General features: G+C 41.0%; 38 protein-coding genes. 21 read left to right on the plus strand and 17 right to left on the minus strand.

Annotated features, from left to right (window positions below; all coding sequences use genetic code 11):
• Nucleotides 1-181: 181 nt before the first annotated feature.
• From B3O12_RS10990 to B3O12_RS11010, 5 genes are all read left to right on the plus strand, one after another.
• Complete coding sequence (locus B3O12_RS10990) at nucleotides 182-1,480, plus strand: hypothetical protein (RefSeq protein ID WP_286756319.1); 1,299 nt, start codon at nucleotides 182-184, stop codon at nucleotides 1,478-1,480.
• Nucleotides 1,477-2,097: an outer membrane beta-barrel protein gene (locus B3O12_RS10995; protein WP_286756320.1), complete on the plus strand. Its 621-nt coding sequence runs from the start codon at nucleotides 1,477-1,479 to the stop codon at nucleotides 2,095-2,097. Before B3O12_RS10990 ends, B3O12_RS10995 begins: the two co-directional genes overlap by 4 nt.
• A 70-nt stretch (nucleotides 2,098-2,167) precedes the next feature.
• The gene (gene uvrB / locus B3O12_RS11000) at nucleotides 2,168-4,189 is read left to right on the plus strand and encodes an excinuclease ABC subunit UvrB (protein ID WP_286756321.1); all 2,022 of its coding nucleotides are present in this window, start codon (nucleotides 2,168-2,170) and stop codon (nucleotides 4,187-4,189) included.
• Nucleotides 4,190-4,258: 69 nt separating this feature from the next.
• Nucleotides 4,259-5,023 carry a hypothetical protein gene (locus B3O12_RS11005; RefSeq protein WP_189628561.1) on the plus strand — a complete coding sequence of 255 codons (765 nt, stop codon included), beginning with the start codon at nucleotides 4,259-4,261 and terminating at the stop codon, nucleotides 5,021-5,023.
• A gap of 247 nt (nucleotides 5,024-5,270) precedes the next feature.
• Nucleotides 5,271-6,617 carry an ammonium transporter gene (locus B3O12_RS11010; protein WP_414706602.1) on the plus strand — a complete coding sequence of 449 codons (1,347 nt, stop codon included), beginning with the start codon at nucleotides 5,271-5,273 and terminating at the stop codon, nucleotides 6,615-6,617.
• 63 nt (nucleotides 6,618-6,680) lie between these two features.
• Here B3O12_RS11010 and B3O12_RS11015 read toward each other — a convergent pair whose 3' ends face one another.
• From B3O12_RS11015 to B3O12_RS11030, 4 genes are all read right to left on the minus strand, one after another.
• On the minus strand, nucleotides 6,681-8,588 hold the full coding sequence (locus tag B3O12_RS11015; RefSeq protein WP_286756322.1) for a transglutaminase-like domain-containing protein: 1,908 nt from the start codon (nucleotides 8,586-8,588) through the stop codon (nucleotides 6,681-6,683).
• Nucleotides 8,585-10,537: a DUF3857 domain-containing protein gene (locus tag B3O12_RS11020; protein WP_286756323.1), complete on the minus strand. Its 1,953-nt coding sequence runs from the start codon at nucleotides 10,535-10,537 to the stop codon at nucleotides 8,585-8,587. Before B3O12_RS11020 ends, B3O12_RS11015 begins: the two co-directional genes overlap by 4 nt.
• A gap of 139 nt (nucleotides 10,538-10,676) precedes the next feature.
• On the minus strand, nucleotides 10,677-11,282 hold the full coding sequence (locus tag B3O12_RS11025; protein WP_189628566.1) for a superoxide dismutase: 606 nt from the start codon (nucleotides 11,280-11,282) through the stop codon (nucleotides 10,677-10,679).
• Nucleotides 11,283-11,318: 36 nt separating this feature from the next.
• Nucleotides 11,319-11,765 carry a nucleoside deaminase gene (locus B3O12_RS11030; protein ID WP_286756325.1) on the minus strand — a complete coding sequence of 149 codons (447 nt, stop codon included), beginning with the start codon at nucleotides 11,763-11,765 and terminating at the stop codon, nucleotides 11,319-11,321.
• Nucleotides 11,766-11,844: 79 nt separating this feature from the next.
• Here B3O12_RS11030 and aspS point away from each other — a divergent pair, with 79 nt between their 5' ends.
• Genes aspS through B3O12_RS11070 form a run of 8 tightly spaced genes read left to right on the plus strand, consistent with a single transcriptional unit; the run spans nucleotide 11,845 to nucleotide 21,545 of the window.
• Complete coding sequence (gene aspS / locus B3O12_RS11035; RefSeq protein WP_286756326.1) at nucleotides 11,845-13,590, plus strand: aspartate--tRNA ligase; 1,746 nt, start codon at nucleotides 11,845-11,847, stop codon at nucleotides 13,588-13,590.
• Nucleotides 13,591-13,642: 52 nt separating this feature from the next.
• Nucleotides 13,643-15,715 carry a GAF domain-containing SpoIIE family protein phosphatase gene (locus B3O12_RS11040; protein WP_229838491.1) on the plus strand — a complete coding sequence of 691 codons (2,073 nt, stop codon included), beginning with the start codon at nucleotides 13,643-13,645 and terminating at the stop codon, nucleotides 15,713-15,715.
• 20 nt (nucleotides 15,716-15,735) lie between these two features.
• Entirely contained in the window at nucleotides 15,736-16,080 is a 345-nt protein-coding gene (locus B3O12_RS11045) for an STAS domain-containing protein (protein ID WP_189628569.1), read from the plus strand.
• Nucleotides 16,070-16,483 carry an ATP-binding protein gene (locus tag B3O12_RS11050; RefSeq protein ID WP_189628570.1) on the plus strand — a complete coding sequence of 138 codons (414 nt, stop codon included), beginning with the start codon at nucleotides 16,070-16,072 and terminating at the stop codon, nucleotides 16,481-16,483. Before B3O12_RS11045 ends, B3O12_RS11050 begins: the two co-directional genes overlap by 11 nt.
• Before the next feature lie 11 nt (nucleotides 16,484-16,494).
• Nucleotides 16,495-18,396 carry a peptidylprolyl isomerase gene (locus B3O12_RS11055; protein ID WP_286756327.1) on the plus strand — a complete coding sequence of 634 codons (1,902 nt, stop codon included), beginning with the start codon at nucleotides 16,495-16,497 and terminating at the stop codon, nucleotides 18,394-18,396.
• Complete coding sequence (locus tag B3O12_RS11060) at nucleotides 18,393-19,262, plus strand: DUF4817 domain-containing protein (RefSeq protein WP_189628572.1); 870 nt, start codon at nucleotides 18,393-18,395, stop codon at nucleotides 19,260-19,262. The genes B3O12_RS11055 and B3O12_RS11060 overlap by 4 nt, the downstream gene beginning before the upstream one ends.
• The gene (locus B3O12_RS11065) at nucleotides 19,237-20,580 is read left to right on the plus strand and encodes a peptidylprolyl isomerase (RefSeq protein ID WP_189628573.1); all 1,344 of its coding nucleotides are present in this window, start codon (nucleotides 19,237-19,239) and stop codon (nucleotides 20,578-20,580) included. Before B3O12_RS11060 ends, B3O12_RS11065 begins: the two co-directional genes overlap by 26 nt.
• A gap of 2 nt (nucleotides 20,581-20,582) precedes the next feature.
• Complete coding sequence (locus tag B3O12_RS11070) at nucleotides 20,583-21,545, plus strand: AAA family ATPase (protein WP_189628574.1); 963 nt, start codon at nucleotides 20,583-20,585, stop codon at nucleotides 21,543-21,545.
• Here B3O12_RS11070 and B3O12_RS11075 read toward each other — a convergent pair whose 3' ends face one another.
• Nucleotides 21,546-22,403: a 3-hydroxyacyl-CoA dehydrogenase NAD-binding domain-containing protein gene (locus tag B3O12_RS11075; protein ID WP_286756328.1), complete on the minus strand. Its 858-nt coding sequence runs from the start codon at nucleotides 22,401-22,403 to the stop codon at nucleotides 21,546-21,548.
• Complete coding sequence (locus B3O12_RS11080) at nucleotides 22,403-23,422, minus strand: phenylalanine--tRNA ligase subunit alpha (RefSeq protein WP_189628576.1); 1,020 nt, start codon at nucleotides 23,420-23,422, stop codon at nucleotides 22,403-22,405. Before B3O12_RS11080 ends, B3O12_RS11075 begins: the two co-directional genes overlap by 1 nt.
• Before the next feature lie 77 nt (nucleotides 23,423-23,499).
• Between B3O12_RS11080 and galE the strand changes: the two genes are divergently transcribed.
• From galE to B3O12_RS11100, 4 genes are all read left to right on the plus strand, one after another.
• Nucleotides 23,500-24,522 (plus strand): UDP-glucose 4-epimerase GalE, encoded by a 1,023-nt coding sequence (gene galE / locus B3O12_RS11085; protein WP_286756329.1) that lies wholly within the window; start codon nucleotides 23,500-23,502, stop codon nucleotides 24,520-24,522.
• Between the two features lie 97 nt (nucleotides 24,523-24,619).
• On the plus strand, nucleotides 24,620-25,936 hold the full coding sequence (locus B3O12_RS11090) for a UDP-glucose dehydrogenase family protein (protein WP_189628578.1): 1,317 nt from the start codon (nucleotides 24,620-24,622) through the stop codon (nucleotides 25,934-25,936).
• A gap of 12 nt (nucleotides 25,937-25,948) precedes the next feature.
• Complete coding sequence (locus tag B3O12_RS11095) at nucleotides 25,949-26,932, plus strand: UDP-glucuronic acid decarboxylase family protein (RefSeq protein ID WP_286756330.1); 984 nt, start codon at nucleotides 25,949-25,951, stop codon at nucleotides 26,930-26,932.
• 11 nt (nucleotides 26,933-26,943) lie between these two features.
• Entirely contained in the window at nucleotides 26,944-28,374 is a 1,431-nt protein-coding gene (locus tag B3O12_RS11100) for a capsule assembly Wzi family protein (protein ID WP_286756332.1), read from the plus strand.
• Here B3O12_RS11100 and B3O12_RS11105 read toward each other — a convergent pair.
• On the minus strand, nucleotides 28,371-29,753 hold the full coding sequence (locus B3O12_RS11105; protein ID WP_286756333.1) for an exopolysaccharide biosynthesis polyprenyl glycosylphosphotransferase: 1,383 nt from the start codon (nucleotides 29,751-29,753) through the stop codon (nucleotides 28,371-28,373). The two genes, B3O12_RS11100 and B3O12_RS11105, sit on opposite strands and share 4 nt — an antisense overlap.
• Nucleotides 29,754-29,824: 71 nt before the next feature.
• Entirely contained in the window at nucleotides 29,825-31,336 is a 1,512-nt protein-coding gene (locus B3O12_RS11110) for a capsule assembly Wzi family protein (protein WP_286756334.1), read from the minus strand.
• Nucleotides 31,337-31,424: 88 nt separating this feature from the next.
• On the opposite strand from B3O12_RS11110, the gene B3O12_RS11115 reads away from it, so the two are divergent.
• Both B3O12_RS11115 and B3O12_RS11120 read left to right on the plus strand, forming a co-directional pair.
• Entirely contained in the window at nucleotides 31,425-32,111 is a 687-nt protein-coding gene (locus B3O12_RS11115) for a hypothetical protein (RefSeq protein WP_286756335.1), read from the plus strand.
• A 4-nt stretch (nucleotides 32,112-32,115) separates the two neighbouring features.
• The gene (locus tag B3O12_RS11120) at nucleotides 32,116-33,822 is read left to right on the plus strand and encodes a capsule assembly Wzi family protein (RefSeq protein ID WP_189628584.1); all 1,707 of its coding nucleotides are present in this window, start codon (nucleotides 32,116-32,118) and stop codon (nucleotides 33,820-33,822) included.
• Here the strand turns inward: B3O12_RS11120 and B3O12_RS11125 are convergent.
• From B3O12_RS11125 to B3O12_RS11155, 7 genes are all read right to left on the minus strand, one after another.
• Nucleotides 33,802-34,866, minus strand: a complete 1,065-nt coding sequence (locus B3O12_RS11125) for an NAD-dependent epimerase/dehydratase family protein (RefSeq protein WP_189628585.1) — start codon at nucleotides 34,864-34,866, stop codon at nucleotides 33,802-33,804. The genes B3O12_RS11120 and B3O12_RS11125 overlap by 21 nt on opposite strands.
• Nucleotides 34,867-35,643, minus strand: coding sequence for a WecB/TagA/CpsF family glycosyltransferase (locus tag B3O12_RS11130; protein ID WP_286756336.1), 777 nt, complete (start codon nucleotides 35,641-35,643; stop codon nucleotides 34,867-34,869).
• Nucleotides 35,644-35,656: 13 nt separating this feature from the next.
• Nucleotides 35,657-36,820, minus strand: coding sequence for a glycosyltransferase family 4 protein (locus tag B3O12_RS11135; RefSeq protein WP_286756337.1), 1,164 nt, complete (start codon nucleotides 36,818-36,820; stop codon nucleotides 35,657-35,659).
• A gap of 26 nt (nucleotides 36,821-36,846) precedes the next feature.
• Nucleotides 36,847-37,986, minus strand: coding sequence for a glycosyltransferase family 4 protein (locus B3O12_RS11140; RefSeq protein ID WP_286756338.1), 1,140 nt, complete (start codon nucleotides 37,984-37,986; stop codon nucleotides 36,847-36,849).
• Nucleotides 37,983-39,131 (minus strand): O-antigen ligase family protein, encoded by a 1,149-nt coding sequence (locus B3O12_RS11145; protein ID WP_286756339.1) that lies wholly within the window; start codon nucleotides 39,129-39,131, stop codon nucleotides 37,983-37,985. Before B3O12_RS11145 ends, B3O12_RS11140 begins: the two co-directional genes overlap by 4 nt.
• 316 nt (nucleotides 39,132-39,447) lie before the next feature.
• A complete protein-coding gene (locus B3O12_RS11150) occupies nucleotides 39,448-40,593 on the minus strand; it encodes a glycosyltransferase family 4 protein (protein WP_286756340.1) in 1,146 nt (381 codons plus the stop codon).
• A 29-nt stretch (nucleotides 40,594-40,622) separates the two neighbouring features.
• Nucleotides 40,623-41,546 (minus strand): glycosyltransferase family 2 protein, encoded by a 924-nt coding sequence (locus B3O12_RS11155; protein ID WP_286756341.1) that lies wholly within the window; start codon nucleotides 41,544-41,546, stop codon nucleotides 40,623-40,625.
• A gap of 67 nt (nucleotides 41,547-41,613) precedes the next feature.
• Between B3O12_RS11155 and B3O12_RS11160 the strand changes: the two genes are divergently transcribed.
• On the plus strand, nucleotides 41,614-42,501 hold the full coding sequence (locus B3O12_RS11160; RefSeq protein WP_286756342.1) for a class I SAM-dependent methyltransferase: 888 nt from the start codon (nucleotides 41,614-41,616) through the stop codon (nucleotides 42,499-42,501).
• A 6-nt stretch (nucleotides 42,502-42,507) separates the two neighbouring features.
• On the opposite strand, the gene B3O12_RS11165 is transcribed toward B3O12_RS11160, so the two are convergent.
• Nucleotides 42,508-43,527, minus strand: a complete 1,020-nt coding sequence (locus B3O12_RS11165; RefSeq protein WP_286756343.1) for an NAD-dependent epimerase/dehydratase family protein — start codon at nucleotides 43,525-43,527, stop codon at nucleotides 42,508-42,510.
• Nucleotides 43,528-43,710: 183 nt separating this feature from the next.
• Here B3O12_RS11165 and B3O12_RS11170 point away from each other — a divergent pair, with 183 nt between their 5' ends.
• The gene (locus tag B3O12_RS11170) at nucleotides 43,711-44,499 is read left to right on the plus strand and encodes a class I SAM-dependent methyltransferase (protein ID WP_286756344.1); all 789 of its coding nucleotides are present in this window, start codon (nucleotides 43,711-43,713) and stop codon (nucleotides 44,497-44,499) included.
• On the opposite strand, the gene B3O12_RS11175 is transcribed toward B3O12_RS11170, so the two are convergent.
• On the minus strand, nucleotides 44,486-45,395 hold a 910-nt coding region (locus tag B3O12_RS11175; protein ID WP_286756345.1), incomplete at its 5' end, for an oligosaccharide flippase family protein. The two genes, B3O12_RS11170 and B3O12_RS11175, sit on opposite strands and share 14 nt — an antisense overlap.

Genomic DNA, 45,395 nt, shown 5'->3' on the forward strand with positions numbered 1-45,395 from the left:
AGCGTCTTTTAACAGCCATTTGTGAGGACACAAATGGAGGCAAGGTTCAGAAATATACTTCTTGCGACTTAAGTAAGTAACTCTATACAGATTTTTACTATATCACCACATTTCAACACCCTATTGTATAATTAGAAAATTTTCATGAACTTATATACTTATTAAAGTAAACGATAAGCACATGAAAAGACATTATTACCTTTTTCTATTTTCAGTTTTATTCCTCAGCTGTGATCCTCAAAAAGATACACAACCCGAGATAATTGATCAAAAAAAAGAAATGATTCAAATAATGGATCATACTGCTAAACTAGTCAGTCATGTTATGATAAGTAGTGATGCCAGACAAGAACTTCTTGGGTATGCATTTCAAGAACATGCCGGAGAAGTTGAAGCAAGTTTTGCAGAATTACTTTCAGTTTCCCCTAGTCAAAGAACTTTAGTAAATGGTGCCGAACTAGGGAAATTTGCTGAAAGATTCAGGCCAATTTCTCAAGGGTTTGAAATTGCTGGTCAACAAAGATCGAGTTCAGTCGATGAACAAATTTCAGATTTAGAATCATATCTAAAAGAAAATAATCTTGGAGTTTACGGACCATATTTAGCAGAAAAGCATTCAAATTCTAATAAACCTATAACCGTTTCTTTTGACCCGTTGGATGACACAAAGACCACAAATTACGGATATAAATTAATACCAAAGTCAACAAATGGCAATACTGCAAATAGCCATACATTACAGAATGGTCTAAACAACTTAGACAACTATGACTTCGAAGTGATAGAAAACATTGATGATGCATATGCCATGGAAAACCCATTACTCGTAATTGTCCCATTAGATGGCGATGGCAGCACCCCATATAACAACCAAAACACTGGCCAAACCCCTCAGCCAATTCCTAATAATGGAATCCTATGCGCCAGCTTACAAGCTGGAGATATAGTAAGACCCACAATGGCTCGTTTTAGACTTCTAGAAAATCTTCGAGCGGGTTTCTGGAATAGAAACCTAATGAACATGTATGCAATTACAAAAGATGACATCTCTTTTGATGTGAATAATGACGCAGTTATTAATACCAATGTGGCAAAAGTCTGGAGTGAGTTTAGAGTAAGTAGGAGTGACGCAAGTGATAAGAAATGGAAAGATGTGAACACGCTACTTGATTCTAATTGGTTGCTAGACGAAGACAATCTATTTTTAGCAATTTCATATAAAATTACAGATGTTAGCACCAGCGAGATTAATGTTGAAGTATCTGGAGACTTCAGTAAAGAAGGCAAACCTGCCGGAAAAGTTTCAGCAAAGCTCAAATTTGAAGAAAAGCAAACCTTACTTTATTCATTCCCTTTCGATAAATGTGCAACACTTGCTTTATATAAGACTGCCTCTATTGCGGGTTTAGAACAAGGGCTCAGGATTGAAACTGGAGCGGGTAAGTCTCAATTTACATTTAACATGGAATGGTACAGATGATAAGAATCAAATTTACTTTACTTCTAATAGGTTTAGTCATTTTATCAAGTGAGGCATTTGCACAAAGCACCTCTCACTGGACTAAAAAACTGGATATTGAACTTAAATATTCAAATGTAGATACCTGGAGAAGAATTCTAGATAGTGACGGAGATGTTATTAAAGATGACGATGGAAGGTCTTATGGCTTAGGAGTAAATTATAATGTTAGTCAAAAGCTCTTTATTCAAGCCAATTATAACCGATCAGTTTTATACAATGTAGATCTAGAAAGTAGATTCAACCTTGGTTCGTTTTCTTCTTTTCTAGGTCGAAGATTTATGATTTTTGAAAAACTCAGATTTGATTTTAAAGGTGGATTTAGCATACTTACCTATCCACTTTATGAAACATGGGTCACTACTTTTACTGTTGACGATGTTGTGATGTCAAGGAATGTTAAAAGGGTTTTGAATGGTACAGGCACCTTTAGATATTGGACATTGGGATTAGCTGCTGCTTATCCAATCAGTGAAGAATTATCAATAGGTGGAGAAGTGAATTGGAGCTATTCTGCCTCTTCAGGAAATGGGGCTACGATTACAGGAGTATTTTTGAGAATGAAATTATTTAACTAGAGGCCTTTCCACTTTAAACAACAATGACTAAAAATGCTTTGAGTTTTCAAAGCATTTTTAGCTTTGTAGAATGGACTTCAAAATCACTTCTGAGTTTGAGCCAACTGGCGATCAGCCCAGGGCCATTGAACAATTGGTTACCAATGTAGAAGCGGGTGAGCCTTATCAGGTGTTGCTGGGGGCTACCGGCTCTGGTAAAACCTTTACCATTGCCAATGTTATCCAGCAAACACAAAGGCCTACACTCATTTTGAGCCATAATAAAACCCTGGCTGCACAACTCTATGGAGAATTCAAACAGTTCTTTCCTGAAAATGCCGTGGAGTACTTTATCTCCTACTACGACTATTATCAGCCGGAAGCTTTTATCCCTAACAGCAACCTCTACATAGAGAAAGATCTTTCCATCAATGATGAAATTGAAAAACTGAGACTGAGCGCCACCTCCTCATTGCTCACAGGCAGAAGAGATGTAATAGTGATTGCTTCGGTTTCCTGCATCTATGGTATTGGTAATCCGGATGAGTTTGGCAAAAACGTAGTTCGTCTTCAGGTGGGCGATGTGGTGGCCCGAAACCAGCTGCTTTTTGCTTTGGTCGATATCCTCTATAGTAGAACCGAAGCAGAGTTCAAACGAGGCACCTTCCGGGTAAAAGGTGATACCGTAGACATTTTCATTGCCTATGGAGACTTCGCCTATCGCATCTACTTCTGGGGCGATGAAATTGAGGCCATTCAGCAGATTGACCCGGCTACCGGAAAGAAAATATCGGATGAAAAGATCATCACTATATTCCCCGCCAATCTATTCGTAACAGGCAAGGAGGTATTGCATACAGCCATTAAAGAAATACAAGATGACCTAGTAGAAAGGCTAGAACAGTACGAAAAGGAGAGACGTTTTCTTGAAGCCAAGCGATTGAAAGAGCGTACCGAATTTGACATTGAAATGATGCGTGAACTAGGCTATTGCTCAGGAGTCGAAAACTACTCCCGCTATTTCGATCGTAGGCAAAAAGGTCAGCGCCCCTTCTGTTTGCTCGATTATTTTCCGGATGACTACCTTTTGGTAATAGATGAGAGTCATGTAACCGTACCACAAGTTAGGGCCATGTGGGGAGGAGATCGTTCAAGAAAAGAAAATCTGGTAGAATACGGTTTCAGGCTTCCTTCGGCACTCGATAACCGCCCACTAAAGTTCGATGAGTTTGAAGCACTTACCAGCCAAGTGATATATGTATCGGCCACCCCCGGAGACTATGAGCTCAATAAAACAGAAGGAGAAGTGGTTGAACAAATTATTCGCCCCACCGGCCTACTTGACCCAATTATCGATGTTAGACCTAGTGTAAATCAAATCGATGATTTGCTAGAGGAAATTGATGACCGGGTGAAAAAAGAAGAACGCGTACTAGTGACTACCCTTACCAAACGTATGGCAGAAGAACTCACCAAGTACCTGGAGCGAGCCCGGGTAAAGGTTCGCTACATACACTCAGAAGTGAATCCGCTAGACCGGGTAGAGATATTGAGAGAACTTCGGTTGGGTATTTTTGACGTACTCGTAGGGGTGAACTTGCTACGCGAAGGGCTGGATCTGCCAGAAGTTTCTCTGGTGGCCATTTTAGATGCAGACAAAGAAGGTTTTCTGCGAAATCAGCGTTCGTTAATACAAACTATAGGAAGAGCCGCCCGAAACGAAAACGGAAGGGTAATTATGTATGCTGATGTGGTGACACAATCTATGCAAGAAGCTATTGACGAAACCAACAGAAGAAGAAGCATTCAGATAGAATACAACAAGGCTCATGGCATTACTCCAAAGACAGTTCGTAAGTCTAAAGAGGCCATTATGAACCAGACCAGTGTGGCTGATTCAAAGAAAAACAAGAAGAACTATTATGCCGAACCTGAGGAACACTCCGTAGCAGCCGACCCCGTAGTGGCCTATATGAGCAAACCGGCTCTGGAAAAAATGATCGAAAAAACCCAAAAGTCCATGGAAAAGGCTGCTAAAGAACTAGACTTTATGGAAGCCGCCAGATTGAGAGATGAACTGAACGAACTGAAAAGTCTCTTAGAAAAAAAGTAGAATAATAAGTCACTATCTCCTGTGACCTTTCAAGACTCTTGCGTCCAATGCATGAATTTTGAATAGAAAATGAAAAAGTATCTGATCATCTCCTTACTGGCAATATCTGTATTGGCCTGTAACCAGGAGAAAAAGCAACTCTTATCTGAAAACACCACCTTGCTAACCAAGCTGGATAGTGTTTCCAGCGAGTTGGAGAGTGCTCAAAAAGCCTCGGCCACCCTTATGACTGCCATTAGCTTAATGGACTCTATTAACCTTAGCAGGCAAATGCTGAAAGTAACTCTTGAAAACTCCGATCAGCATGAGGATTTTCTGGAGCAGATGACCGACCTCAAAGACTACATTGAGCAAACAAGTTTGCAAATCAGCAAATTGGAAAAAACTGTGAAAGAGTCTCGCTCAGCTCAAAATGCATATTCACAAACCATTAAAACCTTGAAAGCCGATTTGGAGCAACGTAAAGCAGAAATTACTACTTTAGAGGCTCAGTTGAAGACTGAAAAGGATAATAACCAAAAGTTGATGGTTCTGAACAATATGCAGAAAGAAACCATCAGCAATCAAGATGCGGAGATTGCCGCAAAAGCTTTGGAGCTTGAAATGTTGAACCAGCAGATCGCTGATTTGAGAGCTAGCTTTAAAATTAGTGAGGCCGATGCCTTCTACACACAGGGCGAGGCTTATGCCTTGGCTGCACAAAGAACAAAGTTGGCTCCTTCCAAGAAAAAGAACAGCTATCAGCTGGCTTTAACGGCCTACCAAAAGGCTTATGACCTTGGTAGACAAGATGCCAAAGTGAAAATCGATGCCATAAAGACCAAGCTGAATTAATCGGCCGGTCAGGCATACAATTAACGTCATTCCGGGAAATGCTTCGGGGTTGGTCTTTCTCTCAGTAGAGAATGACAACATCCTCTGACGAAGCCCCCGGAATGACGTTTTCTTTTTTCCCCTTTTTCAAACGATTTACTGAATAGTTAAACGCACCGAACAAAAAACAACCTATTCATTATTATTTTTCGTCATACAGATATTTTTTGGTTCAAAAATGAACCATTAACTAATCATAAATTGGAAAATGATGAAAAAATGGCTTCCGGCATTCGTCCTCCTTATTTTACTGGCTCTTGTTTCACTTTTTGATAGTGGTACGCTCACAGGTTTTGACGACCCCAACATTAGCGGTGCCGATACGGCCTGGATGTTGGCCGCCACGGGCCTTGTGCTGCTCATGACTCCCGGGCTGTCATTCTTTTATGGTGGTATGGTGAGTCGCAAAAATGTGATCTCTACCATGCTTCAAAGTTTCATTTGCATGGGTATTATTACCCTTGTTTGGGTTTCGGTAGGGTTTAGCCTTGCTTTTGGAGACTCTATTGGTGGAGTTTTCGGAAACCCCATGACGTTTGCGTTTTTCAATGGAGTAGGAGCAGCTACCCATCCCGACCTTGCCCCTACTATTCCCTTTGTTTTGTTTGCCCTGTTTCAGATGAAGTTTGCCATCATAACTCCCGCATTAATAACTGGTAGTTTTGCCGAACGCGTTCGGTTCTCGGGTTTTTTACTGTTCATCATTCTGTTCAGCCTCTTTATCTACTGCCCTTTGGCTCATATGACATGGCACCCCGATGGACTATTGCGCAGGTGGGAGGTTCTTGATTTTGCAGGAGGAACAGTGGTGCACATGTCTGCCGGGTTTGCCGCCATTGCTGCAGCCATAATTTTAGGTAAGCGAAAAAGCCACGGAGTAGCACATAAGCCATACAATGTGCCATTTGTGCTTCTGGGAACAGGCCTTCTTTGGTTCGGTTGGTTCGGTTTCAATGCCGGTTCGGCATTGGGTGCCAACTCCTCAGCGGCACTAGCCTTTGCAACCACCACAGTGGCTTCGGCAGCAGCCATGTTGGCTTGGGTGTTATATGATGCTCTTATGGGTAGAAAAATATCCGGAATGGGTGCTTCGATTGGGGCAGTAGTGGGCCTCGTAGCTATTACTCCGGCAGCCGGCTTTGTTACCATTGGTCAAAGTGTTTTTATAGGGGTCTGTGCGGCCATTGTCTCCAATATTGTAGTTTACTATAAGAACAAAACGGGGATTGACGATACACTCGATGTATTTCCTTGTCATGGCGTAGGTGGTATTGTGGGCATGATACTAACCGGAGTATTTGCTCAAGAGGTAGGCCTGGTCTATGGAGAAACCACTACTTTCTTACGTCACCTGGCTTCAGTATTTCTGGTAGGAGCCTTCACCTTTGGGCTTTCATACACTTTTTTCAAGCTCACCAACCTGATAATTCCTATGCGCGTAAGTGAAAAGGCTGAAGAATATGGGCTAGATATTACACAGCATGCCGAAAGCCTTTCTAAAAGCACCACTACGGAGCAAATCACGGTTATGATTCGCGAAGCAGCACAACAATAGGCTTTAGAATTACTCTGCAACAAGGGTCAAAATCCTTGGCTGCAGAGTAATTAATAGTTGCTCTTAGGTGCTCCCAATTAGCACTAGTTTGGTCTTGTCCAGTTTAACTACGTCTCTCAAGAATGACCGGTAGTCTTCGTAGCGGTCCGGTGCATAGGTACCATCATTGAGTTGAAAATGCCTTACATAGGTAAGTTCATTCGTTTCATGGTCGAACGAGTACTGGGCTTTGTAATAACCAAACTCCGTTGTCAAGTCCTGGTCTTCTCCGGGAAACTCAAGCCTGTATCCTTCCGGAAGTTGAATTTTCACCGTATCGACCATGAGCTGCCCACGTTGTATTCTCAACTCAGCTTTCCTGTTTTCACTCTTTGGAGGAGCTTCGTTCAGTCTGCTCAGAATATTTGGCGATATGAACATTCTTTTACCACTGGCTGCTCCAAATTTTCTAACCTGAAAATTTATTTTTTCAGTATACACAGGCTCCTCACCCATGCGATTGTCCTCTATCGAAAAATCTCCTAAATCGAATGTAGGAAGGTCAATGCTATTGAGCAGATACTTCCTCTGGTCTTCTTTGCCGTCCCTGGCGAGGTAAAACAAGTTTCCATAGTACACACCGGTGTAGTCTGTTTGGGCTTTCACCTGAGCATTACCATCGGTGTCCATGGTCACCCGTATAGTTCTGCTTATCAGGTTATCTTCTGCCGTATACTTTGGCGTCTTTACAATTTTACCTTTGCCTTCATCTGTTATCAAGAGGGCGTGTCTGTCATCTGTAAAATCCCCTAAGTAGTTAAACGGAGCCAATTGATTGGTGCACTCCAGCCACACAGTGTCTTTCTCAAAAGGCACCGCCAAAATCACATGATTAAATCTTGGGTTAGGAAAATCGACATGAATGTCTCTCTCGTTTTCTCCGGCCTTTATGATTACATAGTTCGATTTTATACCGGCATGTTTCAGCAAACTATAAGTGTAATTAGTGAGTGCCTTACAGTCGCCATATCCCGTTCTAATGACTTCTTTGGCAGGAAACGGCTGATACCCTCCAATACCCAACTGAATACTTACATAGCGTGTATTACTTTGCATGTATTGGTAGATTTTACGGGTCTTCTCCCTGGGGTCATCGATATTGGCAACCAACCGGCTGATTTCTGCTTTCACTTCATCCGTTAGTTCATCTCTTCCCTTATTTAGTTTGGCCTGCCATTCTCCATAAGCCTCCCAACTGCTCATGTCGCCAGAGTAACCTTCCATCTGAAAAGTAGAGGGACTAATAAGGGCATGCGGAATCATTGAATTCAGGGTTGAGCTCATATATTCCTTTTTGAATGGCTCAAGGTTCCTAATCTCCCAAAGCATCTCTTTATTGCCTTTATCATTTATGGTAGAAACGGGTTCTTCGAGGCCATTAAAAAGCTTATAACGCAGCTCATACAGAGCCGGAACCACTGCTTTATAAGAAGCATACTCTACACCTATACGCTGCCCAAAAGAGGGTATAAAATTAGGAAACCACATGGTACTTGAGTATTCGAATTCAAACTCGTAGGCCATCGTAAAGGGGAAATCATAAGGTTCGGGCTCATAGTACTTCACCCGAGAATCATCCAGTTCACCCGAATCGGATCCGCTGAAGTCCTGTATTTCGTGGTTTTTAACTCGCTTTAGCAGCTTACCATTTTTGTCGTAGTAGTTAATGTTAATCCCCTTTATCTTCCTCAGTTTGTCATAGACCTCATAAAAATAGCCTAAACTAACAGCATCTTTATTGAAAATGGTAACCACAAATTCTTCTTTGTGATTTGCCGTTTTTTCATCTAAAATCTCTACTTCTATGCTTCTTTTTCGAATGACTGCATCTGAACCTTTGCGCAGGTTTTCGGGTATGCTCTCCACAGCATAATTCTGTGCATTGGCCTGCACCAGGCCAAGTAGAAAAAGTAAGGTAATCGTGAGCCTCATTCTGCCTTCTTTTTCAACACTATCTGCTGCTCTTGTTTCATCACAATTAGGTTGAAGAGTTCTTTCAACCCGGCATATTCTTGTGGTAAATAGACTGTTTTGGCCAACTGCAGCCTAATCATCACCTGAACTTCGTCTCCCTGAACCCCACTAATGAACATAAACTTTCCTCCGCCATCCGGCAATACAAGGTTTTGAGATTCCGGTAACTCTTCCACTTCAAACCCTTCGGGTAGCTTAAACTGAAAGAGGTAGGTATCCATTAAAGGCGCAGGCAGTTCAACAGGAAATTTCCTGTTTTCCAGTTTAAATGGGTTCTCCTTTACTGTCTTAATAATGAATGGGTTAAGGAAAATCTTGTCTCCAATAATATTCACATTGTCTTCAAGAGTGAAATCGTACTTAAGTACAAGCTCCTTTTCCGGGTTGGATTCGTTTTCCAATACTGCGTTTTCTATTTCCCCGGCCTCGTAGTCCTTAATTTCGTCTTCCTCCTCGGTCTTTTCATCTTCTTTTTCTTCGGTGGTGTTCTGCTTCTCCTTTTTCTCATACACAGACTTCCTTATTCGCGAAGCAGCCAACCCATAGAAATTCACCTCTACTTTTCCTTCCAACACATCATCTTCGTTGAGTCTAAATTGCCCCGATACGGTTTTGGAATCCATTTCATTATTGGTTCGAAGGTCAATCCATTCGAGACCTCCTTTTCGTACCATAAGTCCTTCACCATTTAGCGCTCTGGGAGGTAATACATTGTACGGTCGATATTTGTCGGTAGCATCCAGCAGAATACGCTCTCCATCCATATCAACACAAATAACCATGTAGTTGAACTGCTTAACAAGGGGTACGAACTGCTTCAAGTAGCCATGACCTCTTGTACTAAGAACTACAGGATAGACTTGAAAACCGGCTTTAGTTAAAAACTGGGCTAAGGTTACATTAATATCCGCGTTGTCTCCTTCAGCAGCTTCCCACAACTTTTTAGAACGGTCTACCACTCCGTAAGCAAAGCGTTGATTCCATTTAAAATGATCTCTTACGTAGTTGAATATCTCCACAAGACTTTCTTTGTTGGCTGTCCAGCCTTTTTCTTCCGGATAAATTTGGCGTAATGGCCCGGTGTTATACACTACATCTCCCAATTGACTGGACTCGTACAAGGTTTTGTTAATATCGTTCCAGTCGGTCATGTAGGTTTTATTGATATAGCCGGGGATGTTAATCGACTTAATCTCATAGTCTATTTTAGACCTGTAGTTTTCCAGCGTAGAAATGTATGGTTCTCTTTTGAGAGCCGGAACATCTTTCATTACGATATGATTGACCCCTGAGGTATTGTTTACATAGGCAGCCGGATGGTATCCCTGAAAATTGGGTTGGTATATACCAAAAGAAGGAATGTCTATTTTGTATTCGGAGTATCTAACCGGAATATTGGTCTGAAATACCCATGCCGGAAGATTCACAATGTCTCCTGTTTTGCGGCTGTAGCTATACTCTATAATAGAGCCAACTTTAACATCGGGAAACGACAACTTCTTGAGCCTGCGATCATCGTTGATGGTTTCATCTACCCAGTCTCTTCGTTTAATGTCTGTAGTCACCACTTTGCCATCTACCAGGTTGTGGGTTGCGGCCTTAAGTTTGGTGATTTCAGACTGTCCTCTCAAATAAGGAAGCGAAACGTTTCCGTATTCAAGACCTTCTTCTTTTAAGATTTTTATGCGCACATGCACCTCAAGCATCATGCTTAGGTCAGACTGTACCATAAACGCATAACCTTTATCGAGTAGATAAACGGCCACAGCCCCGGAGTCTTTCGGATAAACCGTCATGGCAAGATCTTCGACACTAACATCTCCAAACTCAAATTCTTCGATCTGCGCGTGTAAATTGAGGGTAAATAGGCCTGCAAAGGCCATTACCGCTAGTATTCTTTTAAGCATAGTTAAGATTAACTTATTATTGAAAAAATTAAATGGCTATCTAATGTAATTGAGATGACCATAAAAAAACAATTCTTTTTTAGGAAAAATAAAAGGCCACACATTTTTGCGTGGCCTTTTGCACATCATTTAGTTGAGGTTATTTTCCCTCAGCATATCTTCGGCTCACTTCCTCCCAGTTTATTACATTAAAGAAAGCAGAGATATAATCTGGTCTTCTGTTCTGATAGTTGAGGTAGTATGCATGCTCCCAAACATCGAGTCCAAGAATTGGCAGGCCACCACAGCCTACATTGGGCATGAGCGGATTGTCCTGATTGGGCGATGAGCAAACTTCTACTTTTCCTCCCGAATGTACACAAAGCCAAGCCCAGCCCGAACCAAAGCGAGTTGCAGCTGCTTTAGAAAAAGCGTCCTTAAACCCATCGAACGAGCCATAAGCCGAGTTGATTGCATCGGCCAGCTCACCGGAAGGTTCGCCTCCTCCATTGGGCGACATTACTGCCCAAAACAGGTTGTGATTGTAGAAACCTCCTCCGTTGTTTCTAATGGCCGCATTGTCGCTATGATTAGCCAAAAGGTCTTCAATGCTTTTGCCTTCCATGTCGGTTCCGGATACTGCATTGTTGAGGTTATTTGTATAGCCAGCATGGTGCTTGCCATGATGAATTTCCATTGTTCTTGCATCTATGTGCGGCTCTAGCGCATCATAGGCATAAGGTAATTTTGGTAGTTCAAATGCCATGTTGTGTAATTTTATGATTCAACAAAAATTTAACTTTTATCTCAGTTGAGCAAAAAACTGCTTCAGCAGGCTTTCGCTCTGGTTTTCTAACAAACCCCTCACCACTTCTGTTCGCGGGTGAAGTAAATTTTTAGGGTTCAGGGTAAATCCTCTTCTTTGATCGCTTGCACCAAATACCAATTTACCCAGTTGAGCCCAATACAAGGCTCCTGCACACATGTTGCATGGCTCTAAGGTAACATACAAAGTGCATTCATTCAGATATTTTCCACCTATGGCATCGAAAGCAGCCGTTATGGCCAGCATTTCCGCATGAGCCGTAACGTCCGTAAGCTGCTCTGTCATGTTATGCGCCCGGGCTATAATTCGGTTTTCGGCCACCACTACTGCACCCACAGGTACCTCCCCTTTTTCAAAGGCTATATTGGCCTGCTTTAAGGCTTGTTTCATAAAGTGTTCATCAGAGTGGACGCTCAATTCCATAGGCTTCGTTTTCAAGTCAATATTAAGCCCAAATGCTAAAACAATTACTAAATTTGCCACTCATTTTTAACAGAAGTCCATGCTGAGAACACATAACTGCGGAGAGCTTAGAATAGAACAGGTAGGAGAAGAAGTAACTTTAGCCGGTTGGGTACAAAAGGTTAGAGACAAGGGAGGCTTATTGTGGATCGACCTTCGCGACAGGTATGGTATTACTCAGCTAACGCTTGAGGAAGGGAGATCTTCGGCATCGGCCATGGAAACAGCCCGAAAACTAGGGAGAGAGTTTGTGGTGCAAGTTAAAGGCAAGGTGGTTGAACGCTACGCCAAGAATGACAAAATACCCACCGGAGCTATTGAAATTGATGTGCAGAGTCTCGAAATTTTGAATGCCGCCAAAACCCCTCCTTTTGTTATTGAAGATGAAACTGACGGAGGTGAAGACCTTCGAATGAAATACAGGTACCTCGATTTGAGAAGGGGCACAGTAAGAAGAAAACTGGAACTGAGAAGCCAAATGGCCATTGCTGTAAGAAACTACCTGGCCAATCAGCAGTTTGTAGAGGTTGAAACCCCCGTGCTGATTAAGTCAACGCCAGAAGGCGCCCGAGACTTTGTGGTTCCTTCACGCATTAATCCGGGTGAGTTTTATGCTTTGCCACAGTCACCTCAAACCTTTAAGCAATTGCTTATGGTTTCAGGGTTCGACCGATACTTTCAAATTGTAAAATGTTTTAGAGACGAAGATTTACGTGCCGATCGTCAGCCAGAGTTTACTCAGATAGACTGTGAAATGTCTTTTGTAGAACGTGATGACGTGCTCAACACGTTTGAAGGCATGACTCGCCACCTATTTAGCAGCATTAAAGGTGTAGAACTGGGAGAGTTTCCACGAATGACTTATGCTGAAGCCATGAGCAGATATGGCAGCGACAAGCCAGACGTACGCTTTGGAATGGAGTTCGTTGAACTCAACGATGTAGCCCAAAACAAGGGATTCAACGTATTTGACCAGGCCGAATTAGTGGTGGGCATATGCGCCAAGGGCTGTGCAGATTATACCCGCAAACAACTCGATGCACTCACCGATTTTGTGAAGAGACCTCAAATAGGTGCCAAGGGGCTGGTGTACGTGAAGTGTAACACCGATGGCACTTATAAGTCTTCTGTAGATAAGTTTTATTCACAACAAGATTTAGCAGAATGGGCTCAAAAGGCGGGAGCTCAACCGGGCGACCTACTGCTTGTGCTTTCCGGCCAAGCGGCCAGTACACGAAAACAAATGAATGAACTGCGCCTACATATGGGCTCAGAGCTGGAACTAAGGAACCCCAATGAATTTAAGCCGCTTTGGGTTGTAGACTTCCCTCTACTGGAATGGGACGAGGAAACCGAAAGGTTCCATGCTATGCACCACCCTTTTACTTCTCCTCTCAAAGAAGACATTCAGTTGCTAGACACTGACCCTGGAAAAGTAAGAGCCAACGCCTACGATTTGGTGATTAACGGAGTAGAAATTGGGGGTGGATCTATTAGAATTCACGACAAAGCCACTCAGCAACTCATGTTCAAACATCTGGGCTTTAGCGATGACGAAGCAAGAGCACAGTTTGGCTTTTTAATGGATGCATTTGAATATGGTGCTCCTCCCCATGGAGGAATCGCCTTTGGTTTCGATAGGCTTTGTGCAATGTTTGGTGGCTCAGAAACTATAAGAGATTACATTGCCTTCCCGAAAAATACATCAGGAAGAGATGTGATGATAGACTCACCGTCTGTCATAAACAGTGAGCAATTGGTCGAGTTAGGACTGACTTTACGCTAGAAGTCTATCAACTATCAACCGAATGGTATAATTTGTAACTTCGGTCGAAGTCATGTCAATTAACTTTAAACTCACTCCGAAGTTCTACATGCGCCTTAGTATGGTGCTGGCCATACTTCTGTGGCTTATAGCCTCGTTGATTGACGTTTTACAAGTATTTGCGATTAAAAATGGAGTAGAGTTGGGTATTTCGCCCAGCATCCCCCTCCTGCTGATGGACTTTTTCTATGTGTTCATCATTGTTTATTATAGGTTCAGAATACGAAAAGTAGATAGCGGCAACTTTGTAGACCTGCTTTGGAGAGTTTTTGCGATAGGCCTGGTTACCACCATTATCTCCCTGGCTTTTAGGCTGTTTTATGACTCCATTGCCGATACCGTATTGGCCAAAAACGAGTTTCTAAACGTTTTCATCACTAGTGTCAATACCGCCATCATTTCGGTATTTCTCATTTCTACTTTTACGGTTTGGAAAAAGCTCATTCTATATCAGAAGTCAAAAAGGCTGCTCTTTTACTGGCATGCGTTCGAACTACTTGTGGTTGGGTCTATATTCTTTAATCTAACCGGGCTAGAGCTGGAAGAAAGTCTGATTTTTAAAATAGTCTTTGCGGCCATGGCCCTCATGTCTATCATTCTCTCCGGAAACCTAAAGTGGGTGGCCTACCTTAATTTTAAGCAAAAGTGGAAGAGCATATTACTCATTGTGCTCATCACCATCTACATTTTCTACTTCTTTGCCGAACTCTATGTGCCTCCGGCCGAATCCATGGATTTCCTCAATCCCATCAAGAGTCTATTTGTAATTACACTATTCACCTTTTTGCTATTCTATAGTGTATTTTCGCTTCTGGTTATTCTCTTTAATCTGCCCACATCGTCTGTATTCGAGCGCAAAATGGAGGAAGCCATTAACTTCCAACGGCTCAGTCAATCCATTCAAAGTGGAGAAAATGAAGAGCAAATCTTCGATATTCTACTCACCTCATCGATGAACGCTGTATATGCCACAGCCGGCTGGATAGAAGTGAGTAAGGATGAAAGCACAGTGCATTTTATAAACAAAAACATTAGCCGTGAAAGCATTAACCGGGTGAAGGAACAGGTAATGAGCAGCAAGAGCCGCACCGTAATGAAAAACCCTCTTAGCAGCTCAAACACCGATACAGACCGCATTTTAGTAACTCTCAAAAAATCCAGTTACAAATCGGTATTTGTTGTGCCTATAACGGTACAAAATAAAGTAACCGGATTTATGTATCTGCTCAGCGAGGTGAGCGATGGCTTTAATAAGGAAATGATCAACATCATTAACACCTTTGCAAGCCAGGCCAGCATTTCTATCGAAAATTTTCGGCTCATGGGTGAGGCCATTTCTAATGAACGCTATAAAGAGGAGCTGGATATTGCCAAACGTGTGCAGCGAGCTCTACTACCGGAAAAGCTCGACCATGACGAAAACTTTAGTATTCATGCCTTTACCATTGCCGCTGCCGAAGTTGGGGGCGATTATTATGATACCTTCAGGCTGAGTGATCATAAGTTTGCCATAGTAATAGGAGACGTATCGGGCAAGGGAACCTCGGCTGCGTTTCACATGTCTCAGATGAAGGGCATCTTTCAATCGCTAGCCCAAATGGATCTGCCGGCCGATGAATTTTTATTTAGGGCCAACAAAGCTTTAAGTCAATGCCTGGAGCGAACCTCTTTCATTACGCTAACCTATTTTATTCTGGACACCCATAGCAAAACCATGCAGTTTTCGAGAGCCGGTCATTGCCCAACACTATACTATAGTAAAAGAGATAAAGTAGCGCAGTATTTCCAGAATAAAGGACTCGGACTCGGCATTTTGCGCAATGATAGCTTCCGAAAGTTTATTCATATTAATGAACTTGCCTTTGAAAAAGACGACATTTTGGTGCTTTACACAGACGGCATTTCAGAAGCCTCCAATGCCCAGGGCGAAGAGTTTGGTTATGACCGAATGAAGTCGCTTCTGGAGAAAAATGCACATTACGATCCGGTAATGATTCAAAAAATATTTATTGGCAAACTCTATGAGTTTTGCGGAACAAAAGACCTCAATGATGATTACACCATGGTAGTGATCAAGTTTAACTAATACACGTAGAATAAAAGGACATGATCAACATTAATCGAATAGAAGAAAACAATTATCTGCTCATAGCCGTAGAAGGAGATGCAGATGCCAGCTCGGCTATAAACCTTGACAAGGCCATAAGAGATGCATTTGACGAACACCACCAAAATATACTCATTGATTGTACCAATCTTAACTACATCTCTTCTGCAGGGCTTGGCGTGTTCATGTCTTATATAGAAGAAATATCAACCAACTCAGTCAACTTTATCTTATTTGGGCTTTCTGAGAAAGTCTTAAAGGTCTTTGCCATTTTAGGGTTAGACCAGTTATTAACGATAAAAGAAAATAAAGAAGAGGCACAAAAAGCACTCAATGGCATATAGTTTCGACATACCGAGTAGCAAAAACAAACTCAGGCTCATGCGCAAGTTTGTCACAGATGTGTTGTACTCGCACAACATACCTGAGATAGAAGTAAACATGATGGTTCTGGCTGTAGACGAGGTTTGCGCAAACATTATTATCCATGGGCTGCAATCGAACCCACTGGAAAGCGTTCGGCTAAACATTAAATTCGAGGCCTCCGGTGTGTGGTTTGAGATTGTAGATAAAGGAGACACCTTCGACATTGTGAATTACAACGAACCCAACCTGGAAGACCTTATTAAAAAGAAAAACAAAGGTGGTATTGGCATTATGCTCGTTAAAAAAATAATGGATGATATAGAACTCCAATCCACCAGCGATGGAAACAAACTAAGAATGTTTAAAAAACTGGAAGCATAAGTTTCTGTGGTATGCGTGTAGTTTTCACCTGTTTTCTGCTGGCATTTCCCTTTTTCTCCCTTAAAGCCCAGCAAAGCATTGTAGCAACAGTAGACGATGAAGCCATTTCGGCACAAGAGCTGCTCTATGCCTTTAACAAAAATCGTTCAAAAGCTCAGTCCATCGCTTACGATTCGCTCTACAACTACCTACAACAGTATATAAACTTTAAGCTGAAAGTACGAGCTGCGAGAAATGCAGGGCTAGATACCGCAACCGCCTTTCAGGAAGAGCTCAAAGGATATATAGCTCAAGTAAGAAAACCCTACTTAGACAACCCCGAGGCTGAAGAAGCACTATTAAAAGAAACCTACCGCAGAATGCAAACCGAAATTAACGCGGCACACATTCTGCTTAAATTATCGCCCACAGCCTCTCCGGCCGATACCCTCAAAGCCTATACCTTCCTGGATAGTTTAAGAAATACCATTGGTTCAGCGGCCGAATTTCAGGAAATGGCCAGAAGATTTTCAGAAGACGGGAGTGCTCCTACTGGCGGACAGCTGGGATGGTTTGGAGCCATGCATATGGTTGCCCCATTCGAAGATGCCGCCTATTCTACAGAAAAAGGCAAAGTATCCAACGTGGTAAGATCCAACTTCGGTTACCACCTTGTATACGTAAACGATAAGAGACCCAACCGAGGAAGGGTAAAAACATCACACCTGTTCTTTTCAAAGCAAAGAGGTTCTGAAGCAGCTAAATCAAGGGCCGAAAGCATCTACGACTCCCTAAAAAACGGTGCTGACTGGAACGTGATGGCACGAAAATACTCCGATGACCAAGGCACCAAATTTGAAGGTGGTAAACTGCCTTGGGCGGGAAGCAGGCAATTGCCCGATGACTATTTGGACATTGCCTTTGAACTGAACACCCCAGGAGAATGGACAACACCCCAGGAAACCCAATTTGGCTGGCATATCGTGAGGCTCGATGATAAGCAGCCCCTAGAGCCATATGAAGTAAAAAAGGGAGAAATTAGCGTGCTGTTGAAACGCATGGGTCGCAGTGTGCTGGAAGAAGACAAGCTTTTGAAAAAACTGAAAAAAGAAAGCAACTTCACTCAGTCCAAAGACTCTCTGGAAATAATTTTTAACCAAATCAGTGGATTAGACAAAGAGCAGATACTGTCAACAGAAGTGGCAAACAAGCTCCTATTTACCCATGGCGGACGCCCGGCAACGGTTGCCCGGTTTGTAGATCAGCTCCCCGGTTTCAATGTGCGCTATACCAAAGACCAGCTCATTGAATCGTATTTCAGGTTCGAAAAAAACTTTATCATAGCCCATGAAGACTCCATAGCTCCAACTAAATATCCCGAATATGGCTTCTTACTCAAAGAATATGAAGAAGGGCTTTTGCTCTTCGAAATAATGCAGCAAAAGGTATGGAATGAAGCCGTTGGAGACAGCCTTGGATTAGAAGCCTATTATCAGAAACACAAAAAGAAATATAATATAGATGAACGCGTTCAGTGCCTAATCATCAGCAACTACGAAGCTTCTGCACTCCAACACATTTTATCTAAGAAAGTACCCGAAGAGGCATTGAAAAACCCTGAAGAGTTTCTCTCCCAACTTACCGAATCTGAAACAGAGGCGTTAAAATTTGCTAAAAGAAATCTATTGGTGAGCGAATTATCTAATTTTGATCCTGCGAAAAACCAACCTGGCGATTGGTTGATTTCAGAACAAAACAATGCCTGTCTTTATTTAAAACTATTGCCGGCAGGCCCTCAACCGCTCAATGAAATTAAGGGTTTAGTGATGTCGGACTATCAAGAACAACTGGATAAAGAATGGGTCAAAAAGTTAAGGCAAGATGCCAAAGTAAAAATTAACAAACAGGCTCTGAAAGCCTTGGTAAAATATTGAAAAACGCAACCTACATAGTACTAACGTCCTTGCTTGTGGTGCTCTCATGCGACTACTTTGTAAGCGATAGCCCAGGCACCGGCAATAGCCAAACATTGGTAGCCAGCGTAGGTAACTCTTTTCTTTTCGAAGCCGATATTGCCAACCTTATAGAACCCGGTATGTCGGCCGAAGATAGCGCCAGAATTACCGAGCAATATGTGAACAACTGGATCAAAAAAGAGCTCCTTATTAGAGAAGCCACTAGCAATGTTCGAATCGATCAGTCAGAAATAGAGAGAAAAGTGGCCGACTATCGCTACACCTTGCTTTCATATGAGTATCAGAAGCTAAGAGTACAGCAACTGCTAGATACAACTGTGACTGATGAGGAAATACTTGCCTACTATACCGAAAACCAGGAGAATTTTGCCCTGCGGCAAAACATTATCCGTGGCCGGTTTATGAAAGTGAACAAACAAGCCCCTAAAAAGGCCGACATTCGCAGATGGATAAAATCATCGAGACCCCAAGACCTGTCTGCCTTAAAAGATTATGCCTTTCAATTTGCAAACAATTATTCATTAGAAGACTCAACTTGGATTAGGTTTGATGATATTACTAAGAACACCCCTTTTTCCACACTCACCAACAAGATTCAGTTTCTGAAAAACACCCGATATACCGAAGAAACAGATTCTCTCTATCTTTACCTCCTCAAAATTGACGACTACAAAATTTCTGAGGAGATATCCCCGTTGGAGTTTGTGAAGCAAGACATCAAGAATATACTATTGAACAAGAGAAAAGTAGCGTTGGCCAAAACTCTGGAAAACGAAATTTTTCAAAAAGCTAAAGAAAATGAAGACTACAAGATATATCGCTAAGGTGGCGGTGTTGCTTTTGGCGTTCTCCATGAACCTCAAGGCACAAACAGGAGAGGTAGTGGATAAGATCATTGCCAAGGTAGACGATAAGATTATCTTGAAAAGTGAGCTGGAGTCAGCTTACCTCCAGTTTTTAAGCAGCCCAAATGCATTACAATTCGATGGAGACGCCCGCTGCATGCTCCTTAAGGAAATGGTAGAAAGTAAAGTGATGCTGGCCATGTCCGAAATCGATTCAGTAGTTGTTGACGAATCTCGTCTGGATTATGAAATGCAGTCTCGAGCTCAGCAAATTATGCAACGCTTTGGGTCAGAAGATGCCATTCGGCAAGCCTACAACAAATCGCTAGACCAGATCATGAGCGAGTTGAGACCCGATATTCGCCAGCAGCTTTTAATCCAGGAACAAGAAGCCAATGTAGTTTCTGATGTGACAGTTACACCCAATGAGGTAAGAAAGCTTTTCAACAGCATACCAAGAGACAGTTTGCCACTTTACTCCATGGAGTATGAAGTGGGAGTGATAACCAAAAACCCTGAAGTAGACCGAGAGGAAATAGAAAAACTCAAGAAAAAATTATTGGGTATACGCGAAAGAATTCTGAAAGGCGAAAGCTTTGAAATTATGGCTACGCTGAACTCTCAAGGCCCCACAAGTGCCAATGGAGGCAACCTAGGCTTCAACCAGCGTGGCACTATGGATCCTGCTTTTGAAGCAGCAGCACTGGCACTTAAGCCGGGAGAAATAAGCATGCCCTTTGAATCTTCGTTTGGTGTCCATATTGTTCAACTTATCGAAAAACGGGGAAATGAATACAATAGCAGGCATATTATCTTAATTCCTAAGCCCACTCAAGACGATGTGAAAGAGGCCGTTCAATACCTCGATAGCCTAAGAGAGGAAATTCTCGCCAAAAAAATCACTTTTGAGGAAGCCGCAAAGCAATACTCAGACGATGATCAAACCAAAGTAAACGGGGGCTATTTTGCAGGCCAATTTGGCTCTTTGAGAGTGCCTGCCAACAGCCTGGATCCGGAGTTGTTCTTTGAAATAGATAAAATGAAGGAGGGAGAAATTTCTAAGGCTAGCACCGTTCAAGTGAGTGCCGATGAGCAAATTGCCCGTATTATTTATTTCAAAAAGAAAGTACCTCCACATAGGGCCAACCTAACTGACGACTACGAAAAACTGAAGGCTGCTACCACTCAAATGAAAAAAGCTCGAAAACGGCAAGAATACCTTCAGGACAAAATGAAAGAAGTATATATTGAAGTAGCTCCGGAATATAACCGCTGCGGTATAATAAAGAACCAGTAAATATGAGCAAGACTTCAGATGTGGCCCTGGCCGATAAGTTCTTCGAAGATTTTCAGAAGCTTAAATCAGAAATTTCAAAAATCATTATTGGACAAGAGGAGGTAGTGAATCTATTGCTAGCTTCCATCTTCTGTCAGGGGCACAGTCTCCTTGTTGGTGTTCCCGGTTTGGCCAAAACATTACTCATTCAAACTATATCTTCTGCTTTAGACTTAAGTTTTAAGCGCATTCAGTTTACGCCAGATCTTATGCCATCTGATATTCTCGGAGCAGAAACCATAGACAAAGACAGGAATTTTAAGTTTATAAAAGGACCCGTATTTGCCAATATTATTTTGGCCGATGAGATTAACCGTACACCACCCAAAACTCAGGCCGCACTTTTGGAGGCCATGCAAGAATACTCTGTGACTGTTGCAGGACAGTATTTCCCATTAGATCGGCCATTCTTTGTGTTAGCTACACAAAATCCAATTGAGCAAGAAGGAACATACCCCCTACCCGAGGCGCAGCTCGACCGCTTTCTGTTTAACATTACGTTGACCTACCCTAGCTTTCAGTCGGAGGTGGATATTGTGAAAAACACCACCAGTGACGATACCAAAACTGTAAATCATGTTCTTGGGGCTGAAGAAGTGATTAATTACCAACACTTGGTAAGGCGAGTGCCCGTTGCAGACAATGTGGTGGAATATGCAGTAAACCTTGTGCATAAAACCCGATTCGAAAGTGAAAGAGCACCTCAGATTACCAAAGACTATATTGAGTGGGGAGCTGGTCCCAGAGCTTCTCAGAGCCTTATAATTGCCGCTAAATGCAATGCATTAATCAATGGAAAGTATTCGCCCGATATTGAAGATGTAAAGGCCGTAGCAAAACCGATACTTAGACACAGGATTGTGCGAAACTTCAAGGCCGAAGCGGAAGGCCTGACCATTGACAAACTTATTGACCAACTGCTTTAATCAGTCGTAGAAATAAAATCCACGTTTTGTCTTTCGACCGTGATGGCCGGCATCTACCTTTTGTTGTTGAATTCTGGAAGGTCTAAACTTGGCATCCTGATGAAAGGCATTGAACATAGACTCTGTCACAGAGTAGTTGGTGTCAACACCAATAAGATCCATTAACCGAAACGGCCCCATTTTAAAGCCGCTGGCCTCCATGAGCCTGTCAATTCCTTCTACATCACTCACGCCTTCTTCCAAAACCTTGAGACCTTCCACATAAAAGTGTCTAGCCACTCGATTTACTATAAACCCAGGGGCATCTGCCGCTCTTACAGGCACCTTGCCAATTTTGATGGCTAGGTCGTATACAAGCCCAGCTACCTGAGCGTCAGTAGCAGCTCCTGAAATCACCTCCACCAACTTCATTATGTGTGCCGGATTAAAAAAATGCATACCCACTACATTTTGTGGACACTTTAGAACGGAGGCTATTCTCGTAATAGGAATAGAAGAGGTATTGGTGGCCAGTATGGTTCGGTCGTTGTTTATTTCTTCCAGCGCACGAAATAATTGTTGCTTTACATCGAGTCTTTCAACGATTGCCTCAATGATTAGATCGGCCAATAAATCTGCCTGAGTATTTACGGTTTGAATTAGTGATAGGCAATCCGCTTTATCTTGAACTGATACCTTTCCTTTTTCAATACCCTTATCCAGGTTTCTTTCTATCCCTTTTAATGCCTTGGGCAGCGAGTCTTCATTGACATCATATAAAAGTACCTCAAACCCTGCCATGGCACAAACTTGGGCAATTCCCTGCCCCATTGTCCCTGCTCCTACTACTGCTATCTTTTTTATTTGCTCCAGCTTCATTACAAGGCATTAAACTGACGAAGAAACCTGATATCGTTTTCTGTAAAAAGACGAAGGTCTTTAATTCCGTACCTGAGCATAGTAATACGTTCAATACCCATACCAAAGGCAAATCCGGAATATACCTTAGAGTCAATTCCACAGTTTTCCAACACATTCGGATCTACCATTCCCGAACCTCCAATTTCAACCCAACCGGTATGCTTACAAATATTGCAGCCATCGCCATGGCATATTTGGCAAGAGATATCTATCTCTGCACTAGGTTCGGTAAAAGGGAAAAAGCTTGGCCTAAAGCGAATTTGTGTTTCCTTACTGAACATTTCCTTGGCAAAGTGATAAAGCGTTTGCTTAAGATCGGCAAATGAAACCCCTTTATCTACATAGAGCCCTTCCATCTGATGAAACACGCAATGTGCCCTGGCCGAAATAGCTTCGTTCCTAAAAACACGCCCTGGAGATAGTGTCCTAATTGGAGGTTTTTCGGTTTCCATGACCCGTATCTGGACGCTGGATGTGTGCGTGCGCAGAGCAATATCAGGGTTCTTTTCAATAAAAAAAGTATCCTGCATTTCGCGTGCCGGATGATTCTCCGGAAAGTTTAGTGCAGTAAAGTTATGCCAGTCGTCTTCTATTTCCGGCCCGGTAGAAACATTAAATCCTATTCTTTCAAATATCTGTATGAATCTATTCCTTGTTGCCGAAAGAGGATGTATTGAGCCAAACTCTCCGGTTATTGGGGGTAATGTAAGATCCGGATACTCCTCCACTCCTCCACCTGAGTCGTTAAGGGCATCAATAAGTCGCTGAAACTTTTCTTTGGCCTGTGTTTTTAAATCATTTACTGCCTGCCCGAAAGCCTTCTTTTCCTCATTGGGAACATTTCTCATCTCCGCAAAAAGATCTGCGATTACATTCTTTCGTCCTATAAACTTTAATCTATATTCCTCCAGTTGTTCCTGGCTGGTTGCCACAAACGACTCAATTTCTTGTGAAAGCTGTTTTACTTTTTCATTCATAGGACCTCAGGCTCAATTTTCTCACAAAAATAACAGGACTTCATTACATACTGGTCTCGAAGGACTATTTTTGGGTTATGCAGACAAATATTCTAGTTACCGGAGGGGCCGGCTACATTGGTTCGCATGTTACAGTACGGCTCCATGAAGAAGGATTTAACCCGATTATTCTTGATGATTTTTCTAATTCTGATAAATCGGTTCTTGATCGATTGAAGAAAATAACCGGCAAGAGTTTTACCTGCTACGAAGGCAGCATTTTAGATGAGCCTCTGCTAAATAAGATTTTTTCAGAACACCAGATAGCCGGAGTGATTCATTTTGCCGCTAAAAAGGCTGTAGGCGAATCGGTAGAGAAACCATTGTTATACTACAGAATTAACGTTGCAGGGCTTGTTACGATACTTGAAGCCATGCATGCGCACAACTGCAACAGTCTGGTTTTTTCTTCTTCATGCACTGTGTATGGCGAACCCGATAAACTACCAGTTACTGAAGAATCTCCCAAAAAGCCAGCCAGCAGCCCTTATGGCAACACCAAACAAATAGGTGAAGAAATTATCGAAGATGCCGTTAAAAGTGGCATGGCGCTGAAGTCTATTGCCCTTAGGTACTTCAACCCTATCGGGGCTCATCCTTCAGCCGAAATTGGAGAACTTCCTCTGGGAGTACCCAACAACTTGGTTCCATTCATCACTCAAACTGCAGCTGGAATCAGAGAAAAGCTTACCGTTTTCGGTAACGATTATGACACGCCAGATGGTACGTGCATAAGAGATTATATTCATGTAATGGACTTGGCAGATGCTCACGTTCAGGCCATTGCACACCTCAACTCTATTGCTGAGACGAGTCACTTTGATGTTATCAATGTAGGTACAGGAAGAGGCAATACAGTATTGGAGGCCATAAAAGCTTTTGAAAATGTAACCGGCCTTTCCCTGAACTACACCATTGGTTCAAGAAGACCGGGCGATGTAGAGAAGGTATATGCAGAAGTAGAAAAATCAGCAAAAATCCTGAATTGGAAAACCAAGTACTCTTTGGAAGAGTCCATGCGCGATGCGTGGAACTGGCAAAAGAGGCTTTCAGGTCTTTAACCTATAAAGACTACCAGTAAACGATAAAAAATTGCTTTTAATCGAAGCCTAAAGCACTAATTTTGAGTAGATTTTAAGTTTGATCAAATTTTAAACCATGAAAATAACAATTGTTGGAACCGGATACGTGGGTCTTGTAACGGGAACTTGCTTCTCTGAAGTAGGTATCGATGTGACCTGTATAGATATCGATGAGAAAAAAATAGAAGGCTTAAAAAACGGGAAAATGCCCATTTACGAGCCCGGTCTGGAACCAATGGTTAGCAATAACCTTGAAAAAGGGAGGCTGCATTTTTCAACCAGCCTGAAGGATAATCTTAAAGATGCTGAAGCCGTGTTTATTGCCGTGGGTACACCTCCAGGAGAAGACGGAAGTGCAGACCTTAAGTATGTGTTGGCTGTAGCTCGCGAAATTGGTCAGCATATGTCTGATTATCTTGTAGTGGTTACCAAGAGCACTGTGCCAGTTGGAACAGCCAAAAAAGTAAAAGACGCAGTACAATCAGAGTTAGATAAGCGAGGCGCCAACTTGTCCTTCGATGTAGCCTCAAATCCGGAGTTTTTAAAGGAAGGTGCCGCCATTCAAGACTTTTTAAAGCCCGACAGAATAGTGGTTGGGGTAGAGTCTGAAAGGGCTCGTAAAATTATGGAGAAACTCTATAAGCCTTTCCTACTGAACGGACACCCTACGATTTTTATGGACGTACCTTCTGCAGAAATGACCAAATATGCAGCCAACTCCATGCTAGCTACCAAAATTAGCTTTATGAATGACATCGCCAACTTGTGCGAAATCATGGGAGCCGATGTGAACATGGTAAGAAAAGGTATTGGAAGCGATTCTCGTATAGGCACTAAGTTTATATATCCTGGAGTAGGTTATGGTGGGTCATGTTTCCCAAAAGATGTAAAAGCATTGATAAAGACAGCTCAGGAAAATGGCTATAACATGCGGGTTCTTAAGGCTGTGGAAGATGTAAATGAAAATCAGAAATCAGTTCTGGTGTCTAAGGTAAAGAAGCACTTTGGAAATGATTTGAGTGGAATGACCTTTGCCATTTGGGGGCTGTCTTTTAAACCCAAAACTGATGATATGCGGGAGGCTCCTTCTATAGTAATTATTAATCAGCTTCTCGAGGCCGGAGCAAAAGTCAAGGCATTTGACCCGGTGGCAATGGAAGAAGCCAAAAGAGATTTGGGGGACAAAATCACCTATGCGAAAGATGAATACGACACGCTTGTAGATGCAGACGCACTTCTTTTAGTCACTGAGTGGCCCGAATTTAGAATACCAAATTTCAGTGTTGTAGGTAAGCTCTTAAAGAACAAAGTTGTCTTTGATGGCAGAAATATTTATGACCGTGAAGAGCTGAGAGAAATGGGCTACACCTACTACGGAATTGGAATACATTAAGTAAATAGAATTATGAAAAGAGTATTAGTTACAGGTGCCGCTGGTTTTCTTGGTTCACATTTATGTGACCGTTTCATCAAAGAAGGCTTTTATGTGATCGGAATGGACAACCTGATCACTGGAAACATGGAAAACATTGAGCATTTGATGCCATTAGAGAACTTCGAGTTCTATCATCAGGATGTATCAAAATATGTACACATTCCAGGTACCTTGGACTATATACTCCATTTTGCTTCGCCCGCCAGCCCCATAGACTACCTCAAAATACCTATACAAACACTCAAGGTTGGTTCATTGGGTACTCACAATTTGCTTGGGTTGGCGAGAGCCAAAAATGCTCGAATGCTAATAGCTTCTACCTCCGAAGTGTATGGCGATCCTTTGGTTCACCCTCAAACCGAAGAGTACTACGGCAATGTGAATCCCATAGGTCCTAGAGGAGTTTATGATGAGGCTAAAAGATTCCAAGAAGCAATGACTATGGCCTATCACACATTTCATGGTTTGGAAACTCGCATTGTGCGAATATTTAATACCTATGGGCCAAGAATGCGATTGAACGATGGTCGTGTACTTCCAGCCTTTATTGGCCAGGCACTTCGAGGAGAAGATTTAACGGTTTTCGGTGACGGTAGTCAAACCAGGTCTTTCTGTTATGTTGATGATCAGGTTGAAGGAATCTTCCGATTATTAATGTCAGATTACCCTTATCCTGTTAACATAGGCAACCCGGATGAAATCACGATTGCACAGTTTGCCGAAGAGATTATTAGTCTAACAGGAACCAGTCAAAAAGTGATATACAAGCCGCTTCCCAAGGATGACCCGATGCAACGAAAACCGGACATTACAAAAGCCAGAGAGATTTTAGGCTGGGAACCCAAAGTAGGACGAAGTGAAGGCTTGAAAATTACTTATGATTACTTTAAGTCCCTTCCCATAGAAAAGCTTCACAAAAAAGAACACAAAGACTTCGCAAAATACATCAAGTGAAACAACCTTTAATGAACTTCTTGGGTCTCACCTATATGGTGAGACTTTTTCTATTCATTAGCCTTGGTACTTTATTGCCGGGTTTTATTCTTTTGGGACAAACAGACAGCTCAAAAAATGTAACTCAAACATTGAAGTTATCTGGCTCTGTTCTCGTAAGCGGAGGAGAGTCCTTACCATACTGGTGGGTCAACCAAAATTCGGGCAGGCTACAGAGAAACTCTTCCAGCCAAATCCATAATCAACTTTGGTATTACGGAGAATATAAGCTGCCGCTGGACCTTTTATTTTTTTGGGATACAGAGGTTTCTACCAGCCTTGCCCAAGATATTAGGCCAAGTATTATTCAAAGCAACATTGGCTTTCGTTCTTCATTTATCGAACTCAAAGCGGGTTTAGACGAGGAGTTTTTTGGAGAATATCAACACCGCCTATCATTGGGAAACCTCATTAATAATACCAATGCCAGACCAATCCCCAAAATCTCCATAGCCACGAATGGCTGGCAACCCTCTCCTCTCTTCCCTAGAAATATTTATTATAAAGCTTACTTGGCTCACGGGTGGTTTGAGAAGGATCGTGTTCAAAGCGGAGCTTTTCTGCACCATAAATCATTTCACCTGCAAAGTCGGTTGGCCAAAAACCGATTGAAACTTGGAGTTGGGTTAATTCATAACGCGCAATGGGGAGGCAAGAATATTACTACCGAATATTCTCAACCCACAGGATTTAAAAACTACACGAGAATTTTTTTTGGACGCAACGGAGGTGAAGACGCCCTGCAAACAGACAAGCAAAATGCCCTTGGAAATCATCTAGGCACCTACGAAATAAACGGAAGTTACCAATTTAAAACCTTTACCCTTCGTAATTATTGGCAGTTTATGTGGGAAGACACTTCAGGACTAACTCCTTGGAATTGGCGCGATGGCCTGGTGGGAATAGAAGTAGGTTTTTTGAATACTCCCTGGCTCAAGCATATATTGCTGGAAATAGTCCGCACCAACGACCAGGGTGCCGTAAAGTTTGATAATGACGGTAAGATGTTTCTTGAACCCGATGATTTTCTGAACAATGGAGTATACTCCTCTGGGTGGACATATGCCGGTCAAGTTATTGGTAGCCCCCTCTTTATTCGTCAGCAACTGAGTTCCGGAGGCTACGCTGGAATATTCAACATGGTGAATGCCTGGAATTTTGGAGTTTCTGGAGAAATAAAAAAAGTAGAATACCATGTGAAAGTAACTAACTTCTCGAATCAGGGAAGACGATTGGAACTCATTGACCCTCCTCTTAAACTTTGGTCAGTAGATCTTGAGCTACTACGAAAACTGAACGAAAAATCCGAGCTAGGTGTAAAAATCAATTTTCAGGAAGGCAATATAGGAGGTGGTAAGAACCTGGCTGTTGGACTGAGTTATTCGTACCTTCTACTTCACTAGTAAGCCTTTTCTTGGCCTTTCGCTATTCCAAAAAGTGTAAGGAAAATAATTTTAATATCTAAAATGAAAGACCAGTTCTGGAGATAAAACCTATCCAGTTTAACCCTTGAATTCATTTGAAAATAATCGGTTATTTCACCCCTGTATCCCATCGCTTGAGCTAAACCCGTTACACCGGGCTTTGATTCGTGCCGTTTGGCAAATTTGTACACTTTATCCTTGTACTCGTTATTCAAAGACAGAGGGTGAGGTCTCGGTCCAACTACAGACATTTGTCCTAAAAAAACATTGATAAACTGCGGAAATTCATCTAATGATGTCTTACGCAAAAAAGAACCGAACGAGGTAGTTCTTGGGTCATTCTTTGTTGCCCACATATGATCAGCTTCTTTATTGATCACCATTGTTCTGAACTTTAAGCATACAAACTTTTCCCCTTGTTTTCCTTCCCTCCATTGCTTGAAGAACACTGATCCATTACTCTGTAGTTTGATAATCAATGCAAACAAGGGAATCATCCATGAAAGTACCAATATGATAATGGTAGTGGAGAAAACAACATCGAATAAACGCTTCACAAAGCGGTTGAAAGCTCGATCTAACGGCAAGTTATTCACATCAATCACTGAGATTGACTCATACCTGCGAAGAACAAAAGTTTTAAGTATGTCGGTCTTTAATTCAGGTAACAGTTTTACTTTTTTGGCATATTGATCGGCAGTTTGAATCACCTGATCTTTAACTACCTTGGGCAACCGGTCACTTAGGTATACGAAATCGTACTTTTCTAGCCTGTCTTCCAATAACCCCTCCAGTGAACCCAAAAAAGGATACTTAGTTCGTCTGCTAGGCACATCATGCACTGAGTAAATTCCCTCACACCTTATTCCGTAATGTGGCTTTCTTTTTAGTAAATCATATAGTCTAAAACCAAGTTTATCGTACCCAACTATGGCTGCATGACGAATATTTCCTCCAAAAGCCCTGTATCTGTCTAACACCAAGTGAACAAAAACCCGATATATTGTGAGCCACACGAATAGAAAAAGCACCAGAGCCATGATAAACTGCCGGTTAATTTCTTCTTCAGCCACAAACAGCCACAAAAGGGAAATGATTGAAACAAAAACGAATACACTTGTGAAGGCCTTCTTGAATGTGCTGTAATAGCTCACAGCTCTTCCAATCTTAAAGTCCCTGTTCAAATAAGAATATATTGGCCAGCCAAGAATATATATCAGAAAGGCATAGAAGTAGGTTTCTTCTAGCCTAAAAGAACCAAATGCGATAAAAAGCGCAATAAAGAAAATAGCACTTAATACTAATACTTCACCAGCAATGAACAGTGGAGGAAAGTACCGATGAAATCGCTTTTTCACAGTGTGTTTTTATGATATGCCAAGAACAAAAATAACAATCAAAAGATTGAAAGTAAGATGTCTTGAAAGATTTAATACGATTTTAATACAAAAGTCACTCCAAGTTCAATACCTAAATTATTGTAAAGCTCCCCTCTATCTACTGCTAAAAGTCCATTTATGAATACCGGTTTACCAAGTAACTTGGTTTCTTTTGAGGCTTCAATCAAACTATAAAACTGCCACTTGCCTCCAAGGAACACATATTCAAAGTCATTATTTTCTATGATTCCGTTCCAGGCAAAGCGCCCTTCATATAAACCTGCATAAGTTCCAAAGTTTTCCGTGGCTGTAAGCATTACTCTCAGACTTAAGCTTTTGTCAGGCTCCAATATTGCACCGAAATGATAGGCCTTTAACCGGTTACTGATGATTTCATTCTCGTAGTTGGGAAACACTCCCAAAAACTGACCGCTCCAGGCATATGTTAGAAATAATGGGTTAGAGATAATTCTTCCCTTGTGTGTCCAACCTGACTGATACAGCCAATTATTGAAGTAATCATCGCGGCCTCCGAATTTATATCCGTGATTGTCCTCTATGGTTTGAACCTCATCCGTAGCGTCAGGTAAACCCGGGCCGCTCTGAGACATTGACCTTACCAGTTCGAAGTATATTTCGCTCACTAAAAACTTTGGCGGGAACATTAATCTAACCCCTGCGAGAAAATCTTTGAAGCTGATGTATTGAATACTACCTAAATCTTCAAATGGCTTTTGGTAATTTAAACTTAATCGCCAATCGCCCAGCTTTTTATCTATGGTCCACTCAGTAATTCCTAAGTGATTACCCAATCCATTGGCCTCGCCTCCGGTACCACCATGAGGATTAGGTATTCCACTACCTAAGAACACTTTCTTAAAGTCTTTTAAACTGGAGGGTTGCTTTTCTCCTGAAGGATCTGTTCCTCCATATTGAGCAGAGTGAATCAACGATGAATAAATTTTCAGCCCAATATGTTCTTCCAAATCCAGAACAACTTCAAATTGCTTCTGATGAAGAAGGGGTTGGCTTATGTATCTGTCCTCTTCAAACCAACCGTGACTAACGAAACCACGAAACTTAAGATAACCGAAAGTCAAGGGGAGGTTGATGAAATCGCGAATTTCGAAGCCAATTGTTGGTAGAGGCAAAGCATTGTATCCGTTGGAAAGGCTACCTGTAGTCAACCGGTTGTTTTGAATTCCACCAATAATTCTAGGGTTTACGCCTGCCCATAGCGAAAACCTGCGAAAAGAAACACTTCCATAAGCCTTGTATACATCACTATTCCTTAATCCGACTCCAAAATTAGCAGACCAATAGTTGTTTATTCGTGTTCGGTAATTACCATCTACCTGTATAAAAGCGTCCTGTTTATTGGTAACAGTACCCCACCGATTGTGAACCAAGTAGAAAGGGTTAAATTCTTCTGTACTTAGGAGAACCCCAGTAGATGCCTTAAGTAAAAGTGAGTCAGCCGCTTCTTGCGCCTGCGCCAGAGTGAAGCAACTGAACCAAATTAGACCAATGTTTAAAAGAAAAGCACTTATACGTTTAATCAATTCTTTTTACTTTTAGTCGCAATATAATACGTCAAATATCTTAATCGGGTATGCGAGCAAGAGTCTATTCTATATTTGAAAAACAACCATGTTAATCAACCTTTCCAAAAGACTAATTTGTCTAACCTTTGGTTTGTTATTAATATTTAGTTGTAGCCCTGACGAACTGCCGATTGAAATTCCATTTTACTTCTACGATTTCGAATCTGGCTATACCAATATAGACAGTGTGTATGTTTCTGAATTCGATGGTGATAAAGTATTAGGCCCATTCAATAATTCTGGATTTTCAGTTCAATGGCAAGGCCTTCCCAAGCACGACTATGTCAAATTGACCTTTGATCTTTACATCCATGATACATGGGAAGGAAACTCTAATGACTCTGGTACTGGCTTACCTGATCATGATGCCTGGATCATTGAGTTTGATCCTCACAAGAATGTTAAGTCATCAGAAAAAATCTATTTTGAAACTACTTTTTCAAATGGTCCTTGTGAGCCTGGTTGGTGCTTTGGCCAGTCATACCCAAATGAATTTCCATTTTACCATGATGCAAGAACTGGGGCAGCAGTGAAATATATGCAGGGAAGATGTCTCTATGCTGATTCACCTTATGGTACATCTTTGTATAAAATTGAAAAGATATTCCCTCACCGAGAAAGCTCAATGGTAATTGCTTTCTATGACAGGCTCAAACAGGATGCCCCATTCCCACCTCTTTGTGAAGAGAGTTGGTCTCTTGACAACTTAAACATATCATTAATCAGAAGGTAAATTGATGAGAAAAAACATTTTCCTGATCCTTGTTGCTATCCACACTATTGCTTTTGTGAAAGCACAAACAATCCCCGTTGGCTCTCCTGTGATAGAATCCTACCTCAGGAGACAACAGCTCTTAGGCAAATTTGACTCATCATTTTCATTTAATTATAGGCCTATTAACCTTTCAAAAAATGGCTTGAGTATTGACACAGCGGTCTTTAATAAATACGACTACTTTAAAAAACTGCCGAACAGTAAGGGAGACACTCAAATAACTCTTCTACCTGCCAGTCTAAATCTGGCCTTCGACAGCGACCATCCTGATAGTAGAAATGATGGCGCAATGATCCGGTCCAGAGGTATACAAACATTAGTTTCTGGGGGAATTTATACTGAGGTTGGTCCACTGTCGATACAAATCAAACCTGAACTTGTCATTGCAGAAAATAGAAATTATCAGGGGTTCCCTTTATGGCCAAGGCATTACGAAAGTACCTGGCAAATCAGATATATATGGTTTAATAGTATAGATCAGCCAGAGCGATATGGCACAAATACATACACAAAACTAACCCCAGGCCAGTCAAGTATACGTCTTAATAAATGGGGGTTATCCCTTGGCATATCAACTGAAAATTTGTGGTGGGGACCTGCAATAAGAAACAGTATTATGATGAGTAATAATGCGGAAGGGTTTCCTCATTTCACTTTTAATACACAAAAGCCAATTAAGACTCAAATTGGCTCGTTTGAATGGCAATTTATAACAGGAAAGTTAGTTGGCTCTGGCTATAAGCCTCCTGCTCACGATGTTGTAATTAGAGGAAGAATTCTTTACAGCCCTAAGCCCGATGATTGGAGATATTTTCAAGCCCTTTCCCTTTCTTATGCTCCTAAATGGATAAAAGGTCTTTCATTGGGAATGACACGATGGGTGCAACAATATAATGAGAATGCAAAGTCAACTGGAAGTTACTTTCCTGTTTTCCAGAACCTTTTTCGTAAAAATGATAGAGAGGAATTTGGTTTCAATCTGGCACAGGATCAAGCTTTTGGCATCTTTGGAAGATGGATTTGGTTTGATTCTAATGCAGAGTTTTATTTTGAACTTGCCAAGAATGATGCGCCAATAAATTTTAGAGATTTATTGGTAGATACAGATCACTCAAGAGCGCTGACTGTTGGAGTAAGTAAGTTGTTTCCAACCATAAAAGAAAACGAGTTTTGGCAGTTTAATTTTGAGTGGACACAAACATCTCAAACTGAGAGTAGACTATTAAGAAACTCTTTGAGTTGGTATATCCATGGAAGGGTAAGACATGGCTATACGAACAATGGAGAAGTATTAGGGTCTGCCTTAGGCCCTGGGGGAAATGCTCAGTACTTAGAGGTTTCCAAGGTTAAGGGTTTCGATAGAGTTGGGGGGGCAATAGAGCGCTTTGTACACAACAATGACTTCAACGTATTTGCTTTTTCAGACAATTTTAGTTCAGCCACAATCAAAGATTTTACCAGATATTGGGTGGATTACAGTGTACATGCTTTTTATGAAAAGAGGTTTGACAGGTTCTTTCTAAACGCATCTCTGTTCTACACTTACTCTCTAAATTATCAATGGGAAGTGCTTTTTGATCCAAATGATCCACATGCATTTCCCGATACACCAGGAGTAGATAGGAATAACTGGAATCTAGATATTAAACTATCGTACTCGCTGTTTTAAGCGCTCTTGCCAAGAATCATAAATTTCTTGAAAGGTAGTTTTTAAGTCCTTGGTTATACTCCAGGCAGGGTAGTGCGATTTCATTTTAGATAAATCTGAGATGTAACAAATGTGGTCTCCTGACCTGTTTTGACTGCTATACACATAGTTCATAGCCTTACCAGAAATGGATTCAATAAGGGCGAAGGCCTCTAAAATAGAAACTGAGTTTTCTCTACCTCCTCCTAGATTATACACCTCCCCTTTTTTAGGGTTTTCCAAAAAGCACTCAATGAAGGTGGACACATCATGAGAATGAATATTGTCTCTTACCTGCTTTCCTTTATATCCAAAAATCGTGTATTGCTTACCAATGATATTGCACTTGATTAAATAGCTAAGGAAGCCATGAAGTTCCACTCCACTATGATTGGGGCCTGTTAAACAACCTCCACGTAGGCAACATGTAGGCATATCAAAGTATCTACCATACTCCTGAACCATTACATCAGCCGCCACTTTAGAAGCCCCAAAAATGCTGTGCTTTGATTGATCTATAGTAAAGTTCTCTTTAATGCCATTGAAGTATTCCTTATCTCCATAGTCCCAACGAGTCTCATGCTCAACCAAACTGAGATTATTGGGAGCATCGCCATACACTTTGTTAGTAGACATGTGTACAAACGGAATCTGAGTAGAGTATTTTCTGGTAGCCTCCAAAAGATTCATGGTGCCAACAGCATTAACATCAAAATCATCATAGGGCCGCGAAGCGGCCAAATCGTGACTTGGTTGGGCGGCCGTATGAACAATAGCATCAGGTCTTTGATCACCTATAAATTGTTCCAGATCTCCCCTATTTCTTATATCGATGTTAAAATGCTGATAATTCTTATACTTTGTTACCAACCTTTTCGCATTCCATTGTGTATCGCCTCCTTCACCAAAGAAATCTGCACGCATGTTATTGTCAATACCAACAACTTTCCAGCCTCTATGGGCAAAATGAGACACTACCTCACTACCTATTAAACCAGCCGAACCGGTGACTAATAATTTTTTCATTTAATTGAGTCGATATGGTTCTCGATAAAACAGCTTAAATTTTAAGTAGGTAAAAATAAATTGGCTGTTGGTTATGAAATATCTTTTTGCCAACCTTTTAGGTTCCATAAGCAAACGGAAAAACCATTCCAGACCATTTTTTTGCATCCAAGATGGCGCTTGCTTTAATGTACCAGCATGAAAATCGAATGCTGCCCCCACTGCCATCATAGCTGCGTTGACCTTTCCTTTGTGATTGGCAACCCAGAACTCCTGTCTTGGACAGCCTCTTCCAACCAAGACAATGTGTGCTCTACTATCATTGATTTTCTTAATATCTTCCTCATCCTCTTCATCCGTTGCCTCTCTAAAACGGTCTTGGTGTACTCCACAAATCACTACGGATGGAAATCTTCTTTCAATGAAGCGTTGAAATTTACCCAAAGTGTCCCCTGTACTCCCAAAAAGATAAACCTTAAGCCCTTTTTCATTGGCTTTTTCAAGAACTCGCAATGTCAATTCGGGTCCGTATACCCTATCCTTCATCCCCAACTTATAGAAGCTATTGAGTGCCCAACGAACCGGCTGGCCATCGGGAACAATCAGGTCAATCTTGTTAATGATTCTTTTTAGACTTTGGTTTTTTACACTTTCCATCAAACCATGCACAGCCAAAGCCGATACACCAAAGCTAGTTCTCTTTTCAGCCCAATATATTATAATGTCTGATGCTGAATCATAGTCAACATTGGCATACTCAGGCACAAAAAGCTTATGTTTTGTATAATGCTCTAACATTTACAGTGTCCAATTATCTGGTTAAACCCTTAGCTGTCTGCTCAAGAATCTTTCTGGTCTCTTTTGCCCATGAACTCCATTTGAGCTGAGATTCAAACTTCTTTCTGGCATTAATCGAAAAGCTCCTATACAACCTCTCATCACCAATAAGCCTTTCGATTGTATCTACATAGTCACTAGTATCTGCGTTATGAGGGAGTAAAAAACCAGTTTTTCCATCTTCAACTATTGAGGAAACACCTCCTGTGTTTGTAGAAACAACGGGTAAACCAAAAGCAGCTGCCTCACAAAAAACTATACCATAGGTCTCTGCTCTTGTGGGCATAAAGTAAATATCCGCTTCTTCATACAACTGCCTCATCTTCTTTACATCTTCTTCAATATTTTTATTCAAAAATGGGATAACTTTCATATTGGGATGTTCATGGGGGGGGACACAACCACAAACGGTTAATGAAACTTTGTACCCTTTGTCCAACAAAGATTTAAAAGTCTTATATACAATTGTTCCTCCTTTTCTATTCCAGTCTACCCCTATGAATAACAAATTGATTTGGTCTTTTAATGATCTGGAATTCAAAGACAGATCATTATCCATGTCCATATTGGCTCCCAATTGTGTTACAAACACAGAATTTGCACCATAAAAATCCACGGCATATTGAGCCGCCCATTCCGAAGAAAAAACCTGAGAGGTTGAATTATCAATTGCCAACTGCTCAATTCTATTGCCCAGTTTTTTTACTAGTGGAGAAATTCCTTTTTCATCATGATAGTAGCTCCATAGCTGACCAAAAGTGGTATCTGAAAAATAGCAGATAGGAATGCTCGTTTTCAAGTAGGCAATCTCCAATGAAGCCACCGGAGCAAAAAGAACATCAACATTTAAATGTTCTAATTTCCGTTCAAAAAACCTTGAGTATGCTTTGCTTCTAGCCGGTAAATGAATGCTTTTTGTTTTAGTACCATATCGAAAAAGATGATAAACTTTGAACAGAAGAATACTCAGGTTCATTTTGACAGTGTCTATAAGGTTTAGTCTGATTGGACCCAGAGCATTCACTTTCTCAAACTGTTCGTTTAGCGCCTGGTACATTCTATAATAAATGCCGGACCAACTTCTTTTATCTTCTGGATCAAGTGCTGTGATAAACCCAATACGTAAGTTACTTTTCAAGCTATTCTGATTTGACATCTATTTCTCTACTTCTGAGTCAATGCACTTTTTACCACTGTGTGAAATGTTTCGGCAAATCTATCTTTTGAAAAGGCCATAGCCCTTTTGCTACCCTTTTTTATCCAAGACTCCCGTGATTCTTCTTTTTTTAATTGAAGCATACATTCAACGAGTGAGTCTACATCATCCATATCGAAAATCAAAGCAGAAGAATTTGCTACTTCCATTAGTGCACCTTGATTTGAAATTATAACCGGTATTTCTGACCTCATTGCTTCAATTACCGGAATTCCAAAGCCCTCCTCCCTGGAGGGAAATACATAGGCAAATGCATTTTTATATAAAGTACCCAATTGATGATCTGGCACAAACCCAGGAATCAGTACTCTATGACCAATTCCCAACTCATGTATTACATTCAAAATCTTGGAATAGTCATCATGAAAAATTCCGACACCCCTACCTCCAGCCAAGACCAAATAGAAGTCTTTAAAGTATTCGTGCTTTATTAATTGACTGAATGCACGAACTAATACATCAATGTTCTTTCTGCTTTCAAAAATACCAACATGAAGAAAGTATTTTGCTTCTTCAGGTAGATCTGAAATATCGGATTTTTCACCTGACTGAGGCAGCTCTTTAGGCGCCTGATAAACTACCTGGAGTTGATGTTCATCCGTGATAATCCTTTTTACCTTATCTCCAATATAGTTTGTTGTGACTACTATCTGTGTATCACCATCGAGTCCTGCTTTTACAGATTTCAAAAAATAGGCTCTCCACAGTGGGTTATAGTTACCCTTCAATTCCCAATAAAATGTATCATGAAAAACGGTAATGCTTCGGGCTCCAAACTTCATGTATGGCAAGAGATAATCTATAGTCACTACCAGATCGACTCTTTTGAATAGGATTAGAGTAGGCAATACAACTTGCTTCCAAAGAAAGTATAAAACATGGTTCAGGATTTTCTTCAGTGGGTTAACCTTTCCGCGAAGAAAGGTTGTCCCATTGAGCTTCCTCCAATTAGGATAAATAATGTATTCGACCTCCGACTGGTCCAATTCCTCTAAACCAGATAACAACTGAACTGTATAGGTTCTAATTCCTGTTAGTGCCTGGATTAAGTGAAAAGAATCTATAAGTACCCTGGGCCTATTCTTCATCTGCTCATCTCAAGACGTCCGGATGCGATGTCACCTTCTTTCATAACTGGTCTTCTAAATTTTTGATACAAGGTCTCCGCATGACCTATCAGCCACCATGAGATCAGGGAAACATAGATATAAGCTTCTGCATTTGCCGTGAAGAGTGGCAATAGCATACCAAACTTAACAGAAGCCGCTACAAATGGGATAACCCCATCCCTTCTTGAAGGAGAGAGCCTAAAGGCTCTCCACGAATTTCTAATACCATAATACAGCATTCCGATATAGAGAAGCATACCAATGACTCCCATTTGTACACCATATATCAGGTATTGGTTTTCACCTCCAACTATCAGGTCCTTTTCAACCCCTCCTGCATTTCCACTCATAGCCAAACCAATACCCATAGGATTTGAGATAATGCTGTTTACTGCATTCAGCCAATCTACTATATGCGTGAGACTTGATGAGTTCTGGAATGTTAAAGTATCTATCACAAAATATAGAATATCATTGGCAGCAAAGAATACTATGTAGACACCAATGACGACTGATATGCTCAAAGCAACACCTATTAGCTTATAATATCTCAGCATCAGAGCCATAAACCCTAGCAAGAGAAAAAAGGAAGCAAATGATGCTCTTGAGTAGGCAAATAATAGACAAATAAATGCGCAAAACAGGAAGCCCAAGTATTTGAACTTATTCGACCTATATGGCACCGAGACCAGATATATTACACCAATAGATGCTACAACTAACATAGAAGCAGCCAGCTCTAATGGATGTGCAAAGAAGGCACCATACCTAGGCCGCCCTCCTTCAGCTTCAAAAGTCCAAGCTAAGCCGTAACTACCTTGTGGCTCCTCTCCGGTGAAAAAGGTATTGTACTTAGCATATCCAGCAATGGTATGAAAATGAGTGCCAATAACTTTTTCAAAAGTCACTAAAACGCATGCCAGAATAGTAGTAATGAATATGACCTTAACAACCTTATTCCACTCACTGAAACTGATATTGACATTACGCCCAAAACAGTAAAAAATACCGATTAGGAATATATTCTTAAGGTAAATAGCACGATTGGTTACTGTTGCCTCACCCAGGCCCAGAGCGAAAAAGAGTATTGCCAGCCCAATAAACGCCAGAAAAATTTTGTCCAAGCCCGAAATGTCCCATGTCTTATCCAGAAGTCTCTTTTGGCCAAAAATCCAAAGTCCAAAAGCACTAAAAATGATAACCTCCTTAGAATATTGAATCAGCTTAATCATCAAAGGCGATCCAAAAGCATCAAAATTACTGGTTAAGAAAAGAGCATAAACCGGAAAGAAAGTAACGGCATACAAAAAGACACTTTGTAGATTCCCCCTTATTACCTGATGTATCGTATAGCCAAAAAAAGCTATATAAAGTATAAGAAGTATGGCGGCAACTAAAATCATCAGATCGACTCAGGCTAGAACCAAATTTATCAATAAATCAATGACTGAGCACTGAGCTATAGATATTAAGTAGGTTCGAATATCCTTTATCCTTTGAATACTTTTCGAAATAAGACTTAAGAGCATTTTTCCCAAAAGATTCAACCAAATCTTCGTCTTTATCCAGTCGTTCTACGGCCTTGAGGAAATCCTGGGTATGGTCGTATTTCAAACCATTAACTTCATGCTCAATCATGGAAGACATGGCTCCTGTATTTCTGGCGACTACTGGCTTCTGATGAGAAAATGCTTCAAGTATTACCATAGGCATTCCCTCGTAATACTTAGAAGGGAACAATACTGCTTTACACTTTCTCATGTGTTCTAATACTACATCCCTCTCCTGCTCACCCAAATAATCCACATTCCGGAATTCTTTAAATATTGCAGGGTCCTCAGCCTTACCTATGAGTATGAACCGAGAGGTTTTGTTATGCTTAAATAGCTGCAGCAAATCCTGAAGACCTTTCGAATCATTGAGTCTTCCAACAAAAAGAAAGAATGAGCCATGCTCGATATTCGTTCCTGCCTGAGTTAAAAAGTTAGGTTTAACTACAGCTTTTGCCTCTGGTAGGCCTCCCGATACTAGCTTCTGTTTCTGGAACTCGGTAAGGCAAATGTATTTGTCAATTAAATTGTCCCAGGTACCCTTATTTCTATGATGCTGAATAACATGTGCCTGAGCAGCAGTTGCCAGGTATGAACCCCGATAGCACTTGTACTGAATAGAATGATAAAGACTCCTATTGATGCACAGCTCACAGACCTCACCTTTCTGGAATAGCAGACTGTTGGTGCATATCATTTTATAATTGTGCAGGGTTTGAACCACAGGGATTTTCCGTGACCTACATACCTCATAAACAACGGGGGTTATTATTGGGAATGTATTATGCACATGGCAGACATCAGGTTTTTCAGTATCGAGTAGTTGCCCAAATTCATCAGCAATCTTTGTTGAAGCGTTCAGAGAAAGTAACATTCTAATCCTCTCAAGTTTCGAAAAGCTATCTAAATCAGAGTTGTCCTTAATGAATTGGACTACTTCATGGCCATTTTCCTCCATGACTAATTTCTCTTCTTTCAGTACGGCTTCTTCACCTGTTTTTCCCTGGTAGATATTATGAACCTGAACTATTTTCATTGATTTCTAAAAGTGCTTCATTCAGATATTTAGCGAGTCATACCATGTTGGACACCCCTCAATGCAAACCTTAGCTTTTTAAACCTTCCTCTTATCACAAAATACCCGAGCCTCAATACTATTTTGCCCGTGAGGTTTAGCCAGGCCCCGATTAAACTGACTCCCCTTGCATACCTTCTAACCATGTACAGGTGGTTTCTGATGACCATGTAATGAGCAAATGGAGAAACATTGCCCTCATTGTGCCCCTTTCTGTTTTCTTCAGACATTCCAACTTCGTGATAAACTATGGAAGAACCATCATAGACAAGCTTATATCCCAGCTTTCTGATCTTAAACGACCAGTCACTATCTTCATAATAGATAAAGAATTTCTGGTCTAACAGCCCAACTTGTTTGATAATCTCTGACCGGGTCAGGAAACAGCAACCCGTGATCCAATCGACTTCATTAGACTCGTCATATTGTCCTCGATCCTTCTCATTAAAGCCTCTAGTTTTAGAGGTAAAAAAGAAACTGTTAAAGACACCTCCCGCATTCCAAATCACATCTCTTTCCTTATTGTAAAGAATTTTAGGTTGAACAGCACCTATATCCGGGTCAGAAACAAGTCTTTTCACCAACAAACCAGCCAAATCTGGTGTGACAATAGTGTCGTTATTCAGAAGCATCACAAGCTCAAAATCATTTTCGAGAGCAAACTGAATTCCAGTATTGTTACCTCCGGTGAATCCTAAGTTTTCAGTATTTCTCAAAAGTGTAATCTCTGGAAAACTGGACATTAGTCGATTAGCAGAGTCATCCTCGGAACCATTATCAACTACCACTACCGTAAACTTGGGATAATCCAGAGACCGAAGAGATTCCAAACAGCTGGCAGTAACCTCATAACTATTCCAGTTAACTATCACTATGGCCAATGATGGGAAATAAGATGGGTCTGGGAGACTCATTTCTATAATTTTAGCTTCGTATTTATGAAAATCAATACTTTTGAGGTCTTCCTGAGAAGGGTCAAAGATGAAAAAAAATAGCGATTATTTAGAGTACCCAGATATTGATAAATATGCCAGATCAGAGAATCTGTCCAGAGAGGTTTTAGTTAAGGGCTTTGAAGTAGAGGAACACTACCATCAATTGCTGAAGAATGAGAGCAACCCTGAAAAAAGAAGCCTCTTATATGATGAATTTTATTCGAAGCTTATACCCATCTATGCTCGGGATAATAGTAAACTCTCTGGCAAAAACCCAAAGGAGAAGTATGTCAAACTATTTAAGCCAGAATTAAAGAATAAGTCAATTGTTGATTTTGGTTGTGGACAGGGTTTTATGCTACAGAGCATTGATGAGAGCCTTCCTGTAAAGCAACTTGTCGGTATAGATGTGTATATACCAACAGAGCTTAAAAAGCATTCGAAAATTGATTTTGTAGAAGCGAATATCGTCAACTATCAACCTGACAAACACTTCGATGTGGCTCTTTCTGACAATGTAATTGAGCATTTGGTATATGATGATGCCAAGACACACCTCGAAAACATCTATGGGAGCCTGAACAATGGAGGAAAATTAATCATTATTATGCCCAACCGACTCTTTGGTCCCTGGGATGTGACCCGAATCAAAGATTTCTCTCAATCAGGAAAAACTCCGGCACAAGGAGGCCATGTCAATGAATCTACCCACTCTGAGATGGTTAGACTATTACAAGAAATAGGCTTCACCAGGTTCTCAACCATTATCCCCATCCCGAAACTTAAATATTATTTATTCAGAAGAATAAGAGTCAGTTATAAGTGGATTACGCTTATTGAAAGCTCTCCGTTAATCATGAAACTGATTAAAGCCATCAAGTTCAAAGGGGAGTGTATACTCAAGTTTCCTGTTCTGCTGATAGCTGATAAATAGGAACTTTTAGGAAGCGGAAAAGGCCTTATTAGGTTTTTTCCAAAAATCGTAGATCCCACTATCCAGTTCATACTCCTTCCATACAAACCGCTCCCTATTGGGTTGCAACTTTGCCCAGTTCCACATTTCAGCCAACCCTTCTCTTAAATCGGTTTTGTCTTTAAACCCCAGAATTTGAACAGATTTCTGCCAACTCGGATGCGCATTTTTTACTTCATGCCGCTTCTGTAAGAATTGCACCTCACCACCTCCCATTACGTCAATTAAAATTTCAGCAGCCTCTTTGATGGTATATTCTATGGCAGAACCAAGGTTAATAATTTGTTGTGACGCTCTTTCGTTTACAGCCGCATTCCACAATGGTTCCACAAAATCATTGATACTGCTAAATGCTCTTCTTTGACTACCGTCTCCAAAAATTGTAAGAGGTTGATCGTTTAAACGTTGGTACATCCAGATTCCCAACACATTGCGATAGACGTCCCAGATATTCTGTTTGACTCCATAAACGTTATGCGGTCTAATAATGCACCAATCCAGACCATGTTGCTCACCCGCTACCTGAATGTCCATCTCACAAGCATATTTAGCAATACCATAAGGATCAATCGGTGCTGGTTGGTGTGATTCCTCAAAAGGTGGTTTCCCATTACCATAAACGGCCATTGAACTAGTAAAAACTAACCTTTTTACGCTATGTCGTATACACTCATTAATAATATTGGCTGTAGCCAGTAGGTTATTCTGATAGTTGTACTTTCGAATAAATGGTGAAAGCCCTTCAGCAGCGTAAGCAGCCAGGTGGAAAACGTATTCAGGTTTATGCTTTTCGAAAACCTGTTTTACCTCGGTAGACGAGCAGTCAAGTTCATAAAAGGTTACCTTATCAGATATATTCGATCGGTATCCGCCACTCAGGTTATCAATCCCTACTATCTCATATTCGGGTTTATTTTCAACTAGCCAGTCTGCCAATCGGCTTCCAATCAGACCTGCCACACCAGTGACCACAACACTCTTTTTCATTTAGATACTTTATCAAAGTATGGTATTAAACCAGAGAAAAGATTTGTCTTACTCTTTTCTACAAAACTTTCATGAAAATCTTAGTCAAAATCCGCAATAGCAAGCTAATCCAATTAAATTTGATTTTGGTGGTAGCCCCACACTAGTTTATGTTTTTATAAATCACTGAGTAATTTCCGTTTCATGCGTTTTGATATACCTAACACCAGTGGTTCTGACCTAGAGAAGTACTTCAATTCTAATGATAAAAGATTGATTCATAAATGGAGTCACTATTTCGATATCTATGAACGCCATTTTAGTCGGTTCAGAAACAAACCTATTGTGATCTTAGAAATTGGGGTTTTTCAGGGGGGCAGCCTCCAAATGTGGAAAGACTATTTTGGAAGTCAGGTAGAAATCCATGGAGTAGATATTAACCCCAACTGCAAGTCCTTAGAAGAAGAAAACATTCACATTCATATTGGCTCTCAGACAGATCGTGCTTTTCTTCAAAAGCTAAAAGCTCAAATTCCAATGATAGATATTTTAATTGACGATGGCGGACATACAATGAAACAACAACGCATTACTTTTGAAGAAATGTATACCCACGTGAAAGAGGAAGGGGTATATGTCTGCGAAGACTTGCACACTTCCTATTGGCTTGAATATGGAGGAGGGGTAAGAAGGCGAAAAACCTTCATTGAGTTCAGTAAAAGGCTTATAGACCAACTGAATGCTTATCATAGCAGACAAGCAGGGTTTAAGCCTGACTCTTTTACACGAACTACTGACTCAATGCACTTTTATGATAGTGTACTTGTTATTGAAAAACGCCAACGTCCCAAACCGATGGATCTAAAAAGTGGGGTAGAAAGTTACAGTCACAATTACCATAGCAACAAAGGTTCAGTACTCAAGCATAAGATCCTTACTCTAATAAACAAGATCCTTCGTTTTTTTAGGTTACCTGGTTTTATTTGGAAGTAAAATTGGATCTAACCTCTACCTTGCCAATTAAGTAGTGGTGTATCCAATAATTGAAAACTTCTGACACCATTAAAGCCAATGCCATACCCAAGCTACCATAAAAATAAGCTCCTGCCGTACTCAACAGGAGCATAACTAAAGCCGTAATCCAAATAGCCTGGGCCAATATTTGTTTTCTATCCGTTACAAGAATTTTAATCATATTAGGTACGTTTAGCATGCCCATAAATGGCAAAAATGACAAAAGCCGAGTGAGTTTAATAGCTAATGTAACTCTGTTACCCGTAAGAAACTCAATGATCCATGGTGCCGAAACTGATACAATCACCCCAACTGCAAGTGTAATTAACATTCCGTTGAAACAACTACGTTTTACATATGACCTATATGCTCCCCTATCTGCTTCATATAGACGGGTTGCTTTCTGTAAAATAGATTGAGTAATAAAAACAGGGATCATGCGCAGCAATACTGAAATTCTTTGAGCAACCGCGTAATAACCAAGCTCCGTATTTGTAACAAAATTGCTAAGCAAAATAAAACCTCCATTTACCAGCACATAAGAAGCAATCGTGGAGGAAAAAAACTGAAAATTATCCAAGAGCCTAGAAAAAATGTTGGACAGCTCAATCCATTGAAAACGAATGGACTCGTATCGGTAAATGAAAACAAGCAGAACCAGATTAACAGCTACTCCAGATGATCCCAAAATAAAATTAACCCATTTAGCATCATCTGGACCTTGAACCACTAATACAACCAGAATTAAATACAGGATTTTAGCAATAGCATTACTCTTAGAAATCCACGACAGTCGGTCAAAACCTTGTAATATGAATATTGGATAAACAGCATCATTGAGCAACAACACCGCAGAAAACAGAAGTATGGTGGAG

The sequence above is a fragment of the Roseivirga sp. UBA838 genome (assembly GCF_002296035.1).
Classification (GTDB): Bacteria; Bacteroidota; Bacteroidia; order Cytophagales; family Cyclobacteriaceae; genus Roseivirga; species Roseivirga thermotolerans.

Excerpts from the sequence above, each read along its gene's own strand:
- B3O12_RS10990 (WP_286756319.1), top strand. The coding sequence starts at position 182 with ATGAAAAGACATTATTACCTTTTTCTATTTTCAGTTTTATTCCTCAGC.
- B3O12_RS10995 (WP_286756320.1), top strand. The coding sequence starts at position 1,477 with ATGATAAGAATCAAATTTACTTTACTTCTAATAGGTTTAGTCATTTTA.
- uvrB (WP_286756321.1), top strand. The coding sequence starts at position 2,168 with ATGGACTTCAAAATCACTTCTGAGTTTGAGCCAACTGGCGATCAGCCC.
- B3O12_RS11005 (WP_189628561.1), top strand. The coding sequence starts at position 4,259 with ATGAAAAAGTATCTGATCATCTCCTTACTGGCAATATCTGTATTGGCC.
- B3O12_RS11010 (WP_414706602.1), top strand. The coding sequence starts at position 5,271 with ATGATGAAAAAATGGCTTCCGGCATTCGTCCTCCTTATTTTACTGGCT.
- B3O12_RS11015 (WP_286756322.1), bottom strand. The coding sequence starts at position 8,588 with ATGAGGCTCACGATTACCTTACTTTTTCTACTTGGCCTGGTGCAGGCC.
- B3O12_RS11020 (WP_286756323.1), bottom strand. The coding sequence starts at position 10,537 with ATGCTTAAAAGAATACTAGCGGTAATGGCCTTTGCAGGCCTATTTACC.
- B3O12_RS11025 (WP_189628566.1), bottom strand. The coding sequence starts at position 11,282 with ATGGCATTTGAACTACCAAAATTACCTTATGCCTATGATGCGCTAGAG.
- B3O12_RS11030 (WP_286756325.1), bottom strand. The coding sequence starts at position 11,765 with ATGGAATTGAGCGTCCACTCTGATGAACACTTTATGAAACAAGCCTTA.
- aspS (WP_286756326.1), top strand. The coding sequence starts at position 11,845 with ATGCTGAGAACACATAACTGCGGAGAGCTTAGAATAGAACAGGTAGGA.
- B3O12_RS11040 (WP_229838491.1), top strand. The coding sequence starts at position 13,643 with ATGTCAATTAACTTTAAACTCACTCCGAAGTTCTACATGCGCCTTAGT.
- B3O12_RS11045 (WP_189628569.1), top strand. The coding sequence starts at position 15,736 with ATGATCAACATTAATCGAATAGAAGAAAACAATTATCTGCTCATAGCC.
- B3O12_RS11050 (WP_189628570.1), top strand. The coding sequence starts at position 16,070 with ATGGCATATAGTTTCGACATACCGAGTAGCAAAAACAAACTCAGGCTC.
- B3O12_RS11055 (WP_286756327.1), top strand. The coding sequence starts at position 16,495 with ATGCGTGTAGTTTTCACCTGTTTTCTGCTGGCATTTCCCTTTTTCTCC.
- B3O12_RS11065 (WP_189628573.1), top strand. The coding sequence starts at position 19,237 with ATGAAGACTACAAGATATATCGCTAAGGTGGCGGTGTTGCTTTTGGCG.
- B3O12_RS11070 (WP_189628574.1), top strand. The coding sequence starts at position 20,583 with ATGAGCAAGACTTCAGATGTGGCCCTGGCCGATAAGTTCTTCGAAGAT.
- B3O12_RS11075 (WP_286756328.1), bottom strand. The coding sequence starts at position 22,403 with ATGAAGCTGGAGCAAATAAAAAAGATAGCAGTAGTAGGAGCAGGGACA.
- B3O12_RS11080 (WP_189628576.1), bottom strand. The coding sequence starts at position 23,422 with ATGAATGAAAAAGTAAAACAGCTTTCACAAGAAATTGAGTCGTTTGTG.
- galE (WP_286756329.1), top strand. The coding sequence starts at position 23,500 with ATGCAGACAAATATTCTAGTTACCGGAGGGGCCGGCTACATTGGTTCG.
- B3O12_RS11090 (WP_189628578.1), top strand. The coding sequence starts at position 24,620 with ATGAAAATAACAATTGTTGGAACCGGATACGTGGGTCTTGTAACGGGA.
- B3O12_RS11095 (WP_286756330.1), top strand. The coding sequence starts at position 25,949 with ATGAAAAGAGTATTAGTTACAGGTGCCGCTGGTTTTCTTGGTTCACAT.
- B3O12_RS11100 (WP_286756332.1), top strand. The coding sequence starts at position 26,944 with ATGAACTTCTTGGGTCTCACCTATATGGTGAGACTTTTTCTATTCATT.
- B3O12_RS11115 (WP_286756335.1), top strand. The coding sequence starts at position 31,425 with ATGTTAATCAACCTTTCCAAAAGACTAATTTGTCTAACCTTTGGTTTG.
- B3O12_RS11120 (WP_189628584.1), top strand. The coding sequence starts at position 32,116 with ATGAGAAAAAACATTTTCCTGATCCTTGTTGCTATCCACACTATTGCT.
- B3O12_RS11125 (WP_189628585.1), bottom strand. The coding sequence starts at position 34,866 with ATGAAAAAATTATTAGTCACCGGTTCGGCTGGTTTAATAGGTAGTGAG.
- B3O12_RS11130 (WP_286756336.1), bottom strand. The coding sequence starts at position 35,643 with ATGTTAGAGCATTATACAAAACATAAGCTTTTTGTGCCTGAGTATGCC.
- B3O12_RS11140 (WP_286756338.1), bottom strand. The coding sequence starts at position 37,986 with ATGAAGAATAGGCCCAGGGTACTTATAGATTCTTTTCACTTAATCCAG.
- B3O12_RS11150 (WP_286756340.1), bottom strand. The coding sequence starts at position 40,593 with ATGAAAATAGTTCAGGTTCATAATATCTACCAGGGAAAAACAGGTGAA.
- B3O12_RS11155 (WP_286756341.1), bottom strand. The coding sequence starts at position 41,546 with ATGAGTCTCCCAGACCCATCTTATTTCCCATCATTGGCCATAGTGATA.
- B3O12_RS11160 (WP_286756342.1), top strand. The coding sequence starts at position 41,614 with ATGAAAAAAAATAGCGATTATTTAGAGTACCCAGATATTGATAAATAT.
- B3O12_RS11165 (WP_286756343.1), bottom strand. The coding sequence starts at position 43,527 with ATGAAAAAGAGTGTTGTGGTCACTGGTGTGGCAGGTCTGATTGGAAGC.
- B3O12_RS11170 (WP_286756344.1), top strand. The coding sequence starts at position 43,711 with ATGCGTTTTGATATACCTAACACCAGTGGTTCTGACCTAGAGAAGTAC.